The sequence below is a fragment of the Streptomyces sp. NPDC055632 genome, assembly GCF_053618675.1.
The window spans coordinates 55128-112295 of sequence record NZ_JBSHHY010000021.1; the positions used below are offsets into that span (position 1 = coordinate 55128).

Below are 57168 nucleotides of genomic sequence, written 5' to 3' on the forward strand. Positions count from 1 at the left end.
GGGCGAAGGCCAGGCAGTGGTCGGCGGCCGGCCCCTCGGCCGTCAGCGGCGCGTACGCGCCGCCGGGGCCGAAGGCCCCCGGACGCTCGCGCCGCAGCCGCAGCGCCGCCCGGACCAGGGCCGTCCGGTCGTCGTCCGGACCGGCCGCGAACGGCGCCCGGTTGTCCGGGTCGACGAGCGCCCGGTACTCCCGCTCCGTGTTCTGGTACAGCTCCGGCACCCCCGGCATCGTGAGCTGCGCGAGCAGCGCGCCCAGCGCGTGCGCCCGGATGTGCGGCTCCAGGGCGAAGGCCGCCTCCGAGGCCGCCCGGAGCGGGATCCGGCCGGGCCCGGCCGCCGCGAACTCGGCCACCGCCCGCTCGTACCCCTCGTCCGGCTCGGTCCAGCTCGTCCTGAGCCCGGCCTCCCGCACGGACTTCAGGAGCGCGGGCACCAGCCGGTCCGCGTCCGGCGTGCCGAGGCCGAAGGCCGTCTGCCACGCCGTCCACGCCAGGTGCTGGTCGGGCGCGGGCACCCCCGCCACCTCCCCGAGCAGCTCCGCCCACACCTCCGGGCACTGGGCGAGGACCGCGATCGCGGCCCGCACGTCCGCGCTCCGCTTGGTGTCGTGGGTGGACAGGACCGTGCCCGTGGCCGGCCAGTCCCGCGCGATCCGCAGGCAGTACGCGTGGAACTCCTCCACCGGCACCGCCGGGCGCCCCGCGTCGCCGCCCACCTCGTTCGCCGAGAGCAGCGGCGTGTACCGGTAGAAGGCCGTGTCCTCCACGGACTTGGCCCGCAGCGCCGAGGAGGTCTGCGCGAACCGGGCCCGGAACGACCGGTGCTCGGGCCCGTCGCCCCGCAGCCCGAGGGCCAGGTCCCGCACGAGGTCGACCGCCGTCGCCTCCTCCTCCACCGCGAACGCGGCCTTCGCGCCGCGCGCCGCCTCCGGGGTGATCACCTCCTCGCCGCCGGTCCGGTAGGTCCGGTAGACCGGCACCCGGACCAGGAGCTCCCTGATCGCGGTGCGCAGCGCCCAGGGCGCGTGGTCCCGCAGGGCGGGGTCGGCGGCGCAGATCCGCTCCGCGATCCGGGTGAGCGCGGCCGTCTCGGCGGCCAGGTCGTGCCCGGCCACCTCGTACGCGGCGCGCCGCTCGGTCGCCTCCCAGCGGCCGCCCCGGTCGGCGGCCTTGCCGACGAACCCCCGGTACAGCTCGGCGAGCGTGTCGGCGCCCACGGGGTCGGTGAACACCCCGTCGAGCCGCCGCAGCGCGTCGTACCCCGTGGTGCCCGCCACCGGCCAGGCGTCCGGCAGCTCCTCCGCACCGGTGAGGATCTTCTCCACCACCGTCCAGCAGCGTCCGCCGGTCGCCTTCGCCAGGTCCTCCAGATAGCCCTGCGGGTCCGCGAGGCCGTCCGGGTGGTCGATGCGCAGCCCCTCGACCACCCCGTCCGCGACCAGCTCCAGGATCTTCGCGTGGGTGGCCCCGAACACCCCGGGCTCCTCCACCCGCACCCCGATGAGGTCGGAGACGGTGAAGAAGCGCCGGTAGTTCAGCTCGGTGCGGGCGAGGCGCCACCAGGCGAGCCGGTACCACTGGGCGTCGAGCAGCTCGTCCAGCGGCAGCCCCTCCGTGCCGGGGCGCAGCGGGAACTCCTGGCCGTCCAGGCGCAGCACCCCGCCGGAGACCCGGAACCGGTCCCGTACCTCCGGGAGCCGGGCGGGCAGCACCGGGAGCAGCAGTCGGCCGTCCCCGGCCCGCCAGTCCACGTCGAACCAGTGGGCGTACGGCGAGTCGGGGCCGTCGCGGAGGACGGCGCGCAGCGCGTGGTTGTGGACCGGGGAGGCCGCCATGTGGTTGGGCACCAGGTCCACGACCAGGCCGAGCCCGTGCGCCCGCGCGGTCGCTGCCAGGGCCCGCAGCCCCTCCTCGCCGCCCAGCTCGGCCCGTACGGACCGGTGGTCGGTGACGTCGTAGCCGTGGGCCGAGCCGGGCACCGCCTCCAGGACGGGGGAGAGGTGGAGGTGGGAGACCCCGAGACCGGCCAGGTGCGGCACGGCGCGCTCGGCGGCCGCGAACGGGAAGTCCGGCTGGAGCTGGAGCCGGTAGGTGGCGGTCGGCAGGGCGGTGAGGCGCGAGAGCGGGGACGGGGCCGGAAAGGAGGTCATGCGAACGTACGTACCCCGCTGGAGGGCCTCTGTGTCATCGCCTCCGCGTCCGTCCGTGCCCACCGCGCCGGATTCCCTCGAAAGGATGACGCCGAACGGCCCCGCCGGTCTCCCGGCGGGGCCGTGGCCCGGAGGCGGCGATCAGGCCGGCCGGCGCAGCACGGTCAGGCTGAGCGGCGCGAGCCGCACCCGCTCGCCGCCCGCCAGCTCCGGCCCCTCGTGCGGCGGCATGCCCTGCGGGTCGGAGGTGTCCACGACCATGCGCCAGTAGTGGCCGTGGCTGTCCGGCACCGAGAACTCCAGCTCCTTCGACGAGGCGTTGAACATCAGCAGGAAGGAGTCGTCGGCGATCCGCTCGCCCTGCGTGCCCGGCTCCGAGATCGCGTTCCCGTTGAGGAAGACGGTCAGCGCCTGGGCGTGCGCCGCCTGCCAGTCCCGGGAGGTCATCTCCTCGCCCTCGGGCGTGAACCAGGCGATGTCGGTCAGCTCGTCGTGGGTGCCCTCGACCGGCCGCCCGTGGAAGAAGCGGCGCCGCCGGAAGACGGGGTGCTCGCGGCGCAGCCGCACCATCGCCCGGGTGAAGCGGAGCAGGGTCGCCTCCGCCTCGCTGTTCTCCTTGGGCCACTGGACCCAGGACACCTCGTTGTCCTGGCAGTACGCGTTGTTGTTGCCGTCCTGCGTGCGCCCGAACTCGTCGCCGTGACTGAGCATCGGCACGCCCTGCGACAGCATCAGGGTGGCGAGGAAGTTGCGCATCTGGCGGGCGCGCAGCTCCGCGATCCCGACGTCCTCGGTCTCGCCCTCCGCGCCGCAGTTCCACGAGCGGTTGTGGCTCTCGCCGTCCCGGTTCTCCTCGCCGTTCGCCTCGTTGTGCTTCTCGTTGTACGACACGAGGTCGCGCAGGGTGAAGCCGTCGTGGCAGGTCACGAAGTTGACCGAGGCGAGCGGACGCCGGCCGTCGTCCTGGTACAGGTCGGAGGAGCCGGTCAGCCGGGAGGCGAACTCCGCGAGGGTGCGCGGCTCGCCCCGCCACAGGTCCCGCACGCAGTCCCGGTACTTGCCGTTCCACTCGGTCCACAGCGGCGGGAAGTTCCCCACCTGGTAGCCGCCCTCGCCCACGTCCCACGGCTCGGCGATCAGCTTCACCTGGCTCACCACCGGGTCCTGCTGCACCAGGTCGAAGAAGGACGAGAGCCGGTCCACCTCGTGGAACTGGCGGGCCAGGGTGGCCGCCAGGTCGAAGCGGAAGCCGTCCACGTGCATCTCGGTCACCCAGTACCGCAGGCTGTCCATGATCATCTGGAGCACGTGCGGGGACCGCATGAGCAGCGAGTTCCCCGTGCCGGTGGTGTCGAAGTAGTGCGCGGGCGCGTCGTCCACGAGCCGGTAGTACGAGGGGTTGTCCAGGCCCTTGAAGGAGAGCGTCGGGCCCAGGTGGTTGCCCTCGGCGGTGTGGTTGTAGACCACGTCGAGGATGACCTCGATGCCCGCCTGGTGCAGCGCCCGGACCGCCGACTTGAACTCCAGGACCTGCTGGCCCCGGTCGCCCCAGGACGCGTACGCGTTGTGCGGGGCGAAGAAGCCGATCGTGTTGTAGCCCCAGTAGTTCGAGAGCCCCGCGTCCGCGAGCCGGTGGTCGTTCACGAACTGGTGCACGGGCATCAGTTCGAGCGCCGTCACCCCCAGCTCCTTCAGGTGCCCGATCACCGACGGGTGCGCCAGGCCCGCGTACGTGCCCCGCAGCTCCTCGGGGAGGTCCGGGTGCAGCATCGTCAGGCCCTTCACGTGGGCCTCGTAGATCACCGTGTGGTGGTACTCGGTGCGCGGGCGCCGGTCGTCGCCCCAGTCGAAGTACGGGTTGACCACGACCGAGGCCATCGTGTGCGGGCCCGAGTCCAGGTCGTTGCGCGCGTCCGGCTTCCCGAACGGGTAGCCGTACACCGCCTCGCTCCACTGGACCTGCCCCGACATCGCACGCGCGTAGGGGTCGAGCAGCAGCTTCGCCGGGTTGCAGCGCAGCCCCTGCTCCGGGGCGTACGGGCCGTACGCCCGGAACCCGTACCGCTGTCCGGGCATCACGCCCGGCAGATAGGCGTGCCGCACGAACGCGTCGGACTCGCGCAGTTCCACCGCCGTCTCCGAGCCGTCGTCGTGGAGCAGACACAGCTCGATCCTGTGGGCGGTCTCCGAGAAGACCGCGAAGTTGGTTCCCGCACCGTCATAGGTGGCGCCCAAGGGGTACGCCTGTCCCGGCCAGACCTGCATGGATACGACTATTCCTCTTCTGTCCGGGTTTTTCTGGATGGTCTTCGGCCAGATCCTGCCCGAAAGAGGCGCGAGTTCCCAGGACTTCGCCCGGTCCTGCCGGGTGACCGCCGACCGTGCGGGGGACGGGGAGGAAATGTGTACGAAATGACATCCCGCCAGTCGAGGGAACGGGCAACTCGGGAGACTCCGGACGGACCGCCTCCGGAGTCAACATCGGGTTCCGCCGCGTCGCCCCGGGCGGCGCCCGGCGCCCGGCCCCGGCCCACCGCCCGGCCCCCGCCGGCACCCCGGGGCGCAACCGCTATGAATCCGCTCACTCCACCCGATCTCGCCCCGTGGAACGGGCGCTTCCGGCTGGGCAGTTGAGGAAGGAGCCTGACGATCCTGCTGCACCGCCTCCCGCTCCCGGAGTACCCTTCCTTGATCGTTGTCGGAGTGGTCGAAACGAGTGTCCAGGAGCAGAAGGCGGTGCGCGGGTGAGCTCGGGAGGTCTGGAGCTGCCCCCAGGGGACGCGGATCGGGACGGAGGTCCGGCCGGCCCCGCCGAGGCGCCGCCCGGAGCGGCCGCACCCCCGGGGGCCGGTGTGCCGCCGGGCGCGGGCGCGCCCTCGGGGGCCGGTGCGCCGCCCGGCACCGTCGCCGTGACCAGGCCGGTCGAGATAGGGGCCGAGCTCGACTGGGACGCCGAGGCCTGGAGCGAGGTCCGCACCCGGGCCCAGCGCGCCGGCCGCGCCTACATCTGGCTGAATCTCGTCGAACAGCGCCTGCGGGCCGTCGTCGCCGCCGTCCTGCGGCCCGTGTACGAACCGGTCCACGGCGAGGAGTGGGTGGTCGCCGCCGCCGGCCCGGCCGGCCAGGAGTGGGTGCAGCGCGCGGTCGCCGTGCGCGAGGTCTCGCGCCGCAAGGGCTACCTCCTCGACCCGGCCGACGACAACGTCCTGAGCTTCCTCACCCTCCCGCAGCTCCGCGAGCTGATGGTGCAGCACTGGCCCTGCTTCGAGCCCTACTTCGACGACCGGCGCGAGGTCGAGCTCGCCCTCGACGAGCTGGAGGTCACGCGCAACGTGGTCTCCCGCAACCGGGCCCTCTCGCTGACCGTCCTCGCCCAGTCCGAACGCGCCTCCGCCCGCATCCTGGAGATCCTCGGCAGCGGGGCCGGGGTCCCGTCCGCCGACCGGCTGCCCGTGGACGCCGTCGAGGACCTCGTCGGCGACCGGTACGCGGACGTGGTGCAGGTCCACCCCGACCGGGTCCGGCTCCAGCGGCAGCTCCCCGCCGAGGACCTCTTCGGCGGCGCCCGCCGCCTCGACGCCACCGGCATAGGCCTGAACCTGCTCGTGCAGAACTTCTCCGGGCGCCGCATGGTGCGCCTCGCCGAGTCCGGCTGCCGGACCCGGCTCCTCTTCCTCAACCCCGCGAGCAGCGCCGTCAAGCGCCGCGAGCGCGAACTCGGCCTCAAGAAGGGCGAGCTGAGCCGCTCGGTCGAGATGAACATCCTGCACATGCGCCGGGTCCGCTCCAAGCTCCGCGACCCGGGCGCCTTCCAGATCCACGTCTTCGACGAGACCCCCCGCTTCACCGCCTACCTGGTGGACGGCGACGGCCCCGACGGGGTCGGCGTCGTCCAGTCCTACCTGCGCCGCGCCCGGGGCATGGAGGCCCCCGTCCTGGTGCTGCGCGGCGGCGGCCGGAACGTGGTCCGCCACGACCGGCACGCCCGCGACGGGGACCACGGACTGTTCGAGACGTACCGGGAGGAGTTCGAATCCGTCTGGCTCGACTCCCGGCCCGTCTCCTGATCCCCCGGTACGAGGGGGACCCGAGGCGGTTGTCAGTCCCGCGTGCGAGGGTGGTCAGTACCACGGGGGAGATCACGTAAGGAGGACCCGATGGCTTGGCACGGCGAGACGCTGGTCGGCTTCGACCTGGAGACGACCGGCACCGACCCGCTGGAGGCCCGCATCGTGACGGCCTCGGTCGTGGAGGTCGAGGGCGGGGGACGCGTCGCGCGGCGGCGGGACTGGCTCGCCGACCCGGGGGTCGAGATCCCGGAGCAGGCCGCCGCGATCCACGGCATCACCACCGAGCGCGCGACGGCCGAGGGCCGGCCGGTGGGCGAGGTGGCCGACGAGATCGCGCGGGCCCTCGCGGAGTACTGGGAGGACGGCGTCCCGGTCGTGGCGTACAACGCCTCGTTCGACCTCACGCTCCTCGCCGCCGAGCTGCGCCGCCACGGACTGCCCTCGATGGAGGAGCGGCTCGGCGGGACGGAGATCGGCCCGGTCGTCGACCCGTACACCATCGACCGCGCCGTCGACCGCTACCGGCGCGGCAAGCGGAACCTGGAGGCGGTCTGCGCGGAGTACGACGTCGTCCTCGAATCCGCGCACGAGGCCGCCGCCGACGCGCTCGCCGCCGTCCGGGTCGCCGTGGCGATAGCCGAGCGGCACCGGCGGGTCGCCGAGCTGAACCCGGCCGAGCTCCACGCGCGCCAGATCGACTGGTACCGCGCCTGGGCCGAGGACTTCCAGGCCTTCCTGCGCCGCAAGGGGAACGCGGACGCGGTCGTCGAGACCGCGTGGCCCCTGCGCGACGCGGTCGTCCCGGCGCGCTAGGGGCCGTCGGGACGACCGGTTCTCCTCGCGACCGGTTCTCCTCACGGCCGGTGCTCCTTGCGGCTAGTTCTCCTTGAGGAAGGAGAGCAGCAGCTCGTTCACCTTCTCCGGCCGGTCGAGCTGGAGCCAGTGGCCCGCGTCCTCGACCCGCTCGTAGCGCCAGCTCCCGGCGACGTGCTCGCCCGTACGGGACATCGAGCGCTCGGTGAGGAAGCGGTCGCCCGTCGACCAGACGCCCATCACCGGAACGGCCTCCGGAAGCGGCGGCGCCGACCTGTCCGCGCCGAACAGGGCCTCCGGCGGCAGCCCCGCCCGGTAGATGTTCAGCGCGGCCGTCAGCGCGCCCGGCGCCCGCAGCGGCTCGATCACCGACTCCGCGTCCGGGTGCTCGGCCAGCATCTCGCGCAGCTGCGCGAAGTCGTTCCGCGCGAGCCAGTCCTCGGCGACCCCGGCGAGCTGGAACAGCAGCATGTACCAGGAGCGCTGCCGCTGCTCCCAGCCCGCCTCCAGGTTCGCCGTCAGGTGCCCCACCGACAGCAGGGTCAGGCTCCGCACCCGGTCCGTCACCGCGTGGGCGAGGCCCTGGGCCACGCCCGAGCCCCAGTCGTGGCCGACCAGGTGGAACCGGTCCACGTCCAGCCGGGCGAGGAGTTCGAGCAGGTCGCCGGCGTGCTTCGCCGGGTGGTACGCCTCCGGGCCGCCCCCGGGCCGGTCCGACGCGCCGAAGCCCCGCAGGGTGGGGACCACGCACCGGAAGCCCGCCGAGGTCAGGGCCGGGACCTGGTGGCGCCACAGGTGGCGGCTGTCGGGGAAGCCGTGCACAAGCAGCACGGCCGGGCCCTCACCGCTCACCTCGACGTCCAGCGTGACGTCCGACAGCTCCACCCGCATCGCAACTCCCTGGTCCCGTCGTCCGGTTCGACGGGATCATGATGGCAGAGCGGGCGTGCCCCGGTCGGGTGCGGGTCAGAACGGGTACCAGCGCACCTCCGGGTCGCCGTCCCGCAGCGAGGCCACCCGCCGCTCGAACTCGGCCAGCGCCTTCGGGTTCGTCGGCGCGTGCTGGGCCACCCACGCGCAGCTCGCGGTCTCCCGCGCTCCGCGCAGCACCGCGCACCCCTCCCACTCCCGCACGTCCCAGCCGTACGCCTCCGTGAAGGCGTCGTACGCGGCCGGGTCGAGGCCGTACCGGTCCCGGGAGAGGGCCAGGACGACGAGGTCGTGCTCGCGCAGGTCCGAGGAGAAGGTCTCCAGGTCGACCAGGACCGGGCCGTCGGGGCCGACGTGGACGTTCCGGGGCAGGGCGTCCCCGTGGATCGGGCCCGGGGCCAGGTGCGGGGTCAGGGCGGCCGCCGCCGGGGCGAAGGAGTCGCGCCGCTCGCGCAGGAAGGCCGCGTCCGCCGGGTCGATCGCGTCCCCCGCGAGCCGCAGCCACCGCTCGACGCCGCCGAGCAGCTCGCGGCGGGGGAGCGCGAAGCCCTCCGGCTCCGGCAGGGCGTGGACCCGGCGCAGCAGCGGGGCGAGGTCCCGGGGCTCGGGCGGCCGGACCGCCCCGGGCAGCCGGTGCCAGAGGGTGACGGGGTGTCCCGCCACGAGCCGGGGCCCCTCCTCCGCCGCCCGCACGGCCGGGACACCGGCCTCCGCGAGCCAGGCGGCGAGCGCCAGCTCCCGTTCCGCCCGTCCGAGCAGCTCGGCGTCCCGGCCGACCTTCACCACCAGGTCGCCCACGGCGAAGACCGCGTTCTCCCCGAGCGCGAGGAGCTCGGCCTCCCCGGCCGGCAGCCCCGCCCCGTCCAGGACCTCCCGTGCCCGCGCCTCGTCCATCGACCTCTCCCTCACCTGTGCGTTCGCGTCGAAGTCTCGCATCCGCCCGGGCGCGGCGACCGGGCGCCCGCCCGCTATCGGAGCAAATGGACGGTTCGCGGACGGCCCGTCATTACGAAACCTTGTTGAAAAAGTCACAGTAGGGTGAAGGTCCTTCTCCCGCCCCCCTTCATCGGACAGTGTTCGAACCGGCCACCGTGCCGCCCCCCACGAGGCGCGGTGGCCCTTTCGCGCCCGGACCAGGGGAACGACCGCGACCAGGGGAACGACCGCGACGGCGGGTCCGGGCCGTAGGTTGGGGCCATGACGCAGACATACGCGGCGCTGCTGCGGGGCATCAACGTGAGCGGGCACCGGAAGGTCCCCATGGCGGAGCTCCGTTCCCTCCTCGAAGGCCTCGGCCACGGAGGCGTCCGCACCCACCTCCAGAGCGGGAACGCGGTCTTCACCACGGACACGGGGGCCTCGGAGGACGAGCTGACGGCCGCGCTCGAAGCCGCGATCGAGGACCGGTTCGGGTTCCGCGTCGACTGCCTCGTCCGGGACGGCTCCTACCTCGCCGCCGTCGCCGACGCCTGCCCGTTCCCCACCGCCGGGATCGAGGGCAGGCAGCTCCACGCCCTCTACTTCTCGGGCCCTCCCGACGCCGAGCGCTTCGCCGCGATCGACCAGGAGGCCTACCGTCCCGAGGCCTTCGCCCTCGGCGACCGGGTCCTCTACCTCTACGTCCCCGACGGCCTCGGCAGGTCCAGGCTGGGCGAGGTCGTCTCCCGGCCCGCCCTCTCCGAGGGGTTGGTGGTCACCGCCCGCAACTGGAACACGGTCCTCAAGCTGGTGGAGCTGACCCGGGAGGGCTGAGGGGGCGACCCGAGGGCGGCCGGCGCCTCCGACGGCGGCCCGCCCGTGGCTCGTTCGGGCAGGGCCGACGACGACGCCGTACGCCCGGGGCTCATCCCGGCAGGGCCGCCCCGGGGCGCAGGGGGTCGACGAGGACCCCCGGGTTCAGGATCCCGGCCGGGTCCAGGACCGCCTTTCCGGCCCGCAGGGCGGCGGCGAAGAGGTCGGGGCGCTGCCGGTCGTACCAGGGCCGGTGGTCGCGGCCCACCGCGTGGTGGTGGGTGATGGTGGCGCCGCCGGTGACGAGCGCCTCGGAGACCGCCTGCTTGATCTCGTCCCACTGCCGTACGGTGTCGCCCCACCGGCCCGTGGCGTAGATCCCGAAGTACGGTGCGGGGCCGTCGGGATAGACGTGGGTGAAGCGGCAGGTCACCACGCCCTCCGCGCCGACCTGGCGCAGGGCGTCGCGGGCCGCGGCGTCGACGGACGCGCGCAGGGCGTCGAACCGGTCCCAGGTGCAGGCCGTCTCGAAGGTCTCCACGATCATGCCCTGGGCGGCGAGGGCGTCCCGCTGGTAGGGCATGCGCAGGAAGGAGTCCCGCCAGGTGCCGGCCGCCCCGGTGCGCGCGGACCGGTCGGCGGCGTCGGTGTGGCGCGCCGGCTCGGACAGGGTGCCGCCGTGGTCCCGGCACAGTTCCAGGGCGCGTTCCATCCACGCGTGTACGGGATGGTCGGCGGACTCGAAGCCGAGCACCAGGACGGCGGTGGGCGACCCGGCGTTGACGAAGGCCTCGACGGGGTCCAGGAGGCGGCAGTTGGCCGGGTCCAGGCCGGACTGGGAGAGGGCGCGCACCGCCCGTACGCCCGCGTCGTGGTCCGCGAACCCCACCGAGGCGTCCGCGCGCCACCGGGGCCGGTCCTGGAGGCGGACCCAGGCCTGCGTGATGACGCCGAGCGACCCCTCCGAGCCGAGGAACATCCGGTCGGGGGACGGCCCGGCGCCCGAGGCCGGGAGCCGGCGGGACTCCACGACGCCGCGGGGGGTGACGACCCGCAGCGATTCGACGAGGTCGTCGATGTGGGTGAGGCGCGTCGCGAAATGCCCTCCCGCCCGGGTGGCCAGCCAGCCGCCGAGGGTGGAGAACTCGAAGGACTGGGGGAAGAACCGGAGCGTGTGGCCCGACGGGCGCAACTGCTCCTCCAGGTGCGGGCCGAGGACCCCGGCCTGGACGAGCGCGGCCCGGCTGGTGCGGTCGACCTCCAGGACCCGGTCCATCGCGCCCAGGTCCAGGCTGACCGTCCCGGCGTAGTCGTCGCCCACGCGGGGTTCGACGCCGCCCACCACGGACGAGCCGCCGCCGAAGGGGACGACGGCGACGCCCGCGCCGCCGCACCAGTCCAGGACGTCGACGACCTGCTCCTCCGAGGTCGGGCGCACCACGAGGTCGGGCACGTGGGGCAACTGCCCGAGCAGCGCCCGCACCACGTCGCGGAACGCCTGTCCGTGGCTGTGCGCGAGCCGGTCGCGCACGTCCTCGGAGGCGATCGGCGCCAGGGCCGGCGGTGGCTCGATCCTGCTCCGGCCGATGCCGAACGACTCGATCGCGGGGGGCTCGTGCACGGTCGGGTCGGCTCCCGGCAGCATCGCGACGGTGCGGCGGGCGAGTTCCTCCCGTTCCCGGCCCGTCACCGCGTCCTCCTCGTTCCCCCATCCCCACCACGAACGCGTCGTGCCCCTCATGAACGCACCGCCGATCCGGACGCCGGGTAAGTTACCTGCCGGTCACATTCGCACGGGGCGGGCCCGGGGACAAGACCGGCGACGACCGCGGGCGAGAAGATCCACAGAGGTGATCCACCGGGGTGGTCCGCCGCGGAATTCCCCGGCGCCTGGAGTTCGTCGACGCGACCGGTGTCACCCGGAGCGACAGATCCGTGGAGGGGGTCGGCGACGCGTACTGGTCCCAGGCGAAGGTGCCCGGGACCTTCCGGCAGGAACGCGACCCGAGCGAGTACCCGTTCGGCGGACAGGACGTGACCATGTCCCGGAGCTGGAGCGGGACGACCTGGCCGGCTTCATCAGGCAGGCCCGGCCCGCCCACGTGGCCTTCCGCGTCTCCTTCATCCGTCCTCCACCGGTGGGCCGACCCCGAGGAAAGGGCCTCGGCACGGCGGACCAGGGCCGTACGGGCCCTACGGCCTCACCCCGACGAACGTGTGCGTGATGCCCGTCTGCCAGCCCGGCTGCGGCAGCGCCCGCACGTCCGTGAAGCCCGCGCGGCGCAGCCGGCCGGCGAAGGCGGGCGCGGTGTCGAAGGCCAGGACGCTGCGCCACAGGTGCCGGTAGAGCACCTCGTCCCCGTGGCGGCGCCCCCACGGCACGACGACCGCGCCCATCACCGCCGACCACACCGCCCGGTGGGCGGCCCGGCCCCCGAGGGCGTACTCGTGGACGACCAGGCGTCCGCCCGGCCGCAGGACCTCCCGCACCCGGTCGAGGGCCCCGTCGGGATCCGCGACGTTGCGGAACAGGTAGGCGGCGAAGACCGCGTCGTACGGGCCGCGCACCCCGGCCTCCGCCAAACCCTCCACGGGCGCGTGCACGAAGGAGACCCCGGGCGGCCACGGCTTGCCCCGCGCCCGGTCGAGCATCCCGGCGGACGCGTCGACCCCGGTGACGGACGCCCCGGGCGCGGCCCGGAGCAGCGCCCGCGTCGACGCCCCCGTACCGCAGCCGAGGTCGAGCACCGACCACCCGCGGCCCGCGCCGGGCAGGGCGAGGCGGCGGGCGGAGCGGAGCAGGTGCCGGTGGTAGCCGGGGCTCGCCGAGGTCATCCGGTCGTAGGTCCGCGAGGCGCGGTCGAAGGCGTGGGCGAGGTCGGCGTCCCGCAACAAGGTCATGGCCTGCTCCTCCGTCATGGATTCCCGCACCGGCTCGCCGGGGGCTCCCGCACCGGGCTCCGCCCGTAGTGTCGCCCGTCCGGGGGGCGGACACGCGCGGCGCCGGGCGGTCATTGGGCCGGGCGGCCCAAGGAACGGTGCATCCGATGCCCCCGGCGGTACTGAATGACCCGTGAGGACGAAGAGATGCCGCCCGGCGAGCGAGGGGTGAACCGATGCGCGTGCCCGATCCACTTCAGGTAGACGAGGGGGTGCCGGCCGCCGTCGAGGACCACCTCGCCGCCGTCCTCCGGCAGCGGGCGGCCGACGCGGCGGACGCCGACCCGGACTTCGCGTCCGACATCGCCGACCGGGTGGCGGCCTTCGCCCTGGGCGGCGGCAGGCGGCTGCGCGCCGAGTTCCTGTGGTGGGCGATGCGGGGCAGCGGCGGCGGGGCGCGCGAGACACCGGCGGCCCTCGGAGTCGCGGCGGCCCTCGAACTGATCCAGACGTGCGCCCTGATCCACGACGACGTGATGGACGGCTCGCCCCTGCGCCGGGGCCGCCCCGCCGTGCACGTGCAGCTCGACGCGCTGCTCGGCACCGGGGAGCGCGCGCTGCCCTGCGGCACGTTCGGCGGCGCCGCCGCCGTCCTCGCCGGCGACCTGGCCCTCGCCTGGGCCGACGACGCCTTCGTCGAGTCCGTGGCGGGGCTGCAGTCGGCACCCCGGGCCGCCGGGGTCTGGCGGGTGATGCGCACGGAGATGGTCGCGGGCCAGTACCTCGACCTGCGCGGCCAGGTCACGGGCGACGGCTCGGCCGAACGGGCGGCGCGCACGGCCGTCCTGAAGACGGCCCTCTACTCGATGGGACACCCCCTGGCCCTGGGCGCCACGCTCGCCGGAGCGCCCGAGGGAACGGTCCGCGCGCTCCGCGAGGCGGGGCGGTCCGCCGGGCTCGCCTTCCAGCTCCACGACGACGTGCGGGGCGCCTTCGGCGACCCGGCGGCCACCGGTAAGCCGGTCGGCGAGGACATCCGGGAGGGGAAGGCGACCTACCTCCTGGCCGTCGCCGGGGAGCGGTGCGCCGAGCTGGGGGACCGGGCGGGGCTCGGACTCCTGGAGCGGATCACCGGCGGAGCCCGTACGACCGAGGAGGACGTGGACCGCGCGCTCGACCTGCTCGTCGCCTGCGGGGCCCGGGACCGGGTCGCCCGGCGGGTCGAGGAGCTGTGCGCCCGGGGCGCGGAGACGGTGGCGCGCGCCGGGCTCGCGCAGGGGGCCGCGGACCGGATCGGAGAGCTCTTCGGAGCGGCCTGCGGACTGGAACCGGGACGCGCCACCGCCCCGCCGGAACCGCCCGCGCCACCCGCGCCCGCCGTCCCGCCCACCCTTCCGGTCCTGATCGGGGAGGCCCGGTGAGGACGATCACGGGACCGACGGACCACGTCGTCGTGGTGGGCGCGGGCCTCTCCGGGCTCGCCGCCGCCCTCCACCTCCTCGGCGCCGGACGCCGGGTGACCGTCGTCGAGAGCGACCCGCTCCCGGGCGGCCGCGCCGGCCGCCTCGACCTCGGCGGCTACCGGACGGACACCGGGCCGACCGTCCTCACCATGCCCGACCTCCTCGACGAGGCCTTCCGGGCGGTCGGGGACTCCCTGCGCGCCCGGGTCGACCTCGTCCCGCTCCACCCGGCCTACCGGGCCCTGTTCGCCGACGGCACCCGCTTCGACGTGCACACCGACGCCGATGCCATGGAGGCCGAGGTCGCCGCCTTCGCCGGGCCCCGCGAGGCCGAGGGGTACCGGCGGCTGCGCCGCTGGCTGGAGGAGCTGTACGGGCTCCAGAAGCGCCGCTTCATCGACGCCAACTTCGACTCGCCCGCCCAGCTCCTCCACCCCGACCTCGCCCGGCTCGCCGCCCTCGGCGGCTTCGGCCGGCTCGACCGGGCCGTGGGCCGCTTCCTGTCGGACGAGCGGCTGCGGCGCGTCTTCTCCTTCCAGGCCCTGTACGCGGGCGTGGCGCCCTCGCGGGCCCTCGCGGCCTACGCGGTGATCGCCTACATGGACACCGTCGCCGGGGTGTACTTCCCGCGCGGCGGGATGCACGCCGTACCGGCGGCCATGGCGGACGCGGTGGTACGGGCCGGCGGCACCGTCCGGTACGACGAGCCGGTCACCGCGCTCGAACGCCGGGGCGAGCGCGTCACCGCCGTCCTCACCGAACACGGCCGGATCCCCTGCGACGCGGTGGTCCTCACCCCGGACCTGCCCGTCGCCTACGGCCTCCTCGGCCGCGAACCCCGCCGCCCCGTCCGGCTGCGGCACTCCCCGAGCGCGGTCGTGATCCACGCCGGGACGGACCGCACCTGGGACCGGCTGGCCCACCACACGATCTCCTTCGGGCACGCGTGGGAGGGCACCTTCCACGAACTGATCGACCGGGGCCGCCTGATGAGCGACCCCTCGCTCCTCGTCACCCGGCCCACGGCCACCGACCCCGCGCTCGCCCCGCCCGGCCGCCACCTGCACTACGTCCTCGCCCCCTGCCCGAACACCCGCGTCGGACCGGACGCCGCCCACTGGGGCGAACTCGGACCGCGCTACCGCGACGCGCTCGTCCGCGAGCTCGAACGCCGGGGCCTCGACGGCTTCGGCGACGCGATCGAGGAGGAGGCCCTGGTGACCCCGGCGGACTGGACGGCACGGGGGCACGCCGCCGGCACCCCCTTCTCCGCCGCCCACACCTTCGCCCAGACCGGCCCCTTCCGGCCCCGGAACCTGGTGCGGAGCACGGCCAACGCCGTCCTCGCCGGCTGCGGCACCACCCCCGGCGTGGGCGTCCCCACGGTGCTCCTCTCCGGGAAGCTCGCGGCGGCCCGGATCACCGGCGGCCCCGCCCGACCCGGCCGGCGCCCCGCGCCACCGACGGCGGACCGGACGCGGATGCCCGGCGCGAGCGGAGCCGCGCGATGACGGCCCGGGAGCTGGACGCGGCCGGCATCACCGACCCGCGCCTGCGGGCCGCGTACACCGCCTGCCGGCGCCTGAACGCCCGCCACGGCAGGACGTACTTCCTGGCCACCCGCCTCCTGCCCGTCGACCGGCGCTCGGCCGTCCACGCCCTGTACGGCTTCGCGCGGCGCGCCGACGACATCGTCGACGACTTGGGCACCGACGCGACGACGGAGGAGCGCTCCGCCGCCCTGGACGTCCTGGAGAGTCAGTGGCGGCACGCCGTCCAGGGCGGGGAGGTCCGCGAACCGGTGGTCATGGCGGCGGCCGACGCCCGCGCCCGCCACCACATCCCCGAACGCCACTTCACCGACTTCCTGGCGTCGATGCGCAGCGACCTGACGGTCGAGCGGTACGCGACGTACGCCGACCTCCACGCCTACATGCACGGCTCGGCGGCCGTCATCGGACTCCAGATGGTCCCCGTCCTCGGGACCGTCGTCCCCCGCGCGGAGGCCGAGCCGTACGCGGCGGCCCTCGGCCGGGCCTTCCAGCTCACCAACTTCCTCCGGGACGTGGGCGAGGACCTCGACCGGGGCCGCGTCTACCTGCCCCTGGACCTCCTCGCCGCGTACGGCGTCGATCCCGACCTGCTGATGTGGAGCAGGATGACCGGCTGCCGGGACCCCCGGATCACCGCCGCGCTGCGGGCCGCCGCCGCCCTGACCCGGGGCGTCTACCGCGAGGCCGAGCCCGGCATCGCCCGGCTCGCCCCCGTCTCGGCGCCCTGTGTGCGGACCGCCTTCGTGCTGTACCGCGACATCCTGGCGGCCATCGAGCGGGACGGGTACGCGGCGGTGCACCGCCGGGCGGTCGTCGGCCGCCGCCGCCGGGCGGCCGTGGCGGCGCGCGGCCTGGTGGGCGCCCTCGCCGCCCGCACCCTGCCGGAGCGCGCCCGCACCGCCCCCGCCGTCCCGGCCGTGCCGCGCACGGAGGTGCGCAGGACGTGGGCGAGGAGCGGGGCCGAACTCGACCGCGCGACGCGGACGGCGGACACGACGCACACGACGCACACGACGGGGACGATGGGGACGGCAGGGACGACGGGGGGCGGTGAGCGGTGAGCGCGATGCGGAGGCCGGAGATCCCGCTGCGGCTGCGCCGGAACGCCGTCGCCTGGGAGCGGCAGCGGCCGACCTGGCGGGACGCCAAACCGGCCCTGATCGCCGAGGCCCTCGACCGCGCCCGGACCCGCCCCTCGGGCAACTGGTTCGTCGTCGGCGGCAGCCGCGACCTCAAGGACGGCAGGCCGCTCGGACGGACCGTCGCGGGCACCGAGGTGGTCCTGTGGCGCGACGACGGGGGCACGCCCCACGCGGGCCCGGGGGCCTGCCCGCACCTGGGGGCGCCGCTCAAGGACAGCGTCGTGCGGTGCGGGACGCTGATCTGCCACTGGCACGGACTCGCCCTGGACGGCGGCCCCTTCGCGGGCTGGGCACCGTGGCCCGTCCACGACGACGGGACGCTGCTCTGGGTCAGGCTCGACCGGGCGGGCGGCGAGCCCCCGACGGAGCGGCCCCTCGTGCCCGGACGCCCGCCCGCGGACGGGGCGGTCGCCGCCGTCTACACGGGCGTGGGCACCTGCGAACCGGAGGACGTCGTCGCCAACCGGCTCGACCCCTGGCACGGCGCCTGGCTCCACCCGTACTCCTTCGTCGACCTGGAGGTGCTGCGCACCCCGACGGAGGAGGACGACGAGCTGGAGGTGGAGGTGTCGTTCAAGGTCGCCGGGCGGGTCGTGGTGCCCGTCCGGGCCGTCTTCACCGCGCCCGGCCCGAGGACGGTCGTCATGCGGATCACGGCGGGCGAGGGGACGGGATCGGTGGTCGAGACGCACGCGACGCCCCTGACCCCGCCCGGCGCCCGGCGCCCCCGCACGGCCGTCGTGGAGGCCGTCGTCGCCGGCTCGGACCGGCGGGGCTTCGCCGTGGCCCGCCTGGCGACGCCGCTCCTCCGCCCGGCGATGCGGGCGGCGGCGGCCCGCCTGTGGCGCGACGACCTGGCGTACGCCGAACGGCGCTGGTCCCTGCGGGCGCGGGGGCTGTTCCCGGGCTGACGTACGGCGTTGGGGCCCGGGACTTCCCGTACAGCGGCCGGTTCAGTACTCCCCGTACGCCCGGGCCGCCGCCCTCAGGACCGCCGACCGGCCCCGCCGGGGCACCGTCCACAGCGTCTGGCCCCGCAGGCCCCAGCGCCACAGGTGCGCGTTGGCGGCCAGGAAGCCCGTGGTGGCGGCCCGTTCCATCAGCGCCACCGGGAGGTCGGTGCGGACCAGGTCCCCGGCGACGGTGACGGTGGGGTCGGGGGTGTCGACCGAGGGCCGGTCCGCGTGGCTCCCGACGGCGAAGAGCGGGCAGTCCCGCCGCCACTCGTCGCGCCGGTCGACGATCCGCGCGGCCGCCGTCTCCGGGTACACGCGGTGGAGGCGTTCGACCAGCTCCCGCGCGACCGGTTCCGGACCCGCCGCCGCGTCCGCCGCGTAGGCGTGCAGCTCGACCACGGAGCCGCCGGTCTTCCCGGCCCAGCGGGCGGCCTCGCCCTCCCACCGGTCGAGGACGCTGATGTTGTCCAGCGGGCCGTGGCCGCCGGTCCCGAGGAAGCCGGGCCGGTCGGGGGCCACGGGACGGTCCAGCCAGAGCCGGGTGACCAGGAACGGCGGGGCCGTGCGCAGCGCGGCGACCCGGGCGCGCCAGGACTCGTCGCACAGCGAGGGCGAGGCCGCCGCGACGGCCCGGAGCCCGCCGGTGTCGAGCGCGAGGACCACCGCGTCGACGCGCTCCGTCCCGCTCGGGCCGTGCACCAGGTGGCCCCCGCCCGGCGAGGAGTCGATCCGGGCGACGGGGGCGCCGGCGCGGATGTCGACGCCGTGACCCTCCAGGTAGCGGGCGAGGGGGTCCCACAGGGCCTGCGGATAGGGCTCGTCGGGCACGTCGAAGAGCAGCCCCTCGGAGGAGCCCAGGAAGTAGATGTGGAACATCAGGGCGAGTTCGGCCGCCGACAGCTCCCCGGGGTCGGCGAAGAAGCTGCGGGAGAAGACCTCGAACGCGAGGTGCCGGGCCTTCTCCGGGAAGCGGATCCGGTCGAGCAGCTCCCGCGCGCTCACGTCGTCGTACCGCCGGTGGACGCCGGGCAGGCGCACGTCCAGGAGGGGCAGCGCGGCCCGGGGGTTCATCCGGGCCAGGTCCCGCGCGCCGAAGGAGGGGCTGAGCGCGGCGAAGCCCACGGCGCTCCACGGCGGCGTGCGGGGCACGCGCGCGAAGCTGTCGTACAGGCCCGAGCCGTGCAGCAGGGGGTAGTCGGGCAGCGGCCGCAGCCGCTCCAGACCCGGATCGACGCGCCTGAGCAGCCCGCGCAGGTTGTAGTACTGCCGGAAGAAGGCGTGGAAGCCCCGGCTCATCGTCGCGGCGGAGCCGTCCGCGAGCTCCACGGGCCACCCGGCGAGCCGGCCGCCGAGCGACGCCTCGCGCTCGTACAGGGTGACGCGGACCCCGCGCTCCGCGAGGACGGTCGCGGCGGCGATCCCCGCGATCCCGCCCCCGACGACCGCGCAGCGCGGCCCGTCCCGGCCCGCCCGGTCCCGTCCGGGGTGCGCGGGCAGGACGGCCGCCCGGCGGTCGCGGCCGCGGCGCGGCACCGGGGGCCGCTCCGGGGCCGCGTGGTGGTCACGACCGGTCATCGGGGACCGCTCCGGGGCCGAGGGGTGGTCACGACCTGTCATCGGGGGCCTCCTGGTGCGGTCCCGGGCGGGGGCGCCGGGGGAGTAGGGGGACTTCGGCCGCCGTGCGGAGCATGGCGGGGACGGGCGTGCGCAGCCCGATGGAGAACTCCTCGGCCGGGCCGGTGGCACCGTCCAGGAAGCGGAGCAGGCGCTCGCAGGGGACGCGGGCGAAGAGCCCGGTGAAGAAGGCCGGGCCGTCGATCCGTCCCGTGTCGAGGCCGCGCAGCAGGACGGAGTCCATCGCGAGCGCCCGGGAGGAGTACGCGGACGGGGGCACCGGGCGGCGGCCCCGGTGCAGGGCGTCCGCGACGGCGCGTGCCTGCCGCTGGATCGCCGCGAAGGCGTACCCGGTGGAGGGACGGACGGCCCCGCCCGCCGCCCCGACCCGGAAGACGTGCCGGCCGGCCTCGCGGGGGTGGCGGCCGTCGCTCATCGGGATGACCCCCTGCTCGGTGTCGAGCACCCGGAAGGGGCCGAGCCGCAGCACGTCCCGGGTGTACCGGGCCAGGGCCCGGTCGTAGGCTGCGGGCGTCAGCGGGGCCCGGCCGAACTCGGTGTACTCGACGAGCGCCTCGTACGGGCCGGTGGGCAGGACGTAGCCGAAGGAGAGGCCGTGCGCCGGCTGGGGCGTGCGGAAGTCCATCAGCTCGACGACGTCCGGCGCGAACACCGGCCGCTCGGTCCGCACGAACCAGCCCCGGAAGTGCTGGAGCAGGGCGGTGCGGGCGGGCGGCGCGGCGGCGGGCGGCCGGGAGTCGAAGACCCAGCGGGCCGGGAGCCGCGAGACGGTCCCGTCGGCCGCGCGGCAGACCACGACGGCGCCGCCCGGCCCGTCGGCCACCTCCTCCACGACGGCCTCGACCCGGCGCAGCGCGGAGAGCCTCGGCCGCAGGCCCCGCTCGAACTCCCCGGAACGCAGCATCTTGTACCGCAGGCCGCCGAGGGACCGCACGGGACCGTCCCCGTCCGGGCCCCGCACCCGGAGCCCGCCCCAACTCGCGGTCAGGAAAGGGTCGTACGCGCCGGACCCCGCCTCCCAGAAGCACCAGGTGCGCTCCGGGGGCCGCAGCGGGCCCGGCGGGGCCTCGACGAGGGTGACGCGGGGGGCGGGGACGCCGTCCGGGGGCGCGAGCAGCCGCCACGCGAGGGAGAGCCCGGCCGCGCCGCCCCCGACGACGACCACCTCGGTGCCGGTGTCCACGGGCGTCCGTCACCTCCCCTCACGTCACCTCGGAAGCGGTCCCGGTGGGTGTACCCGGGAACGGGGGCGATGCGTGGCCCCGTGCTGCATTCGGCCCATCGGGGGGCGGCGGATGCGGAGGGAGGAGAGGTGTCGCGAAAGTTCGGGGCCGGGTGACGGGCCCCTCATGGGCCGGGTCGGCTCAGCCGGCCGCCGCCGTCACCCGCTCGGCCGCCCGCGCCGCCCCGTCGTACCGGGCGAGCAGCAGTCGGGCCAGCTCGGGCGAGGGGCCCAGGACGTCCGCCAGGACGTCCGCCTCCGCCGCGCCCGCGGCGATCCGGTCCGGGAGGCGTCCCGGCGCGATCACGTACGGGGCGACCGCCACCTGCCGCACGCCCGGCTCGGCGCGCAGCGTCCGTACGGCGTCTTCCGTACGGGGGAAGCCCCCGGCAGTCACAGCGGAGGCGAACGCGGGCCGCACGGAGCACCAACCGGTGCGCCGCAGCTCCCGCGCCGTTTCTGCGATCACCGCGATCGCCTCCGGGTCGGTGGAGCCCGCCGAGGCCAGGACGACCCCGGTCGCGCTCTTGTCGCCGGGCGCGAGCCCGGCCTCGTACAGCCGCCGTTCCACCGCCGCGACGAGCAGCGGCGACGGGCCCAGGACCTCCGCCTGCCGGATCCGCAGCGCGGCGGGGGCCTGCCGCAGGACGGCCGGCACGTCCGCCTTCGCGTGGAAGGCGCGGGTCAGGAGCAGCGGCAGCGCCACCACGTCCCGTACCCCCTCGGCGGCGAGCCGGTCCAGGACCCCCGTCACCGACGGCAGGTTGAAGTCCAGGAACGCCGTCTCCACGCGCAGCCCCGGCCGCAGCGCACCGGCCCGGCGCACCAGCGCCTGGACGGTGGCCGCGTGCCGCGGGTCGCGGCTGCCGTGGGCGATCATGAGGAGGACGGAGGGGTGGTTCACGGTGGTTCAGAGCTCACTTCACGAGCAGGCCGCGGCTGCGGAGCACCCACCGCTCCAGCGGGCTGAAGATCAGCAGGTCGATCGCGATGCCGACGATCAGGATCAGCAGGATCGCCAGGAACACGCCGGGCAGGTCGATGTTGTTGCGGCCGTTCTCCAGGAGCTGGCCCAGGCCGAGGCCCAGGTCGGGGGAGGAGGCGATGATCTCCGCGGCCATCAGCGAGCGCCAGGAGAACGCCCAGCCCTGCTTCAGGCCCGCCAGGTAGCCGGGCAGCGCGGCCGGGAGGACCACGTGCCAGGTGCCCTTGAGACCGGTGGCGCCCATGGTGCGGCCGGCCCGCAGGAACAGCGGCGGGACCTGGTCCACGCCGGAGACCAGTCCGTTGGCGATGGACGGGACGGCGCCGAGCAGGATGACGGTGAACATCATCGCGTCGTTCAGGCCGAACCAGAGCACGGCCGGCGGCACCCACGCCACCGAGGGCAGCGACTGCAGACCGGACAGGATCGGACCGATCGCGGCGCGCACGAACTTCACCCGGGCCACGAGCAGGCCCAGCGGGGTGCCGATGGCGAGGGCGAGCAGGAAGCCCGCCAGGCCCCGGGACACGCTGGTCCAGATGACCTCCAGGAGGGTGCCCTGGAGCCACATGTCGACCAGGCCGTCCCACACCGCGGACGGCGCGGGCAGCTTGGTCTCCTCGGTGATCCCCGCGGAGACGAGGACCTGCCAGACGGCGAGGACCAGGGTGACGGCGAGGGCGGGCGGGAGGACCTTCTTGACGAGGACCTCGCGGACCGGGGTGCGGCGGATCTCGACCGCGTCCAGGGCGTCGAGCCCGGCCTCCAGACCGGCGAGGTCGTCCGCCTTGGCCTTCGGGGCGGTGTCAGTGCTGGCCATGGCGGCGGATCTCCCCACGCAGGTGTTCAGTGATCTCGACGGACAGCTCGGCCACGTTCGCGTCCTCGATGCGGCGCGGCTGCGGGATGTCCACGGTCCACTCCTTGGCCACCCGGCCGGGCCGGGAGGAGAGCAGGACCACGCGCTGGGCGAGGCGGACGGCCTCGCGCACGTTGTGGGTGACGAAGAGGACGGAGAGGTTCGTCTCCTCCCAGATGCGGGTGAGCTCGCCGTGCAGCACGTCGCGCGTGATGGCGTCCAGGGCCGCGAACGGCTCGTCCATCAGCAGGAGCTGGCTGTCCTGGGCGAGCGCCCGGGCGAGGGCCACCCGCTGCCGCATGCCGCCGGACAGCTCGTGCACCCGCTTGCCGTACGCGCCGCCGAGCCGGACGAGTTCGAGCAGCCGCTCGGCCTCCGTCCCGCGCTCGGCCCGGGGCACTCCGCGCAGCCGCAGGGCGAGTTCGATGTTCTTGCCCGCGGTCAGCCACGGGAAGAGGGCGTGCTCCTGGAACATCAGGGCCGGCCGGCCGCCCGGGGTCGCGATGGACCCCTGGGTCGGCCGGTCCAGTCCCGCGACCAGGTTCAGGAGCGTGGACTTGCCACACCCCGAGGCCCCCAGGATGGTGACGAACTCGCCGGGCGCGACGTCGAGGCTGACGTCGTCCAGGACGAGCTGGGTACCGGCCGGGCCGGTGAAGGACTTCGAGACGTGCTCGATCCGGGCGGCGTGCGTCCGCTCCGCCGCCGTGCCCTCGGCCGCCTTGGCGAGCGTCGTGGCCATGGTCGTCACCTCCTGGGGTTCGTGGATTCGCCGTCGGTTACTTGGCGCCGAGACCGGCGTCGGAGACCTCGGGCTTGCCGGCGGCCTTCAGCACCTTGTTGAGGAGCGTCAGGTCGTAGATGCCGGCCAGGTCGGGCTGCTTGATGAGCCCGGCCTTGACGGCCCACTCGGACTGGGTCTTCAGCGTCGTGGCCAGCGGGTCGTCGGTGATCGCGATGCTGGGCCACGCCGGGTCGATGACCTTGGCGTCCAGGGCCTTGCCGCCGAGGCTCTTCAGGGCCGCGTTGGCGGACTCCTTCGCCTTGTCCGGGTTGGCGTTGATCCACTCGTTGGTCTTCACCGTCCCCTTGAGGACGGCCTCGACGACGTCCGGGTGCTCCGCGAGGAACTTCTGCGACACGATGATGTTCGTGATCACGAACTTCTTGTCGGGCCACAGGCTGGTCTCGTCCAGGAGGACGGACCCGCCCTGGGAGACCAGCTTGGACGCGGTCGGCTCGGGCACCCAGGCACCGTCGATCGAGCCGGACTTGAAGGCGTCCGGGGTGACCTTGTTGTCCGTGCGGACGACCGAGACGTCGCCCTTGCCGGACTCGGGGTCGACCTTCCAGCCCTTCTCGGAGATCCAGTTGAGGAGCGCGACGTCCTGCGTGTTCCCCTTCTGCGGGGTGGCGATCTTCTTGCCCTTGAGGTCGTCCAGGGTCTTGATCTTCGCCGGGTTCACGACCAGCTTCACGCCGCCGGAGGCGGAGCCGGAGACGATCCGCAGGTTCTGGCCCTTGGACTTGACGTACGCGTTGATGGAGGGCGAGGGGCCGATGAAGCCGATGTCGAGGGAGCCGCCGTTGAGCGCCTCGATCTCGGACGGGCCGGCGTTGAAGGTCTGGGGCTTCAGCGTGGTGGCGCCCAGCTCCTTCTGGATCAGTCCGTCCTGGACGCCGATCAGCGCGGTGGCGTGCGTCAGGTTCGGGAAGTAGCCGATCCGCACCTCGGAGGCGGAGAGCTTCTTCGCGTCGGCCGCGACCGGAGCCTTCTTGTCGGAGGACTCGTCCTTCTTCGCGTCGGAGCCGTAGCCGCACGAGGCGAGCGTGCCGATCAGCAGGGGCAGGGCGGCGGCGGCGACGATGCCGCTGCGCAGCGTCTTACGGGTGGTGCGGGAATTTCCGATGGCAGACACGCGAGGCTTTCCTCTCGGCACGTGGTCTCATGACACACGTCTTCGGCGGTGGGACAGGGGCGGGTACGGCTCGTGGGGGGTGCGGGCGCGCAAGCGGTGCGCGTACGTCATCGCGCACATCGCGCCACCCCTCCCTGGCCGCTGCCGAGGGTGCCGCTGCCGACGCGGCCCCCCTCCTTCGCGAAGGTCGAGTAGATGTCGGAGAGCATGTCTAGAAGTCCCATCCTTCCTCGTCCTCGGTCGCCGCGACGGCCTTGGCGGTGGCGAAGGACTCGCCCGCCATGCCGGCCGCGAGCGTGGTGCCGTCCGCCGGGTCGATCAGCAGGAACGAACCGGTGCGGCGTGAGTCCGCGTACGCGTCCAGCGCGAGCGGTTCGGCCGTGCGGACCACCACACGGCCGATGTCGTTGGCGACCAGCTGCCCGGGGTCCGGGTGCTGGGAGAGGTCGTCCAGGGTCAGCCGCGAGGGGATGTCCTTGACGATCGCCTTGACCGTGCGGGTGGTGTGCTTGAGCAGGACCCGCTGGCCGACCGCGAGCGGCCGGTCCGCCACGTGGCAGACGGTCGCCTCGACGTCCTGGCTGGTGGCCGGGGCGTCGCCGGTCGGGGCGAGCAGGTCGCCGCGCGAGACGTCGATGTCGTCCGCGAGCCGGATCGTCACCGACTGCGGCGCCCACGCGATGTCGACGGCCTCGCCGAGCGCGTCGATCGCCGTGATCGTGGAGGTCTTCCCGGAGGGCAGTACGGTGACCTCCTCGCCGACCCGGAAGGCCCCGGCGGCGATCTGGCCGGCGTAGCCCCGGTAGTCGGGGTGCTCGGCGGTCTGCGGCCGGATCACGTACTGCACGGGGAAGCGGGCGTGGCAGGCCGTCAGGTCGTGGCTGACCGGGACCGTCTCCAGGTGCTCCAGGACCGTCGGACCGCCGTACCAGTCCATGTTCGCCGACGGCTCCACGACGTTGTCGCCGGCCAGCGCCGAGATCGGGATCGCCGTGATCTCCGGGACGCCCAGCTCGGAGGCGTACGTGGTGAACTCCTCGGCGATGGCGGCGAAGACGGGCTCGGCGTAGTCGACGAGGTCCATCTTGTTCACGGCCAGGACCACGTGCGGGACGCGGAGCAGGGCGGCGACGGCGGCGTGCCGGCGGGTCTGCTCCACGACGCCGTTGCGGGCGTCGACCAGGACCACGGCCAGCTCGGCGGTCGAGGCGCCGGTGACCATGTTCCGGGTGTACTGCACGTGCCCGGGGGTGTCGGCGAGGATGAACCGGCGCCGGGCGGTGGCGAAGTAGCGGTAGGCCACGTCGATGGTGATGCCCTGCTCGCGCTCGGCCCGCAGGCCGTCGGTGAGCAGCGCCAGGTCGGGCGCCTCCTGGCCGCGGGAGCGCGAGGCGTGCTCCACGGCCTCCAGCTGGTCGGCCAGGACCGACTTGGAGTCGTGCAGGAGCCGGCCCACCAGGGTGGACTTGCCGTCGTCGACGGAACCGGCGGTCGCGAAGCGCAGCAGGGTGGTGGCCGCCGCCAGGTCGGCCGGCTGCTCGGTGGACGTGCTCATTAGAAGTACCCTTCGCGCTTGCGGTCTTCCATCGCGGCCTCGGACAGCTTGTCGTCGGCCCGGGTGGCGCCCCGCTCGGTGAGCCGGGAGGCGGCGATCTCCGCGATCACCGCGTCGAGCGTGGTGGCGTCGGAGTCGACGGCGCCGGTGCAGGACATGTCGCCGACGGTCCGGTAGCGGATCAGCCGGGTCTCGACCGTCTCGGTCTCCTTCGGGCCGCCCCACTCGCCGGCGGTCAGCCACATGCCGCTGCGGGCGAACACCTCGCGCTCGTGCGCGAAGTAGATCTCCGGCAGCTCGATCCGCTCCCGCTGGATGTACTGCCAGACGTCCAGCTCGGTCCAGTTGGACAGCGGGAAGACGCGGACGTGCTCGCCGGGGGCGTGGCGGCCGTTGTAGAGCTGCCACAGCTCGGGGCGCTGGCGGCGCGGGTCCCACTGCGAGAACTCGTCGCGCAGGGAGAAGACGCGCTCCTTGGCGCGGGCCTTCTCCTCGTCGCGCCGCCCGCCGCCGAAGACGGCGTCGAACCGGTGCTCCTGGATGGCCTCGGTCAGCGGCACGGTCTGCAGCGGGTTGCGGGTGCCGTCGGGGCGCTCGCGGAGCTTTCCGGCGTCGATGTACTCCTGCACGGAGGCGACGTGCAGCCGCAGCCCGTGCTGCTCGACCGTGCGGTCGCGGTACTCGATGACCTCGGGGAAGTTGTGCCCGGTGTCGACGTGGAGCAGCGTGAACGGCACCGGCGCGGGCGCGAACGCCTTCAGCGCCAGGTGCAGCATGACGATGGAGTCCTTGCCGCCGGAGAAGAGGATCACCGGCCGCTCGAACTCCCCCGCCACCTCGCGGAAGATGTGCACCGCCTCGGACTCCAGGGAGTCCAGGTGCGACAGCGCGAACGAGCCGTCGGTCGTGTCGTGGACGTGGGCGACAGTGGTCACAGCAGACCCTTCTCGGTGAGCAGCGCGTGGAGCTGCGCCGCGGACTCCTGCACGGTCTGGTTCTGGGACTCGATCCGCAGGTCGGGCGCCTCGGGGGCCTCGTACGGGTCGTCGACCCCGGTGAGGCCGCTGATCTCGCCCGCCGCCTGCTTGGCGTACAGGCCCTTCACGTCGCGGACGGAGCAGACCTCGACGGGGGTGGCCACGTGCACCTCGACGAAGGCGGTGCCCTCGGCGTGGTGGCGCTTGCGGACGGCCTCGCGGCTGTCGGCGTACGGGGCGATGACCGGCACCAGGACCTTCACGCCGTGGGAGGCGAGGAGCTCGGCGACGAAGCCGATCCGCTGCACGTTGGTGTGCCGGTCCTCGCGGGTGAAGCCGAGGCCCGCCGAGAGGAACTCGCGGATCTCGTCGCCGTCGAGGACCTCGACGCGGTGGCCCTCGCCGCGCAGCCGTCCGGCCAGCTCGTACGCGATGGTCGTCTTGCCGGCGCTCGGCAGGCCGGTGAGCCAGATGGTGGCACCGGTCACGTGGTTCTCCCGGGAGGTCTCTGAAGGGGGGCGGGGGGTCGTGGTCATCAGCCGTGCAGTCCGCACTCGGTCTTGGCGCGGCCCGCCCAGCGTCCGGCGCGGGCGTCCTCGCCCTCCAGGACCCGGCGGGTGCAGGGGGCGCAGCCGACGGAGGCGTACCCGTCCATGAGGAGCGGGTTGGTGAGGACGCCGTGCTCCGCGACGTACGCGTCGACGTCGTCCTGGGTCCAGCGGGCGATGGGCGAGACCTTCACCTTGCGGCGCTTCTCGTCCCAGCCGACGACCGGGGTGTTCGCCCGCGTCGGGGACTCGTCGCGGCGCAGACCGGTGGCCCACGCGCGGTACGCGGTCAGGCCCTCTTCGAGGGGGGCGACCTTGCGCAGCGCGCAGCACCGGTCGGGATCGCGGTCGTGCAGCTTCGGACCGTACTCGGCGTCCTGCTCGGCCACCGTCCGGCGGGGCGTCAGGGTGATGACGTTGACGTCCATGACGGCGTCCACGGCGTCACGGGTGCCGATGGTCTCCTCGAAGTGGTAGCCCGTGTCGAGGAAGACGACGTCCACGCCGGGGCGGACCCGGGAGGCGAGGTGGGCGACGACCGCGTCCTCCATGGAGGAGGTGACGCAGAAGCGCTCGCCGAAGGTGTCGACGGCCCAGCGGAGGATCTCCGTTGCGGGGGCGTCCTCCAGCTCGCGGCCGGCCCGTTCGGCGAGTGCCTTGAGGTCGGCCGCGGTGACGTCCTGAGCGATCGTCATGTCTCGTCCCTTCCAGAAGGATTGCCCGAAGTCCCCGGGGCGAGCAGCCCCAGGAACTTCAACTGGAAGGCCCGGCTGCACGCGGCGCATTCCCAGGCGCCGTGACCCTGCTCGTTGGGACGCAGGTCCTCGTCGCCGCAGTAGGGGCAGAAGAACGGTGCGGCGCGCTCGCTCACGACAGGGCCTCCTCGGAGGCGCGGGCCGCCCAGGTCGCGAAGCGCTCGCCGGTCTCGCGCTCCGCCTGGAAGCGCTTGAGGACCCGCTCCACGTAGTCGGGGAGCTCGGCCGCGGTGACCTTGAGGCCGCGGACCTTGCGGCCGAAACCGGCCTCCAGGCCGAGCGCGCCGCCCAGGTGCACCTGGTAGCCCTCGACGCGGTTGCCCTCGTCGTCCAGGACGAGCTGGCCCTTGAGGCCGATGTCCGCGACCTGGATGCGGGCGCAGGCGTTCGGGCAGCCGTTGATGTTGATGGTCAGCGGCTCGTCGAAGTCCGGGACGCGGCGCTCCAGTTCGTCGATGAGCGAGGAGCCGCGGCCCTTCGTCTCGACGATCGCCAGCTTGCAGAACTCGATGCCGGTGCAGGCCATCGTGCCGCGCCGGAAGGGCGAGGGGGTGACCCGCAGGTCGAGCGACTCCAGGGCGGCGACCAGCGAGTCGACCTGGTTCTCCTCGATGTCGAGGACGAGCATCTTCTGCTCGGCGGTGGTGCGGACCCGGCCGGAGCCGTGCGCCTCGGCGACCTCGGCGATCTTCGTCAGGGTGGCGCCGTCGACGCGGCCGACGCGGGGTGCGAAGCCGACGTAGAACCGGCCGTCCTTCTGCCGGTGCACGCCGACGTGGTCGCGCCAGCGGCCGGCGGGCTGCTCGGGGGCCGGGCCGTCCGTCAGCTTCCGCTTCAGGTACTCGTCCTCCAGGACCTGCCGGAACTTCTCCGGGCCCCAGTCGGCGACGAGGAACTTCAGACGGGCGCGGTTGCGCAGCCGGCGGTAGCCGTAGTCGCGGAAGATCGAGATGACGCCCTCGTACACGTCGGGCACCTCGTCGAGCGAGACCCAGGTGCCGAGGCGGACGCCGAGCTTGGGGTTGGTGGAGAGGCCGCCGCCGACCCACACGTCGAAGCCGGGGCCGTGCTCCGGGTGGCGCACGCCGACGAAGGCGATGTCGTTGATCTCGTGCGCCACGTCGAGCAGCGGCGAGCCGGAGATCGCGGACTTGAACTTGCGGGGCAGGTTGGAGAAGTCCTTGTTGCCGACGATCCGGCGGTAGATCTCGTCGATGGCGGGCGTGCCGTCGATGATCTCGTCGGCGGCGATGCCGGCGACGGGGGAGCCGAGGATGACGCGCGGGGTGTCGCCGCAGGCCTCGGTGGTGGACAGGCCGACCGCCTCCAGGCGGTTCCAGATCTCGGGGACGTCCTCGATGCGGATCCAGTGGTACTGGACGTTCTGCCGGTCCGTGATGTCGGCGGTGCCCCGGGCGAACTCCTCGGAGATCTCGCCGACGACCCGCAGCTGCTCGGTGGTCAGCCGGCCGCCGTCGATGCGGACCCGGAGCATGAAGTACTCGTCGTCCAGTTCCTCCGGCTCCAGGACGCCCGTCTTGGTGCCGTCGAGGCCCTGCTTGCGCTGGGTGTAGAGACCCCACCAGCGCATGCGTCCGCGCAGGTCGTTGGGGTCGATGGAGTCGAAGCCGCGCTTCGAGTAGACCGTCTCAATGCGTGTCCGCACATTGAGACCGTCGTCGTCCTTCTTGAACTGCTCATTGCCGTTGAGGGGGGTGAAGTGCCCCACGGCCCACTGACCCTCGCCGCGGTGACGTCCGACCTTGCGGCGGGCGGCGGCGGGGGTGGGGTTTTCCGGGGTGGCGGCCATGGCGTTTCGTCCTTCGGGACTGCGAGAGGGCGGCTCTGACCTGCACACTCGCGCTCGGAGCAGAGGGTGGCGCGGCAGTGCGCAGCAGGGTGGGGCAGAGTCGGGTGGAAAGGGTGATCGCGGCGGTGCTGGTTCTCTCAGCGCGCCGGACAGATGGCGCTGGACATGCGGCCGAGGTCGACGTGCCGCCGACTCACCAAGGCAATTCCAGTTCCAGACATGGCGGAAGCGTGTCACGGGACTTTGGAACCAGTCCAGCATCGTCCACAATATGGACATTGTCGTCTCGTTCACCGAGACGGTGTGTTCCGGGTCACGCGAGAGGGGCCCCGGCGAGGGCCCCTTGCCGGCCTGCCTCAGGCGTACGCGCCGGGCCACGGGCCGGGCGTCCCGGTCTCCTCGGCCTGCTCCACCTTGGTGTCGAACAGCCGGAAGCCGCGCCGCTCGTAGTTGGCCATGGCGTGCGGGCCGTCGAGCGAGCAGGTGTGCAGCCAGACGCGCTTCGTGGCCTCCCGGCCGGGCCAGCGGTCGGCCAGGTCCCAGGCGCGGGCCGTGGCGTACGACAGGAGGTGCCCGCCGATCCGGCGGCCCCGGAAGGCCGGGATCAGGCCGAAGTAGACGATCTCCACCACGCCGTCGGCCTGGGCCTCCAGCTCCACGTACCCGGCCGGCGTCCCCTTCTCGTACGCCACCCAGATCTCGGCGCCCGGCTTCTCGACGATCTCCTGCCACTGCTTGTAGGTCAGGGACAGGCGGTCGGACCAGCGGATGTCGCCGCCGACGGCGGTGTAGAGGAAGCGGCTGAACTCCGCCGACGGCACCTCGGCGCGCCGGATCGCCACGTCGTCGCCCTCCGGCGGGGCGGCGGGGCGCAGGTCGGACGGGGAGGTCTGTTCGAGGGACCAGGTGGTGAGAGTGATGCTCATGGGGCCATCGCATCATGCGGGACGCGAGATGCCCAGGGCGGCCCCGGGGAGGGGGAGGCACCCGGGGAGACGGCTGTCCGCATGGTGGACAGGGGGAGGGGCGCCGCGCGGGCGGGGCCCGTAGCGCCGGGGGGCCGGGATCCGGCTCGTACCGCCGGCCGTCCCGCGTCCACCCCGTATCGCCGGCCTCGCCGCGCCGCCCCGTACCGCCGACCGCGCCGTGTCCGCCCCGTACCGCCGGCCTCGCCGCGTCGGCCCCGTACCGCCGGCTACCCCCGCACCCCCTCCCGTACCGCCGGTGCCGTCGAGTGCGGCAGCAGGTCCGCCGGGAGTTCCGGGCGGAGGACCTCCACCGCCACCTCCTCGCGGAAGCGGTACGGGCGGTGGGCCAGGACCCCCGCCAGGGTCCGGCGCACCCGGGACATCTCGGCCCGCACGGTCACCGTCCTCGTCCGGTCCCCGAACACGTCCTCCGCCAGCTCCGCCGCCGTCCGCCCGTCCCGGTGCAGCGCCAGGACGTAGAGCAGCTCGGCGTGCCGGGGGCTGAGCTCCTGCTGCCAGCCGCCCGCGGGACCCGAGACGGACACCGTCCAGCGGCGCGGCCGGCTCAGGTCGAGGACCACCCGCTGCGCCGCCTCCGCGTCCGGCTCCCCGGCCGCCCCGGCCTCCTCCTCGACCCGCAGCAGCCAGCCGCCCGGCAGCGGCTCCACCGCGCAGGTCCCGAGCGAGGGCAGCCAGACCCGTCCGGCGCGGAAGGACTTGGGCAGCGGGATCCGGTCCACCGGCGCCAGACCGGTCACCGCCGCCGTCCAGCCGTACGTGTCCACCGCGACGGCCCGGCCGCCCACCCGGCACAGGATCGGCGCGGCGACCGACCGCAGCCGCTCGACCGCCCGGCGGTGCCGCTCCCGCATCTCGGCCTCGGCGAGCCGCGCCACCGAGTCGACCAGGGCCAGCATCGCCGGGTGGAAGGTGGAGGCCGGGCCGCTCACGTCGAGGATGCCCAGGAGCCGCCGGTCGCGCGGATCGCGCACGGGCGCGGCGGCGCAGGTCCAGTTGTGCAGCGTGTGCAGGTAGTGCTCGGCGGAGTGGACCTGCACCGCCCGGCCCAGGGCGAGCGCCGTGCCGACCGCGTTGGTGCCGGTCGTGTGCTCGGTCCAGGCGGCCCCCTCCTCCAGGCAGATGCCGTTCGCCCGCCGCAGCACCCCGGAGTTCCCCTGGCGCCACAGCACCCGGCCGTGCTCGTCGGTGACCACCATGATCTGGAGGGAGGCGTCGGCGATCCCGGCGAGACCGCTGGTCAGCGTCTGCATGACCTCGGAGAGGAGCGTGGTCCTGCGCCGCTCCTCCAGCTCGTCGCGGTGGAGCAGCACGCTGCTCGTGTCCCGGTCGGGGTCGAGGCCGAGCCGGGCCATCCGCTGCCAGGACGCGTCGATGACCGGGCGGGGCGCGATCGGCGGCGTCCGGCCCGCCAGCGTCTCCTCGCGCACCCGGTGCAGCAGCCGGGCGGCCCGGGCGGCGTCCATGGCGGCCAGCCGCCCCATGTCGAGCTGCGTGTTCTTCATCGGTCTCTCCCAGCCACCCGGGGTGCTGTATCGGTTCCGCACAGGGCAGACGGCCGGAGTTCCGCACGGGGGCGGACGTCCGGAGCGTCGGTGCCCATCGTGCCGCCCGGGACCGTCCGGCGAGACCCGGTTCGGGTAATCCTGCAACCCTTTGCAACTCTCGCCCTCACCCGCCCTCCTGGGCGAGGCTTGTGCGAGCGGCGGGTGGTGCCGTGTCGGCGCAGCACCACCCCCGCTTTTTCGCGTGCGCCGTGCGAGCCCGTCACACCGGTCCGCCGCGCGAACCCGCCACGCCGGCCCGCCGCGCGGGACTCCTGCGACTGCGCCGGTCCGCCTCGTACACCGCCGTACAAGGCCTCGTACACCCGCCGTACGAGACCCCCGCACCCCCGGAGGGCCGCGCGGTCCACCCGCCCCGGCGCCTGCACCTCCACCCGCCCCCGGCGCCTACACCTCCACCCGCGCCCGCTCCACCACCGCCCGCAGGTCCAGGGTGTGCGGCAGCGTCCCGAAGGCCGCGCCGCCGTCGCCGCCCAGCCGCGCCGCGCAGAACGCGTCCGCGACCTCCGGCGGGGCCCACCGCACGAGCAGCGCGCCCTGGAGCACCAGCGCCATCCGCTCCGCGAGCCGCCGCGCCCGCGCCTCGATCCCGCTCAGGTCCGCCAGCTCGGCGAGCAGCTCCCGCACCGCCCGGTCGAACCGGTGGTCCGCGCCCCGCGCCGCCCCGACCTCCCGCAGGAACGCGTCGAGCGAGAGCGGCTCGGTCCGCAGCACCCGCACCACGTCCAGGGCCTGCACGTTCCCCGAGCCCTCCCAGACCGAGTTGAGCGGCGACTCCCGCAGCAGCCGGGGCATCCCCGACTCCTCCACGTACCCGTTGCCGCCCAGGCACTCCAGGGCCTCGGCCACCACCGGCGTACACCGCTTGGTCACCCAGTACTTCGCCACCGGCACCGCGATCCGCAGCAGCGCCCGCTCCCGGTCGGCGTCCGCCCCGCCGCCCTCCGCCGCGTCGTACGCCGCCGCCAGCCGCATCCCCAGGACCGTCGCCGCCTCCGACTCCAGGGCCAGGTCCGCGAGCACGTTCCGCATCAGCGGCTTCTCGGCCAGCGGCCCGCCGAACGCGCTCCGGTACGTGCAGTGGTGCACGGCCTGCGCCACCGCCTGCCGCATCAGCGCCGCCGAGCCGAGCACGCAGTCGAGCCGGGTCGCCGCCACCATGTCCATGATCGAGCGGACCCCGCGCCCCTCCTCGCCGATCCGGCGCGCCCACGTCGTCCCGTCGAACTCCACCTCGGCCGAGGCGTTCGACCGGTTGCCCAGCTTGTCCTTCAGGCGCTGGATCGCGAAGGCGTTGCGCGAGCCGTCCGCGAGCACCCGCGGCACCAGGAAGCAGGTGAGGCCCGCCGGGGCCTGCGCCAGGACCAGGAAGGCGTCCGACATCGGGGCCGAGCAGAACCACTTGTGCCCGGTCAGGACGTACTCGCCCGCCGCCGCCAGCGGACGCGCCTCCGTCGTGTTCGCCCGGACGTCGCTGCCGCCCTGCTTCTCCGTCATCGCCATCCCGAGCAGCACGCCCGGCTTCTCCGCGACGGGCAGCAGCGCCCGCTCGTACACGTGCGAGCGGGCCGCCGGCTCCCACACCTCCGCGAGCTCCGGCTCGATCCGCAGCGCGGGCACCGACGCGTGCGTCATCGACAGCGGGCAGCCGTGCCCCGCCTCCGCCTGCGTCGCCACCAGGAACCCGGCGGCCCGCCGCACGTGACCGCCCGGACGGCCCCACGCGTCCGTGAGCCCGGCCGACACGGAACGCCCCAGGAGCCGGTGCCAGGCCGGATGGAAGTGGACCTCGTCGACCCGGTGGCCGTAGCGGTCGTGGGTCCGCAGCCGCGGCGGGTTCTCGTTCGCCTGCTCGCCCCACTCCCGCACCTGCTCCGAACCCGTCGCCCGGCCGAGCAGCGCGAGCGACTCCCGGGCCTCCCCGAGCAGCCCCGGATCGAGGTGCCGTTCGACCGCCTCGACCAGGGCACGGTCGCCCGTGAAGACGTCGTACCCCACCAGGGGAGGGGGCTGATTGGTCACTGTGTGGGTGGTCCGCGCCATGCGGATACGGTAAGCAGGTGCAGGCAGCAAGAGAAACACCCGAACGGCTCGAGCGGCGGCCCTGGAGCCGGCTCCACCGCGCCCGTGTCCTCTACCGCAACGTCTCGAAGCGGAAGATGGTCTGGCTGCTCCTCAAGGACACCGTCAACTCGTGCATCGAGTACCGGATCCTCGGCCTCGCCGCCGAGGCGGCGTTCTTCACCCTGCTGTCCCTGCCGCCCCTGCTCCTCGGCCTGATCGCCCTCCTGGGCTACGCCGACGACTGGACCAACACCGACACCGTCACCAGCATCCAGGAGAACATCCTCCGCGCCGCCGGCACGGTCCTCTCCGACCGGGGCGTCGAGGAGATCGCCAAACCGGTCCTGGACGACGTCACCCGGGGCAAACGGCCCGACCTGATCTCCCTCGGCTTCGCCATCGCCCTCTGGTCCGGCTCCCGCGCGGTGAACGTCTTCATCGACACCATCACCGTCATGTACGGCCTCGACGGGCACCGGGGCATCGTGAAGACCCGGCTCCTCGCCTTCCTGCTCTACCTCGTGGCCCTGGTCATCGGCGCCGTCGTGCTGCCCCTCGCCGTCGTCGGCCCCGACCGGGTCGTCGAGCTCATCCCCTGGGGCACGGAGGTCGTCTCCGTCCTGTACTGGCCGGCCGTCATCCTCCTCTCCATCGCCTTCCTCACCACGCTCTACCACGTGTCCGTGCCCGTCAGGTCGCCGTGGATCGAGGACATCCCCGGCGCCCTCGTCGCGCTCGCCATGTGGGTCCTCGGCAGCTTCCTGCTGCGCATCTACCTCACCAGCCAGGTCGAGGGCCCCACGATCTACGGCTCCCTCGCCGCGCCCATCGCCGTCCTCCTCTGGATCGGCGTCTCCGCCTTCGCCGTCCTCGTCGGCGCCGCCGTCAACGCCGCCATCGACCGCGTCTGGCCCTCCGTCGCCACCGCCGCCGCCCGCGAGGCCAACGAACGCGCCCGCGCCGTCCAGGCGGCGGAACTCGTCGCCCGCGTCCGCGCCGAGGCCGACGACGTCGACGAGGACGACCCGGACATGCCCTCCGAGTTCCCCGAACGCTGGTCGAAGTTCCTCCCCCCGGACGACGTGAAGTCCCGCCTGCACTCGAACTGGGAGAAGGACTGACCCCGGGAGGAGCGTTGTACGAGGAACGCCCGGCCCTCCTCGCGGGAGCCGTCCTGTGGACCGCCGAGACCGATCCGACGGCCCCCGCCCGGCCGATCCTGCCCGACGGCTGCATGGACCTGATCTGGGCCGACGGCCGCCTCCTGGTCGCCGGACCCGACACACGCGCGCACGTGCCGACGGACACCGCCGCCCGGTACGCCGGACTCCGCTTCGCCCCCGGCGACGCGCCCCGCGTCCTCGGCGTCCCGGCCCGCGAACTGCGCGACCGCCTGGTCCCCCTCGACGCCCTGTGGGACGCGGCCCGGGCGCGCCGGACCGGCGAACGGATCACCGAAGCCCCCGACCCGGCCAAGGCCCTGGAGGAGTTCGTACGGCTCCGGGCCGCCGGCGCCCCCGCGCCCGACCCGCTCCTGCGGGCCGTCGTGGCGCGCCTCGCCGCCGGACGCCCGGTCGCGGAGACGGCCGACGCGGTCGGGCTCGGCGCCCGGCAGCTCCACCGCCGCTCCCTCGACGCCTTCGGCTACGGCCCCAAGACCCTCGCCCGGATCCTCCGCCTCCAGCGCGCCCTGGCCCTGGTCCGGTCCGGCGTGCCGTACGCGGAGACCGCGGCCCGCGCGGGCTGCGCGGACCAGGCCCACCTGTCCCGCGAGGTCCGCGCGCTCACGGGCACGACGCTCGGCGCCTACACGGCCTCGTCGGCGTCGGCGTCGGCGAACAACGACACCGCGCACCCGTCCGGATCGAGCACCACCGCGTAACGCTGCCCCCAGACCGCGTCCCAGGGCTCCAGGTGCCCCCGGTACCCGGCGGCGACCAGCTCCCCGTACAACGCGTCCACGTCCCCCGCCGACCCGCACCGGAAGGCCGGCTCGATCCGGTGCCCGCCCCCGGGCCGCGTCCACCCCGGATCGAAGGACCGGACCACCTCCTCCGTGTCCCACGCGAACCGCAGCCCACCGGGCAGCACCACCTCCACGTGCGGCGCCTTCTCGGCCCCCTCGGGAACCTCCAGCCCGAGCCGCCGGTAGAAGGCGAGCGAGGCGGCCATGTCGGAGACGACGATCCCGATCAGATCGAGCCGGGGAACGGGAGCGGTACGGGGTGTGGTGTCCATACGCCGCACGCTAGGGCGCGCCTGCCGTCCGGGTCTTGTACGAATCGGACACGGGCCGGAAGGGAAAGCAGCGTGCTGCCCCCGACCCCGGACGCGAACGACGCCCGCACGACGGATCCGGCCGACCGCCGTCAGTCGGCACCGCTGAGGTAGACCCGGCTGGTGTGCGCGTCGACCCGTGTCACGGCGATCTTCAGCCAGTCGAGGTTCTCCTTGCACGGCGCGCACACCTGGCCTTCACGGACCTTCGCCGACAGGTCGGGCTCCGGAAGCCCCAGGTGCGAGAACGGCGTCGACGGGTTCGTGTTGCGGGCGAGCGGCCGTTCCCGCAGGGTGAGCGGCTCTTCCGGATCCAACTGTGCGACGAACCCGTCCACCTCGGCCGTGGGAAGGACGAACGCCATGATCAGGCCGTCGTCCTGCAGCCCCTCCAGACGGGCCGCTTTCGCCTCTGTCGCCGTCGGCGGCAACCGCACGTGCAGCGCCCCGGCCACCGACTCCACGGTGGCCCCGGCCGCCCAACGTGACACCTGCCCCGACGAGCGGTCCACCGCCGGGCCGCGGTTCCCAGCCGACTCCGAGCATCCGGCCACCAGCCCCGTGAGCACGGCCACCCCACCGACCAGTGTCATATGCCACCCGCGTCGTGACTTCACGCTCGCTTCGTGTCCGACAACGCCGAGGTCGTCCTGGTTCACGACGAGACCGGCCTGTCCGTTGCTCCCCGGACCGCCCGGCAATTGGTTGAGCCGCGTCGACGCCTGTCGTCGGGCGATCGCATCCGACTTCGCGCTGTTCATTCATCCCACGCCATGACGCCATTGGATCACGCCTCTGCGACAGGTCGGATTCGTTCGTATCGAGGCACAACTCGCGGCCCGGTGCCGGTTCGTCGGCAGTGGGTGCCGTGCGAAGGCTCGGCGTTTAAATCGGTGGTGCCCTGCCCTGGGACGGGGTTATGGTTCTGCCCGTCCGTTCGCGAGCGAACGGTGTCGGTACGTCGGTACGTCGGTACGTAGAGAAGAAGCCGGAGGTGAGGACATTGATGACTGTCACGGTGACGGGCACTGCCCGCATTCAGGAGTTCATCGTTCCCACCCCCGTGGCCTCCGGCTGACACCCACTCGATCCGCGCGCTCGGAGCGCGCCGCCGGGGCCGCCCTTCGAAGGGTTCCCCTTGTCTTCCTCGCTTTCCCTCGGTTCCTCCTCCCTGCTCGACGCCCACGGCTGGGACTCCGGCTGGGCCGCCGCCTTCGAGCCGTACGCCGCGCAGGGGCTCGTCCCCGGGCGGGTCGTCCGGGTCGACCGCGGGCAGTGCGACGTCGTCACCGCCGACGGGACCGTCCGCGCCGACACGGCGTTCGTGACTCCGCACGACCCGCTCCGGGTCGTCTGCACCGGTGACTGGGCCGCCGTCGACCCCGAGGGCGCCGGTGACCCCCGGTACGTGCGGACGTGCCTGCCGCGCCGCACCGCCTTCGCGCGCTCCACGTCCTCCAAGCGGTCCGAGGGGCAGATCCTCGCCGCCAACGTCGACCACGCCGTCATCGCCGTCTCGCTCGCCGTCGAGCTCGACCTCGGCCGGATCGAACGCTTCCTCGCCCTGGCCTGGGAGTCCGGCGCCCAGCCGATCGTCGTCCTCACCAAGGCGGACCTCGTCCCCGACCCCGTCGGCCTCTCCTACCTCGTCGAGGACGTCGAGACCGTCGCCCCCGGCGTGCAGGTGCTGCCCCTCAGCTCGGCCACGGGCGAGGGACTCGACGTGCTCTCCGCGGTGGTCGCGGGCGGCACGACCGTGCTGCTCGGCGTCTCCGGCGCCGGCAAGTCGACCCTCGCCAACGCCCTCGTCGGCGAGGACGTCATGTCCGTCCAGGCCGCCCGTGACGTCGACGGCAAGGGCCGCCACACCACCACCACCCGCAACCTCTTCGTCCTGCCGGGCGGGGGCGTCCTCATCGACACCCCCGGCCTCCGCGGCGTCGGGCTCTGGGACGCCGAGGCCGGCGTCGGCCAGGTCTTCTCGGAGATCGAGGAGCTGGCCGCCGAGTGCCGCTTCCACGACTGCGCCCACGAGGCGGAGCCGGGCTGCGCGGTGGCGGCCGCCATCGAGGACGGCACCCTGCCCGTCCGCCGCCTGGAGAGCTTCCGCAAGCTCATGCGCGAGAACCAGCGGCTCGTCGCCAAGACCGACGCCCGCCTGCGCAACGAGATCCGCAAGGACTGGAAGCGCACGATGACCGCCGGTCGCGCCGCCGTCGAGTTCAAGCGCAACGGACGCCTGCGGTAGCCCGTACGGGCGAGGGCGTACGACCCGGGGAGCGCGGTGTCCGAAAACCGCGAGCCCCGGGCCGTGCGCCACCGCACACTGGAGACCGTGAGGGACGACGACACCCGCTACGAGGCGGTCAGCAGCAGGGACGCGCGGTTCGACGGAGAGTTCTTCTTCGCCGTCCGGACCACCGGCATCTACTGCCGCCCCAGCTGCCCCGCCGTCACCCCCAAGCGGCGGAACGTCGCCTTCTTCCCGACGGCCGCCGCCGCCCAGGGCCACGGCTTCCGGGCCTGCCGCCGCTGCCGCCCGGACGCCGTGCCCGGCTCCGCCGAGTGGAACGTCCGGGCCGACATCGTCGGCCGCGCCGTGCGCATGATCGGCGACGGCGTCGTCGACCGCGAGGGCGTCCCCGGCCTCGCCGGACGCCTCGGCTACAGCACCCGCCAGGTCCAGCGCCAGCTCACCGCCGAACTCGGCGCCGGACCCGTCGCCCTCGCCCGCGCCCAGCGCGCCCACACCGCCCGGCTGCTGCTCCAGACCACCGACCTCCCCGTCACCGAGATCGCCTTCGCGGCCGGCTTCGCCAGCGTCCGCCAGTTCAACGACACGATCCGCGCCGTCTACGCCCGCACCCCCACCGCCCTGCGCGCCGAGGCCGGCACCGGCGCGGGAGCCCGCACCGCCCTCGCCGCCGGAGTGCCGCTGCGGCTCGCCCACCGGGGGCCGTACGCGGCCGGCGAGGTCTTCGACCTGCTCGCCGCCGAGGCCGTGCCCCGCGTCGAGGAGGTCGCCGGCGCCCCCGGCGCCCGCACCTACCGGCGCACCCTCCGCCTCCCGTACGGCACCGGGATCGTCTCCGTCGACGAGCGCTCCGCCGGCCGCTGGCTGGACGCCCGCATCCACCTCACCGAGCTGCGCGACCTGACCACCGCCGTGCACCGGCTCCGCCGCCTCTTCGACCTGGACGCCGACCCCTACGCCGTCGCCGAACGCCTCGGGGCCGCCCCCGGGCTCGCCGCCGAGGTGGCCGCCCGGCCGGGCGTGCGCTCCCCGGGCACGGCCGAACCCGAGGAGTTCGCGCTGCGGACCCTCCTCGGCGCCGGGGAGTCCGCCCGGGTCGTCGAGGAGCACGGCACCCCGCTGGCCACCGCCTGCGGCGGCCTCACCCACCTCTTCCCGGCGCCCCGGGACCTGACCGGCCACCCCGTCGCGGGGCCGCTGGCCCGCGCCCTCGCCGACGGAGCCGTACGGCTCGACCCCGGCGCCGACCGCGACGAGGCCGAGCGCGCGCTGCTCGCCGTCCCCGGAGTGACCCCCGGGGCCGCCGCCCTGATCCGGATGCGGGCCCTCGGCGACCCCGACGTGTTCCCGGGGGCCGGCCCTGACGTGTTCCCCGAGACTGGGTCCGGTGTGCCTCCGGCGGCCGCCCCCGGTAAGACCCCGACGCCCGGCCCCGACGCTGCCCCGACTCCCGGCCCCGGCGCCGCCCTCCGCCCCGATGCCGCCCCGACCCCCCGCCCCGATGCCACCCCGCCGGGCCGCCCCGACACCGAGGAGTGGCGGCCCTGGCGCTCCTACGCCGCCCGCTACCTCAAGGTCCCGGCCGCCCCCTGACCCCGCTCCGGATGACCCTCAGGAGTCCGCGTCCCGGGAGTCGTCGAGTCCCCAGCTGTGGATCCGGTGCGGACGGATCCGGACGACCTCCTCGCTGAAGTGCGGCCCCAGGCCGTGCGGGCCCACGAGCAGCTCCGCCTCGCCGCGGATCTCGACGCCCCGCACCCGCCAGGGACGGACGCTCACCACGTCGTCCACGACCAGGGCCACCTTCGGGTTCTCCCGCAGGTTGCGCCACTTCTTCGTACGGCCCATCGCGAACCCGCCGATCAGGACGGTGCCGTCCTCCTGCGGGAAGAACCCCACCGGGTTGGCCTGCGGCTGCCCGGACGGGTCGACGGTCGCCATCCGGCCGAGCCGCCCCCGGTCCTCCGTGAGGTAGGTCCACTCCGTCTCGCTGAAACCCTCGAAGTTCCTCATGGGTCCAGGATCGCGCCGGTCCCCGCCCGGCGGATCGGCGGCGGGACCGACGCCGCCTCCGTCTCCGGGACCAGGACCCGAGGCCTCAGCCCCAGAGCACCGCCCCCGCCCACGCCCCCACGATCAGCAGACAGGCGAACAGCTCCACGAGCACGCTCGTGCCGGCCGCCCGCATCACCGTCCGGGTCGCCGCCCTGGCCTGCCCGTGCCCGCCCAGGCGGAGCCGCTCCGCGAGGTAGATCCCGCCCACGAAGCCGGGCACCGCGCCGACCACCGGGACCAGGACGAACCCCAGGAGCGCGCCCGCCCCGGCGTACGCCACCATCCGGCGGGTGATGCCGACGCCCCGGAACCGGCGCGCCGGCAGCTGCCAGACGACCACCTGGGTGAGGAGCAGCAGGCCGGTCGAGGAGGCGAGCAGGATCCAGGCGAGGTCCGTCCGCTCGTGCAGCGACCACCAGAGCATCGCCGCCCACACCAGCCACGTTCCCGGCACGCCGGGCGCCAGGACCCCGAACAGACCGAGCAGCATCACCGTCGCGACCATCAGGAGCTGCCACACACCCACGCTGCCCAGCGTGCACGACACCGTGGATTCCCGCAGGTCGCGGCGGGCGGACGGGGGACGGGGACAGGGGACGGGGGCTGCGGGGCCGGGTCGGGGGCCGGGGGCCCGAACCGGAGCCTGTCTCCCGACCCGGACCCCGACCCCGGCCCGAACCGGACCCCGACCCCGGCCCGAACCGGAGCCTGTCTCCCGACCCGGATCCCGACCTCGGCCCGAACCGGAGCCGAGCCCCCGGCCCCCGATCCGGCCCCGGCCCCGGCCGCCCCCGACTCACCCCCGCGCCACCCACCCCTTCTCGTACGCGTGCCAGCCCAGCTGCAGCCGGGTCGAGACGCCCGACAGCTCCATCAGCCCCTTCACCCGCCGCTGCACCGTCCGCAGCCCCAGGTCGAGCTGCTTCGCCACGCTCGCGTCCGTCATCCCGGCGAGCAGCAGGGAGAGGATCTCCAGGTCCACCGCGTCCGGGCCCGGCGCCTCGTCCTCGGTGATCTGCGCGCCCGCCCCGAGCCGCAGCGGCAGCGCCTCCCGCCACACCGACTCGAAGAGCCCCATCAGCGATTCGAGCAGCCCGCTCGCGTGCACCACGATCGCCGCCGGCTCCACGCCCCGCCCGGTCAGCGGCACCATCGCCAGGGACCGGTCGGCGACGACCAGCTTCGTGGGGACCCGGTCCGCGACCCGGATGCGCTCCTCGCGTCCGAGCGCCGCCGAGAGCTCCATCAGCCCCGTCGGCAGGGACAGCACCTCGCGCTCGATCACCACCCGGTAGCGCACCCCCCGCCCGGCCGCCTGCTCCTCCGCGTCGTTCTCCAGGCCGGAGACCGCGATCGGCTTGCCCGTCACCAGGGCGCAGACCTCCTCCGTCGCGCCCAGCTGGAGCTGGAGGAAGCGGTGGGTCACCGCACTCGCCCCGGTCACCACCTCCACCAGGTCGTGCACGGCCGCCTCCGCCGCCTCCGCCCGGTACTCCTCGGCGAGCAGCGCCGCCGCCAGCTCGGCCTGCTCCAGCTCGTGGCGCTGCTGGGTGAGCAGCGCGCCGAGCGCCACCCCGGGCGGGGCCGCGACCCACCGCCCGGTGCAGGCGGAGGACTGGGCGGCGAGCCCCTGCGACTCAAGGCGCCGCAGGGCCCGTTCGGTCTCCTGCTCGGGCAGGGCGAGCCGGTGGGCGAGGTCCGTGACCTCGGCCGCGCCCAGCGAGACCAGAGCGCGGTACGCCGATTCCTGGCGCTCGTCGAGTCCTATCGCTCCCAGCATGGATGCCCCACCCCTCGCCACACCCGCGCCGGGCGACCCGTCTTCCGGGGACGCCCGCCGGAGGCTTTCGTTCCGTTGGTGACCTGGCGGAAAACGGCCACGGCGTATTCCCGCCCGGCTCATCATCCCTGTACCGCCCTCACCTCTGCCAATGTGGCGCCACCGCAGCACCAACAGCCTCCGGGAACGGGCGATTCGCTCCGCCGTGCCCGGAAAACGATGGGGAGAGTGATGCGCCCGATTTCGCGTACGGCCCTGGGGGCGGCGACCGCCGCCGTCCTGGCCGCCACCGCGGTCGCGCCGTCCGTGGCGAACGCGCCGCAGGACGGAACGGCCGGCAAGCGGCCCCTGGTCGGCAGCGAGGCCTCGGCCCGCGCCGGGGCCCGGACCACCACGGTGACCCTGGTCACCGGCGACCGCGTCCTGGTCACCCGCGACGCCGCGGGCGTCCCGGCGGCCACGGCCCTGCCCGGCGAGGACGGCACCGTCCCCCTCGTCCAGACCCGCCGCTCCGGCCAGGACCTGTACGTCTACCCCGAGGCCGCCACCGCCGCGCTCGCCGCCGGACGCGTCGACGAGGAGCTCTTCAACGTCACCGGCCTGATCCGCCAGGGCTACGACGACACCGCCACCACCACCCTGCCCCTCATCGCGGTCTACGGCTCCGACGTCGCCCGCTCCGCACCCCTCGCCCCGCGCGGCGCCCGGCGCGGCCAGGTCCTCAAGGCCGTCGACGGCGTCGCCCTCCAGGCCGAGAAGAAGACCGCCGCCACCTTCTGGGCCGAGGTGAGCGCCCCGAAGGCCCGCGCCGCCTCCGGCATCGAGAAGCTCTGGCTCGACCGCAAGGTCGAGGCCACCCTGGAACGCTCCACGAAGCAGGTCCACGCCCCCGAGGCCTGGGCCGCCGGCTACGACGGCAAGGGCACCAGGGTCGCCGTCCTCGACACCGGCGCCGACGCCGACCACCCCGACCTCAAGGGCCGCGTCGTCGCCTCGGAGAACTTCACCGACTCCGACACCACCGGCGACCGCCAGGGCCACGGCACCCACACCCTCTCCACCGTCGGCGGCTCCGGCGCCGCGAGCGGCGGGAAGAAGAAGGGCGTCGCGCCCGGCGCGGAACTCCTCAACGGCAAGGTCCTCGACGACTCCGGCTCCGGCGCGATCTCCTGGATCATCGCCGGCATGGAGTGGGCCGTCGCCCAGGGCGCCGACGTCGTCTCCATGAGCCTCGGCAGCCCCGTCCCCACCGACTGCACCGACCCGATGAGCGTCGCCGCCGAGGAACTCGCCGAGAACGAGGGCACCCTCTTCGTCGTCGCCGCCGGAAACACCGGCCCCTCCCTCAACACGGTCTCCTCGCCCGGCTGCGCGCCCGGCGTCCTCACCGTCGGCGCCACCGACCGCGACGACTCCACCGCGTACTTCTCCAGCCGCGGCCCGACGCTCGTCAACCACACGCTCAAGCCGGAGATCGCCGCGCCCGGCGTCGCCATATCCGCCGCCGCCGCGGGCGGCCGGGGCGTGTACGCCTACCAGTCCATGTCCGGCACGTCGATGGCCACCCCGCACGTCGCGGGCGCCGCCGCCATCGTCAAGCAGCGCCACCCCGACTGGACCGCCAAGCAGATCAAGGCCGCGCTGGTCGCCTCCGCCGAGAGCGACCTGCCCGGCGACGTCCGCGAGGTCGGCGCCGGCCGCCTCGACGTCAAGGCCGCCGTCGACCAGAAGGTCCTCGGCGCCCCCGCCGTCCAGGGCGGCACCTTCCACTGGCCGCAGGACAGGAGCGACCGCACCACCGTCTCCGTCCCGTACACCAACACCTCGAAGGCCCCGGTCACCCTGGACCTGGCCGTCGAGAGGGTCACCGGCAACGACGGCTCCCGCGTGCGGCCGACCGTCGCCCGCCTGGGCAAGCGGACCGTCACCGTCCCGGCCGGCGCCACCGTGCAGGTCCCGCTGGAGCTCGACCCCGCCGCCCGTCTGGACCGTGCCCAGTACGGCGACGTCACCGGCCGCGTGATCGCCACCGGCAGGGGCGGCGTCCACGTCTCCACGCCGTTCTCCCTGTACGTCGAGCCCGAGACCGTCACCCTCCGCGTCAAGCTGGTCGACCGCCTCGGCGAGCCCGCCTCCGGCGCCTCCTCCCTCGACGTCATCGGCACCGACGACGCCACCGGGGAGCGCCGCTTCAACGAGGGCGCCACCGACCAGGTCTTCCGCCTGCGCCCCGGCAGCTACTTCCTCTCCTCCTACGTCACCACGCCCGACGCGGGCGAGGGCGCGACGCTGAACGACTCGCTCAGCTACCTCGGCCGCCCGCAGTTCGAGCTGAGGAAGGACACCACCGTCGTCCTCGACGCCCGCAAGGCCCACAAGCTGTCCGTGCGGACCGACAAGGACGCCGAACTCCGCGGCGCCACCCTCGCGTTCGCCCGCTCCTGGGACGACACCTGGACGCACGCCGGCACCGCCGCCGGACCGCGCACCATCCGCGCGTACTACGCCTCGGTCGAAGGCCGCGCCGACGACGGCGACTTCGAGTTCGGCAGCTACTGGCGGGCTTCCGCCCCGCAGATCACCTCGCTGCGCACCGGCGACGGACTGACCCTGCACCCGCTCACCGGCTCGATCGCCTCCGACAACCTCGACGGCACCGGCTCCGCCCGTCTCGTCGACGCCGGAACCGGCACCCCCGAGGAGCTGAAGGCCGCCGACGTCAAGGGCCGCGTCGCCCTCGTCCGGCTCCCCGACGGCGTCAACCAGGCGAGCACCCTCGCCCGCGACGCCAAGGCCGCCGGAGCCGTCGCCGTCGTCGCCCACCACACGACGCCCGGCCGCTGGTACCCGGCCGGAGGCTTCATGGGCCTCGGCCTCCCCGTCCTCTCCGTCCCGTCCGCGGAGGCCGCCGCGCTCCTGGGGAAGCTGGCCGCCGGCCCGGTCACCCTCGCCTGGAAGGCCACCGCGAAGAGCCCGTACGTCTACAACCTCGCGTTCCCCGAGACCGGCGCGATCCGTTCCGCCAAGGAGTACCGGGTCCGCGACGGCGCCCTCGGCCGCACGGACTCCACGTACGGCTCCACCGGCGTCGCCACCGACTTCTTCGACAGCCCCGCCGCCCACCGCCCCAACGGCACCCGCGTCTTCTTCGGCTCCCTCGAAACGGTCCCCGTGCCCGGCACCCGCACCGAGTACTACTCCGCCGGCGACACCGCCTGGGAGCAGCTGATCGGCAGCAACTTCCCCTTCGGGGAGCTCATGGCCGGCGCCCGCCACGCCTACAAGGCCGGGGAGAGGCGCACCGAGCGCTGGTACGACGGCGTCATCGCCCCCACCGCCCCGCGCGACGCCACCGGGAAGCCGGTCCTCGTCGCCGAGCGCCAGGGCAACCTCATCGGCTTCGCCGCCGCGATGTGGGGCGACTCCACCCACCACGCCGAGTCCGGCTCCTTCGGCGACATCGGCAACCTGCGCCTCCGCCGCGACGGCGAGCCCGTCGGCGAGACCGGCTGGCCGTACGGCGTCTTCGAGGTGCCGGCCGAAGCCGGGAGGTACACGCTCGAACAGAACACCACGAAGATCGGCAGCAAGGTGTGGAACCGCTCCACCTCCGTCAACTCGGTGTGGGAATTCACCTCCAAGCTCGACGAGAACGTCTATTCTCAGGGCATCCCGATTCTCTTCCCCCGGTACGACCTTCCGGAGGACGGCCTCAAGACCCTCGCCGCGACCGACGGCCAGCACATCGGCCTCACCGCGACGGGACACGCGGGCCACACCCCCGCGGCGCTCACCTCGGCCAGGCTCTCGTACTCCTACGACGGCGGTACGACCTGGACCGAAGCGCGGGTCTCCCGGCAGGGCGGCCGCTGGACCGCGACCGTGAACCACGCGGGCGCGACCGGCGAGCAGGTCACCCTGAAGACCGAACTGACGGACGCCGGGGGCAACTCCGTCACCCAGACCGTGGTCCGCGCTTACGACGTGCGCTGACCACGCCGGTCCGCCGGGCGTCCTTCCCGTGGGGGGTGGGGCCGCCCGGCGGACCACCCATTCGCCGCAACGCTTTTTCCGATGTGCCGTTTTCGGGCCCTCCGCGCGGTGGACAATAAGGGCATGACTCAGCAGGGGGACAGCTGGTGGGACAAGCTCTACGACGAGTCGGCGCCGGACACGGCCCCGACGGTCTCGGGTGACACGCTCGACGACCACTTCGCCACGGCGGCCCGCGCCACGACGGGCCCACCGGGCGGGCCGCCGGCCGACGCGGCGGTTCCGGCCGACGCGAAGAGCCCGACCCGCCCGGCGGGCCCGGACCCCCGGGCCGCGGCACCGGCCCCGGCCCCGACCCCGGCACCGAGGAGCACCGCTCCCGGCACGGCCCCGGAACCGCCGCCCGCACCGACCGCGCCACCCGCACCACCCGTGCCGGTCGCGGCCCCCGTGCCGCCCGCTCCCGTTCCGCCCGTTCCGGGGCGGGCCCCCTGGGAGGCCGCCGAGACCGGGCCGCGGACCTTCCCCGCCCCGCCGGTCGAAGAGCCCACCGTCCAGGTGCCGGTGCCTCCGGACCCGCCGGGGCAGGAGCCGGACCCGGAGCCGGAGAAGGAACAGGAGCCGGAGCAGGCGTCGGCCCGCACCGACCAGGCCCCGACCGACCACGCCCCGACCGACCACGCCCCGACCGTCCAGGTCCCCGTCCCCCGCCCCCGTACCGGATTCGTCGGCAGCAGGCCGCCCACCTACGAGCCCGAGCCCACCGCCCTGCCCGTCGCCCGCCCCGGCGAACTCGCCGGCGTGGTCGCGGACACCGTCCTCGACGGCGCCCGCTACGGCACCTGCACGCTGCGCGCCGCCTCCGTGCGCGGCGACTCGGCCCGCTTCCGGGGCGAGCCCCGCCGCGACGCCCTCCTCACCGCCCGCTTCGGCCACGACGAGGCCGCGCTCGTCCTCGTCGCCGTCGCCGCCGGATCCCGGACCACCGAGGACGCCCACCTCGCCGCCGCCGACGCCTGCCGCTGGATCGCGGAGGCCGTCTGCCGCAGCCACGGCCGGCTCTCCGAGGACATCAGGTCCGGCCGCCGCCGCGACCTCAAGTCCGGACTGCACCGGCTCACCGACCGCACGTACGGCAAGCTGCGCGCCCGCGCCGCCGAGCGGGGCCTCGCCCCCGACGAGTACACCGCCTCCCTCCGCTGCCTCCTGCTCCCCGCCGACCCCGACTGCCGCACCCGGGTCTTCTTCGGCGTCGGCGGCGGCGGGCTCTTCCGGCTCCGCGACGGCGTCTGGCAGGACATCGAACCGCTGCTGCCCGAGCGGGCCGCCGTCACCGGCGCCCCCGTCGTCGGCTTCGGCTCCCCGCCGCCCGCCCCGTCCGTCCCGGAGGCGACCGAGGAGGAGGACCGGCTCACCATGGACCTCGGCATCACGACCGCGCCCGGGCCGCTCGTGGAGGAGCCCGTGCCGCCGCCCGCCGAGCCGTTCCGCTTCCGCGCCTCCGTCGCCCGTCCCGGTGACACCCTGCTGCTCGCCTCGCCCGGCCTCGCCGACCCGGTGCGCGGCGAGCCCGGCCTCGCCCGCGAGCTCGCCGACCGCTGGGCCGACGCGGAGCCGCCCGGCCTCGCCGCCTTCCTCGCCGACACCCAGCTGAGGGTGACCGGTTACGCCGATGACCGTACGGGGGTGGCCGTCTGGGAGGCGTGATCCGCCGGGCCGTGTGTTGATGGGACCATGGCCAAGCAGAACGTAGCGGAGCAGTTCGTCGACATCCTCGTGCGCGCGGGCGTGAAACGCCTCTACGGAGTGGTCGGCGACAGCCTGAACCCGGTCGTCGACGCGATCCGCCGCACCAAGGGGATCGACTGGATCCACGTCCGGCACGAGGAGACCGCCGCCTTCGCCGCGGGCGCCGAGGCCCAGATCACCGGCGGCCTCGCCGCCTGCGCGGGCTCCTGCGGGCCGGGCAACCTGCACCTCATCAACGGCCTGTACGACGCCCACCGCTCCATGGCCCCGGTCCTGGCCCTCGCCTCGCAGATCCCGTCCAGCGAGATCGGCCTCTCCTACTTCCAGGAGACCCACCCGGACCGGCTGTTCCGCGAGTGCAGCCACTACAGCGAGCTGATCTCCAGCCCGAAGCAGATGCCCCGGCTGCTCCACACGGCGATCCAGCACGCCGTCGGCCGCGGCGGCGTCAGCGTCGTCTCGCTGCCCGGCGACGTCGCCGCCGAGCCGGCCCCGGAGAAGGCCGTGGAGTCCGCGCTCGTCACCACCCGGCCCACCGTCCGCCCGGGCGACGCCGAGGTCGACGCCCTGGTCCGGATGATCGACGACGCCGACCGGGTGACGCTCTTCTGCGGCAGCGGCACCGCCGGGGCGCACGCCGAGGTGATGCGGTTCGCCGAGCGGATCAAGGCGCCGGTCGGCCACGCCCTGCGGGGCAAGGAGTGGATCCAGTACGACAACCCGTACGACGTCGGCATGAGCGGACTGCTCGGGTACGGCGCCGCCTACGAGGCCACCCACGAGTGCGACCTGCTGATCCTGCTCGGCACCGACTTCCCGTACAACGCCTTCCTGCCCGACGACGTCAAGATCGTCCAGGTGGACGTCAGGGCCGAGCATCTCGGGCGCCGCTCCCGGCTCGACCTCGCCGTCTGGGGCGACGTCCGGGAGACCCTGCGCTGCGTGATCCCCCGGGTCCGGGCCAAGAAGGACCGCCGCTTCCTCGACAAGATGCTCAAGAAGCACGCCGACGCCCTCGAAGGGGTCGTCAAGGCCTACACCCGCAAGGTCGAGAAGCACACCCCGATCCACCCCGAGTACGTCGCCTCCGTCCTCGACGAACTGGCCGACGACGACGCCGTCTTCACCGTCGACACCGGCATGTGCAACGTCTGGGCGGCCCGCTACCTCACGCCCAACGGGCGGCGCAGGATCATCGGCTCGTTCAGCCACGGCTCGATGGCGAACGCGCTCCCGCAGGCGATCGGCGCCCAGTTCACCGATCTGAACCGCCAGGTCGTCTCGCTCTCGGGCGACGGCGGGTTCTCCATGCTGATGGGCGACTTCCTCACCCTGGTCCAGTACGACCTGCCCGTGAAGGTCGTGGTCTTCAACAACTCCTCGCTCGGCATGGTCGAGCTGGAGATGATGGTCGCCGGCCTGCCCTCCTACGGGACGACGAACAAGAACCCGGACTTCGCCGCCATCGCCCGCGCCGCCGGGGCCCACGGCGTCCGCGTCGAGAAGCCCAAGCAGCTCGCGAGCGCCCTGAAGGACGCCTTCAAGCACGAGGGGCCGGCCCTGGTGGACGTCGTCACCGACCCCAACGCGCTCTCCATCCCGCCCAAGATCAAGGCGGACATGGTGACCGGCTTCGCGCTCTCCGCCAGCAAGATGGTCCTGGACGGGGGCGTGGGCAGGATGCTCCAGATGGCCCGCTCGAACCTGCGGAACGTGCCCAGGCCCTGACCCTCCGCCACGACCCATGTATGCCGACGGTCCTGTGGGGCATGCATCCCCGTGAGCCTGTTCGACGCGACCACGGGTGGGGGGACATGACCGGGGAGGCACGACAGCCGACTCAGCTGCTCAGAAAGGTGGGGTGCGCGGATCTCACCGCGGTGCCGGAAGTGCGGCACGCCCTGCGGGAACTGCTGCGGAAGTGGGGCGACCCGGGCGCCTCGGACGTGGCCGAGCTCCTCACCAGCGAGCTGGTGACCAACGCCCTGGTCCACACCGACCACGGGGCCGTCGTGACCGCGACGGTCGTCCCCGAGCAGTTACGGGTCGAGGTGCGCGACTTCGTCCCCGGCCTGACCGCGCCGGAGGCACCGCCCGCCGGCGACCGCACGAACGGCCGGGGGCTCGTCCTCGTCCAGGCGCTGGCCGACTCCTGGGGGGTCGAGGACCAGGGGGTGGGCAAGGTGGTGTGGTTCGAACTGAACGGCGGGGCCGCCTGAGGGGGCGACCCCGCCGTTCTCCCTGCTTCCGTACCGCTCAGCCGAACTGCTGCTCCAGGTCCTTGAGCTTGCGCTCCAGGGAGTCGAGACGGGGCAGCGCCTGGGTGTCGTCCTCGGCGGTGAGGTCCACCGCCCGGGAGTCTCCCGTACGGGGCTCATCGCCCCTCACGGCTTGCAGGGACGGCCGGGGTCGAAGCGGCAGCTGTCCGGGGTCCGCTATGGCGGGCTCCACGACGGGGGCCTGGACGGCACCCGTCGTGGAGCCCGACCCGGAGACCTGGGCGGGCGCCGTGCCCGGGGCGGCCGTGGCGTTCAGCGCCGCCATCTCGACCTGGCGGCCACCGCCGCGGCCGATCCCGAAGGACCGGTGCTGACGGTTGATCGCCTTGAGCCGGGCCCGGTCCAGCTTGACCTGGTCCCGCCTGCGGATCCGGTTCTGCTCCTTCTCCTTGCGGTCCTCCCGCACCTCGTCGACCGCCTCGTCCAGGGTCCGCACGCCCTCCAGGAGCATCAGGGACCAGGCCGCGAAGGTCTCCCGGGGCGCCCTCAGCCAGCGGACGATCCGGATCTGCGGCAGCGGGCGGGGCACGAGGCCCTGCTCGCGCAGCGCGGCCCGGCGCGTCTGCTTCAGCGCCCGGTCGAAGAGGACCGCCGCCGAGAGGGACATCCCCGCGAAGAACTGCGGGGCTCCGTCGTGGCCGAGGCCCCTGGGCGCGTGCACCCAGTTGAACCAGGCCGCCGCGCCCGCGAACAGCCAGACGAGCAGGCGCGAGCCGAGGGCCGCGTCGCCGTGGCTGGCCTCGCGGACGGCGAGGACCGAGCAGAACATGGCCGCGCCGTCGAGCCCGAAGGGCACGAGGTACTCCCAGCCGCCGGAGAGGCTGAGGTTCTGGCGGCCGAAGCCCACGAGGCCGTGGAAGGAGAGCGCGGCCGCGACGGCCGCACAGCAGAACAGCAGGCCGTACGAGGCGAATCCGTAGATCGCCTCCTTGCGCCTCCGGCGCTCCTCGCTGCGTTCCCAGGAGTCCTCGGCCGGGGCCTGGTCACCGGCGCGCTTCCCGCGCGCGAGCACCGCCACCGCCGTCAGGACTCCGGCGACCATCACGCCGCCCGGGAGCAGCCAGTCCAGCGATATGTCGGTCAGTCTCATGCGGTGTCCCTTGCATCGCGGTAGGGCGTTCGGTCGCCCATACTGACCGACCCCGAGCGGCGCTCACGCCGTTTCGGGGCAAGAGCACGCCAACGGGGTGCCGGTCCATGCGAATGGGGACGATCTGGTCGAACATCCTTGCAAGGAAGGGGAGTTGCGTTCGATTGACGCCACCCTTCCGGGTGGCGTAATCGTCAGGCGGCCGCGGTCAGCCGGCGGACCCGGTCGGCGTCACAGGTGCGCGGGCAGGTGACGCAGGTGTCCTCGGGGCGCAGCGTGTAGAAGAAGCAGCAGGTGGCCCGGTCCCGGGTGGTGAGCGGGGCGCCGTCCGGCCCGTCGGCGCCGGGCAGCTCCCGGAAGCCCGCGGAGCCCGCGTACGGCTTGGCGGTGCCCGGCATGAGGAGCTCCAGCTCCCGCATCGCCCGCCGCTCCTCGCCGAGCAGGGTGCCGACGTACCAGAGGCCCTCGACGATCTCGTCCGTCGCCATCCCCCACAGGGCCCGGCGGCCGCGCCGCATCCGGGGGCCGAAGCCGTCGAGGAGCGCCTCGAAGTGCTCGGCGAGCGAGGAGCGCACCTCGGCCCGCAGCGCCTCCTCGTCGGGGACGACCCGGGCGCCGGGCAGGGCCGCGGCCGGGTCGTCCGGCAGGCAGGCGAACTCCTCGATCCGGACCGCCAGGCGGCCGAGGGTGCGCTGGAAGGCGACGTTCCGTACGGGGAGCCGGGGCACCCGGCGCTCCAGGAACCACGGGACGGTGACGAGCAGGCAGGCGGACCAGGCGTAGCGGTGCAGTCCGAAACTGGCGACGACGTCGGGGCGGCCCCGGGTGCCGTAGTCGCGCAGCACCTGCTCGTCGTCCCAGGCCAGGAAGGCGTCGAGCTCGGCGCCGCCGGCCGCGAGCGCCTCCGCGCCGACCCAGCCCTCGCCTCGCGGCAGGAGCTCGCCGGGGGCGTGTTCCTCTATGCGCAGGTACGAGAAGACCTCGGCGAGGCGGGCGTAGGAGGCCGCGACGGGCGAGGCGGACGGGGCGGGCAACAGGGCGGGGACGGTCATGCGGACCACCGAATCGCGATCGTTGGCAGGTAAGCCTTACCTTACCCGATTCGATCGGGTGTCTCACCACCAGCACACCGTTCCGACCTGCGAGGCGTCTCTCACACCCCCGGCGCCGGTCCGTTCGCCTATGGTGCACAGAGGACCCGCGCGACGCGAGCCGGGCCCGGTACGAGGCCCCAGGAGGACCCGGGTGGAGCAGGGAGCGGCGCGCGAGCGGACGACGGAGACCCCGTCCCCGGCCTCGCCCCCCGCCGACACCGCGCACGGGGAGCCGACGGACCCGGCCGGGACCCCGGACGCGCGCTCCGCCCGCGTACCGGGCCAGGCCCGGAGCGGGGAGGCGGGCGGGGGAGCGGAACCGGGGCCGTACCAGGACGCGGCCCCGGCCCCCGGCGGCCCCCCGTACGCGCGCGGCGAGCACACCCACGCCGGGCCGGCCGGGCTCGTGCCCCGGCCCGTGCGGCGGCACTCCGTGCGCGGGCAGGTCCTCGAAGCGCTCCGCACCGCCCTGGTCGGCGGCGAGCTCGTCCCCGGCGAGGTGTACTCCGCGCCCGCCCTCGCCGAGCGCTTCGGCGTCTCCGCCACCCCCGTCCGCGAGGCCATGCAGCGCCTGGCCGTCGAGGGCGCCGTCGAGGTCGTGCCGAACCGCGGCTTCCGCGTCACCGAGCGCACCCCCCGCGAGCTGGCCGAGCTGGCCGAGATCCGCGCGCTCATCGAGGTCCCCGTCATGCTGCGGCTCGCCCGCACCGTCCCGGCCGCCCGCTGGGCCGAGCTGCGCCCGCTGGCCGAGGCCACCGCGACGGCCGCGGCCCGGGGCGACCGCGCCCACTACGCCGAGGCCGACCGAGCCTTCCACCGGGCCGTCCTCTCCCTCGCCGGGAACCAGCAGCTCCTCGCCGTCGCCGACGACCTCCACCGCCGCTCCCAGTGGCCCCTGATCAGCGCCCCCGCCGTCAGCCACGGCGTCCTCGTCGCCGACGCCGCCGAGCACACCGCCCTGCTCGACGCCCTGATCGCCCAGGACCTGACGGTCGTCCGGGCCCTGGTGCGGGAGCACTTCACGGGATCGGAGTGCTGAGCGCCCGGGACGACTAAGGTCGTGGGCGTCAGCCGCTCGCACCGTGCCGTCCGTGAGGTGTCACCATGCCGTCCGCGACCCCGTCCCCGGCCTGGGACGGACGCCGACCCGCCACCGGTGCGGAACCCGGGGCCGCGGCCCTGCTCGGCTGGCTCACCGACCCCGACGCGCCCCGGCTCTGCCTCGTCACCGGCGCCCCCGGCAGCGGCAAGACGGCCCTGCTCGGCTGGCTCGCCGCGCACGGTCCGCGCTCCGGCCGCCCGCGCCGCCGCCCCGCCCGGGTGCTCGTCCCGCTGGCGGGACAGTGCGCCCTCGGCGTCACCTGGACCGTCGCCGACCGCCTCGGCGTGGTCGCCGGGACCCCCGGCGACCTCGTCGACGCCCTCGCCACCAGCGAGGCGCGGCCCACCGGCCGGGCCGTCCTCCTCCTCACGGACCTGCACGCCGCCGCCGAACCCGAGGCGCTCGCCCGGCTGGTCGCGGAACTCGCCGGGGTGGGCCGGGTCCGCCTCGTGGTCGAGGCCCGCGACGACACCCCCGCCCTCGCCGCCCTGCGCGCCGGCCGCCGGGTCGCCGTCGTCGAACTGGACGGCGACCCCGGTCCCCTCGACGCGGCCGGGGAGCCCGCCGCCCGGCCGCTGCCGGACCTCTCCGACCCGGCCGCCGTCTGCGCCGCCGACCCGCTGCTCGTCACCACGGCGTACGTCACCGGCTCCGCGCCGGCCGGGGTGCCCGGCACCCTCGACGGGCCCGAACCGTCCGGCCGCCCCGGCGAGACCACCGCCGACGACCACGGCGGCCTGCGCACCGCCTGGATGCGGGCCGGACAGTCGCTCTGCCGCGCCCAGCCCCGGGCGGAACGGGCCCTGGTGCTGCTCGCCGCGCTCGGCGACGGGGCCGACCCCCGGCTGCGGCCCGCCCTCGCCGACCTCGCGGCGGCCGCGCCCTGGCGGCTCCGCTGGGCCCGCCACCGGGGCGATCTGACCCCGCCCTGGCCGGGCCCGGTCGCCGTCCTCGGCGCGGCGGGCGGCCCGCTGGAGGGCACCCTGCTCGTGGGCGACCGCACCGGCACCGTACGCCTGCTGCGCGAGGCCGACGCGAGCTCCGCCGGGCGCCTGGCGCACACCGTCCCCGGCCGGATCGCCGCCCTCGCGCCCGCGCCGGACGGCACGGTGCTGATCCTGGACGACCGGGGCCGGCTGCACGCCGTACGCGGGACGGCGCCCCGGCCCCCCTACCTGGAACGCCTCACTGAGGCGGTCTCCAAGACCCTCGCCCGCCACCCCGGCACGGCCCTCGCGGCGATCGGCGGCTCGGTGGTGGTGGGGGACCGGCTCGGTTCCGTGCACGCCTTCGGCCTCACCGGCCTGCACCAGGCGGCCTCCCACAGCGGCCGGGTCACGGCGGTCGCGGCGGTGGAGTCCGAGACCCCCTTCGTCTGCTCCGGCGGCGCCGACGGGACCGTACGGCTCTGGACGCCGGGCCGCGACCCGCGCCCCGAGCCCCTCGCCGAGCGCCGCTCGCCGGTGGTCTCGCTGCACGCCGCGGAGACTCCGCACGGCCCCCTGGTCGCCGCGGCCTGGGCCGACGGGCTCGTCGAACTCCACCGGCCGGAGGGCGGCCCGAAGCTCTCCTTCCGCCCGGGCCCCCCGGTCCGCGCCGTCGCCGTCACCGGCTCCGGGGCCCTCCTCGTCGGCACCGACGAGAGCCTGCTGTGCCTCGCGGCGAAGAGGTGACCCGGCGTCAAGAAGTGGTGCTTCAAAGGCCTTTCACGTGGCCGGGTGCGGGGTGAGCTGGGCCGACAGCCAGGTCGGCACCCCGCCGAGCAGCCGGAAGAGGCGCCGCGCCTCCGCCCGCAGCCGTCCGGCCTCCGGTTCGGTCTCCGTGGTGGCCAGGGCGGTGAGGGCCGGAGCCGTACCGACCAGGTAGCCCAACTCCTCGCGGATCCGCAGCGATTCGGCGAACCCGTGCCTCGCCTCCGCCAACTCTCCCTCCCGCAGGGCCAGTCCGGCCAGATGGCGCCATGTGGAGGAGAGCAGCAGCGAATCCCCCTGGGCGACCGCCCCCGCGTGCGCCCTGCGGTACGCGGCGCGGGCCGCCTGCGGGGAGTCGCCGAGGTTCTGGGCGACCAGGCCGCGCCGGAAGTCGAGCAGCGGCCGGCCCTCGGCGGAGGGGGCGGTCAGGGCCGCCGCCCGGCCCAGGGCCATCCGGGCCTCGTCGGCCCGGTCGCGGACCCCGAGGAGGGTGGACGCGTAGGCGAGGTAGCCGCGTTCGCAGGCGGCGGCCCCGCGCTCCTCGTCGGTGCGGGCGACCGCCTCGGCCGTCCGCAGGGCCTCCTCGGCGTCGGCCCAGCCCTTCTCGGTGTAGAGGCAGCGCTCGATGAGCAGCGCGGCCCGTTCGAGCGCCGCGGCCGGTTCGGCGGCGCGCGGCGCGAGCAGCGCGGCCGCGTCCGTCCAGCAGCCCCGGGAGCGGAGACGCCATACGGCGGTCTCCACGGGAGTCTCCTTGCCGTGGGCGAGGAACGGATCTTCGCCATCCCTTGATTCGGAACCAGACATGGCGGTATCCGCCACATTGCCCTCCCCGAGCGCGCCATCGAGCTGTTGAGTAGACCCGCATCTCAGCACGAAGCGGCATACCCGGCCAAGGGGTCGGGTGAAAGATTTCACAAAGGGACGATCGGTGTGGTGACCACCCTTCGGAGCACCTCCGACGGTCCGTCAGATCGCCGCCGGGCCCGGGATCCGGCCCCGGAGCGACCTGTCGGCCGCCCCGGCCGACAGGGTCCCACCAGCCCGTACGCCACTCCTTCGGACTCCTCCGAAGGAGTGAATTTCCGGATGTTTTTCCGGGCCTCCGACGGGCTTCCGCCGAAGGTGTTCAGCTCATCCGCAGCGCCAGGAAGAAGTCGAGCTTGTCCTCCAGGCGGGACAGGTCGCGGCCGGTGAGCTGTTCGATCCGGCCCACCCGGTACCGCAGCGTGTTCACGTG

48 protein-coding genes (2 of these 48 running past the window's edge) are annotated in these 57168 nt (G+C 74.5%); 17 read left to right on the forward strand and 31 right to left on the reverse strand.

All coding sequences use genetic code 11. The features are described 5' to 3' along the window. Positions 1-2149, reverse strand: the 5' portion of a protein-coding gene (gene treY, locus ACWGSR_RS24740) for a malto-oligosyltrehalose synthase (protein ID WP_453569056.1). 224 nt of this gene lie to the left of the window's left edge; 2149 of the gene's 2373 nt are visible here — the first part of the coding sequence; the start codon lies at positions 2147-2149; the stop codon falls past the left edge of the window. 141 nt (positions 2150-2290) lie between these two features. Next, entirely contained in the window at positions 2291-4414 is a 2124-nt protein-coding gene (gene glgX / locus ACWGSR_RS24745) for a glycogen debranching protein GlgX (protein WP_376231947.1), read from the reverse strand. A gap of 587 nt (positions 4415-5001) precedes the next feature. Between glgX and ACWGSR_RS24750 the strand changes: the two genes are divergently transcribed. After that, positions 5002-6216 carry an SAV2148 family HEPN domain-containing protein gene (locus ACWGSR_RS24750; RefSeq protein ID WP_453569147.1) on the forward strand — a complete coding sequence of 405 codons (1215 nt, stop codon included), beginning with the start codon at positions 5002-5004 and terminating at the stop codon, positions 6214-6216. A gap of 90 nt (positions 6217-6306) precedes the next feature. Beyond that, positions 6307-7032 carry a 3'-5' exonuclease gene (locus tag ACWGSR_RS24755; RefSeq protein ID WP_376231945.1) on the forward strand — a complete coding sequence of 242 codons (726 nt, stop codon included), beginning with the start codon at positions 6307-6309 and terminating at the stop codon, positions 7030-7032. A 63-nt stretch (positions 7033-7095) separates the two neighbouring features. Here ACWGSR_RS24755 and ACWGSR_RS24760 read toward each other — a convergent pair whose 3' ends face one another. Both ACWGSR_RS24760 and ACWGSR_RS24765 read right to left on the reverse strand, forming a co-directional pair. Continuing rightward, on the reverse strand, positions 7096-7923 hold the full coding sequence (locus ACWGSR_RS24760) for an alpha/beta fold hydrolase (RefSeq protein ID WP_453569059.1): 828 nt from the start codon (positions 7921-7923) through the stop codon (positions 7096-7098). 75 nt (positions 7924-7998) lie between these two features. Then, a complete protein-coding gene (locus tag ACWGSR_RS24765) occupies positions 7999-8856 on the reverse strand; it encodes a phosphotransferase enzyme family protein (RefSeq protein WP_453569061.1) in 858 nt (285 codons plus the stop codon). A 303-nt stretch (positions 8857-9159) separates the two neighbouring features. On the opposite strand from ACWGSR_RS24765, the gene ACWGSR_RS24770 reads away from it, so the two are divergent. Then, the gene (locus ACWGSR_RS24770) at positions 9160-9714 is read left to right on the forward strand and encodes a DUF1697 domain-containing protein (RefSeq protein WP_376231941.1); all 555 of its coding nucleotides are present in this window, start codon (positions 9160-9162) and stop codon (positions 9712-9714) included. Positions 9715-9805: 91 nt separating this feature from the next. On the opposite strand, the gene ACWGSR_RS24775 is transcribed toward ACWGSR_RS24770, so the two are convergent. Together ACWGSR_RS24775 and ACWGSR_RS24780 are read right to left on the reverse strand one after the other, a co-directional pair. After that, entirely contained in the window at positions 9806-11434 is a 1629-nt protein-coding gene (locus tag ACWGSR_RS24775) for an FAD-binding oxidoreductase (protein WP_453569063.1), read from the reverse strand. 452 nt (positions 11435-11886) lie between these two features. Continuing rightward, a complete protein-coding gene (locus ACWGSR_RS24780) occupies positions 11887-12594 on the reverse strand; it encodes a methyltransferase domain-containing protein (RefSeq protein ID WP_376231938.1) in 708 nt (235 codons plus the stop codon). Positions 12595-12815: 221 nt separating this feature from the next. Between ACWGSR_RS24780 and ACWGSR_RS24785 the strand changes: the two genes are divergently transcribed. From ACWGSR_RS24785 to ACWGSR_RS24800, 4 genes are read left to right on the forward strand one after another with little or no spacing between them, the layout of a single operon-like run. After that, the gene (locus tag ACWGSR_RS24785) at positions 12816-13994 is read left to right on the forward strand and encodes a polyprenyl synthetase family protein (protein WP_453569065.1); all 1179 of its coding nucleotides are present in this window, start codon (positions 12816-12818) and stop codon (positions 13992-13994) included. Continuing rightward, positions 13991-15547: a phytoene desaturase family protein gene (gene crtI, locus ACWGSR_RS24790; protein ID WP_453569067.1), complete on the forward strand. Its 1557-nt coding sequence runs from the start codon at positions 13991-13993 to the stop codon at positions 15545-15547. Before ACWGSR_RS24785 ends, crtI begins: the two co-directional genes overlap by 4 nt. Then, positions 15544-16650 (forward strand): phytoene/squalene synthase family protein, encoded by a 1107-nt coding sequence (locus ACWGSR_RS24795; protein ID WP_453569069.1) that lies wholly within the window; start codon positions 15544-15546, stop codon positions 16648-16650. Before crtI ends, ACWGSR_RS24795 begins: the two co-directional genes overlap by 4 nt. A gap of 5 nt (positions 16651-16655) precedes the next feature. Then, positions 16656-17642, forward strand: a complete 987-nt coding sequence (locus ACWGSR_RS24800; RefSeq protein WP_453569149.1) for a DUF5914 domain-containing protein — start codon at positions 16656-16658, stop codon at positions 17640-17642. A 42-nt stretch (positions 17643-17684) separates the two neighbouring features. Here the strand turns inward: ACWGSR_RS24800 and ACWGSR_RS24805 are convergent, their stop codons facing one another. From ACWGSR_RS24805 to ACWGSR_RS24880, 16 genes are all read right to left on the reverse strand, one after another. Then, positions 17685-19262: an FAD-dependent oxidoreductase gene (locus ACWGSR_RS24805; protein ID WP_453569151.1), complete on the reverse strand. Its 1578-nt coding sequence runs from the start codon at positions 19260-19262 to the stop codon at positions 17685-17687. A gap of 28 nt (positions 19263-19290) precedes the next feature. Further along, complete coding sequence (locus ACWGSR_RS24810; protein ID WP_453569071.1) at positions 19291-20505, reverse strand: lycopene cyclase family protein; 1215 nt, start codon at positions 20503-20505, stop codon at positions 19291-19293. 181 nt (positions 20506-20686) lie between these two features. Next, the gene (locus ACWGSR_RS24815; protein ID WP_453569153.1) at positions 20687-21424 is read right to left on the reverse strand and encodes a sirohydrochlorin chelatase; all 738 of its coding nucleotides are present in this window, start codon (positions 21422-21424) and stop codon (positions 20687-20689) included. Between the two features lie 37 nt (positions 21425-21461). Next, a complete protein-coding gene (locus ACWGSR_RS24820) occupies positions 21462-22349 on the reverse strand; it encodes an ABC transporter permease (RefSeq protein ID WP_366378433.1) in 888 nt (295 codons plus the stop codon). Further along, the gene (locus ACWGSR_RS24825) at positions 22336-23130 is read right to left on the reverse strand and encodes an ABC transporter ATP-binding protein (RefSeq protein WP_376231929.1); all 795 of its coding nucleotides are present in this window, start codon (positions 23128-23130) and stop codon (positions 22336-22338) included. The genes ACWGSR_RS24820 and ACWGSR_RS24825 overlap by 14 nt, the downstream gene beginning before the upstream one ends. Positions 23131-23167: 37 nt before the next feature. After that, a complete protein-coding gene (locus ACWGSR_RS24830) occupies positions 23168-24298 on the reverse strand; it encodes an aliphatic sulfonate ABC transporter substrate-binding protein (RefSeq protein WP_453569155.1) in 1131 nt (376 codons plus the stop codon). Positions 24299-24518: 220 nt separating this feature from the next. Then, a complete protein-coding gene (locus tag ACWGSR_RS24835; RefSeq protein WP_453569073.1) occupies positions 24519-25862 on the reverse strand; it encodes a sulfate adenylyltransferase subunit 1 in 1344 nt (447 codons plus the stop codon). After that, positions 25862-26797: a sulfate adenylyltransferase subunit CysD gene (gene cysD / locus ACWGSR_RS24840; RefSeq protein ID WP_453569075.1), complete on the reverse strand. Its 936-nt coding sequence runs from the start codon at positions 26795-26797 to the stop codon at positions 25862-25864. Before cysD ends, ACWGSR_RS24835 begins: the two co-directional genes overlap by 1 nt. Next, positions 26794-27375 carry an adenylyl-sulfate kinase gene (cysC, locus tag ACWGSR_RS24845; RefSeq protein WP_376231922.1) on the reverse strand — a complete coding sequence of 194 codons (582 nt, stop codon included), beginning with the start codon at positions 27373-27375 and terminating at the stop codon, positions 26794-26796. Before cysC ends, cysD begins: the two co-directional genes overlap by 4 nt. Continuing rightward, positions 27375-28082 carry a phosphoadenylyl-sulfate reductase gene (locus ACWGSR_RS24850; protein WP_376231921.1) on the reverse strand — a complete coding sequence of 236 codons (708 nt, stop codon included), beginning with the start codon at positions 28080-28082 and terminating at the stop codon, positions 27375-27377. Before ACWGSR_RS24850 ends, cysC begins: the two co-directional genes overlap by 1 nt. After that, positions 28079-28258 (reverse strand): hypothetical protein, encoded by a 180-nt coding sequence (locus ACWGSR_RS24855; RefSeq protein WP_453569078.1) that lies wholly within the window; start codon positions 28256-28258, stop codon positions 28079-28081. The genes ACWGSR_RS24850 and ACWGSR_RS24855 overlap by 4 nt, the downstream gene beginning before the upstream one ends. Continuing rightward, positions 28255-29952: a nitrite/sulfite reductase gene (locus tag ACWGSR_RS24860; RefSeq protein WP_376231917.1), complete on the reverse strand. Its 1698-nt coding sequence runs from the start codon at positions 29950-29952 to the stop codon at positions 28255-28257. Before ACWGSR_RS24860 ends, ACWGSR_RS24855 begins: the two co-directional genes overlap by 4 nt. A 137-nt stretch (positions 29953-30089) precedes the next feature. Continuing rightward, positions 30090-30173 (reverse strand): putative leader peptide, encoded by an 84-nt coding sequence (locus ACWGSR_RS24865; protein ID WP_310591794.1) that lies wholly within the window; start codon positions 30171-30173, stop codon positions 30090-30092. Positions 30174-30308: 135 nt separating this feature from the next. Continuing rightward, a complete protein-coding gene (locus ACWGSR_RS24870; protein ID WP_376231915.1) occupies positions 30309-30878 on the reverse strand; it encodes a GNAT family N-acetyltransferase in 570 nt (189 codons plus the stop codon). A 269-nt stretch (positions 30879-31147) separates the two neighbouring features. Then, positions 31148-32443 (reverse strand): helix-turn-helix domain-containing protein, encoded by a 1296-nt coding sequence (locus ACWGSR_RS24875; RefSeq protein ID WP_376231913.1) that lies wholly within the window; start codon positions 32441-32443, stop codon positions 31148-31150. A gap of 447 nt (positions 32444-32890) precedes the next feature. Then, positions 32891-34546, reverse strand: a complete 1656-nt coding sequence (locus ACWGSR_RS24880; RefSeq protein ID WP_453569081.1) for an acyl-CoA dehydrogenase family protein — start codon at positions 34544-34546, stop codon at positions 32891-32893. Between the two features lie 17 nt (positions 34547-34563). On the opposite strand from ACWGSR_RS24880, the gene ACWGSR_RS24885 reads away from it, so the two are divergent. Both ACWGSR_RS24885 and ACWGSR_RS24890 read left to right on the forward strand, forming a co-directional pair. Beyond that, positions 34564-35688: a YihY/virulence factor BrkB family protein gene (locus ACWGSR_RS24885; RefSeq protein WP_453569083.1), complete on the forward strand. Its 1125-nt coding sequence runs from the start codon at positions 34564-34566 to the stop codon at positions 35686-35688. Between the two features lie 14 nt (positions 35689-35702). Further along, the gene (locus ACWGSR_RS24890) at positions 35703-36449 is read left to right on the forward strand and encodes a helix-turn-helix domain-containing protein (RefSeq protein ID WP_453569085.1); all 747 of its coding nucleotides are present in this window, start codon (positions 35703-35705) and stop codon (positions 36447-36449) included. Here the strand turns inward: ACWGSR_RS24890 and ACWGSR_RS24895 are convergent. Beyond that, entirely contained in the window at positions 36374-36805 is a 432-nt protein-coding gene (locus tag ACWGSR_RS24895; RefSeq protein WP_453569086.1) for a VOC family protein, read from the reverse strand. The genes ACWGSR_RS24890 and ACWGSR_RS24895 overlap by 76 nt on opposite strands. Before the next feature lie 131 nt (positions 36806-36936). After that, positions 36937-37605, reverse strand: a complete 669-nt coding sequence (locus ACWGSR_RS24900; RefSeq protein WP_453569088.1) for a hypothetical protein — start codon at positions 37603-37605, stop codon at positions 36937-36939. Between the two features lie 377 nt (positions 37606-37982). Here ACWGSR_RS24900 and rsgA point away from each other — a divergent pair, with 377 nt between their 5' ends. Continuing rightward, positions 37983-39092, forward strand: coding sequence for a ribosome small subunit-dependent GTPase A (gene rsgA / locus ACWGSR_RS24905; RefSeq protein WP_376231904.1), 1110 nt, complete (start codon positions 37983-37985; stop codon positions 39090-39092). A gap of 87 nt (positions 39093-39179) precedes the next feature. Then, positions 39180-40691, forward strand: coding sequence for a DNA-3-methyladenine glycosylase 2 family protein (locus ACWGSR_RS24910; RefSeq protein ID WP_453569090.1), 1512 nt, complete (start codon positions 39180-39182; stop codon positions 40689-40691). Between the two features lie 18 nt (positions 40692-40709). On the opposite strand, the gene ACWGSR_RS24915 is transcribed toward ACWGSR_RS24910, so the two are convergent. The 3 genes from ACWGSR_RS24915 to ACWGSR_RS24925 form a co-directional block, all read right to left on the reverse strand. Beyond that, positions 40710-41111 (reverse strand): PPOX class F420-dependent oxidoreductase, encoded by a 402-nt coding sequence (locus tag ACWGSR_RS24915; protein ID WP_453569092.1) that lies wholly within the window; start codon positions 41109-41111, stop codon positions 40710-40712. An 85-nt stretch (positions 41112-41196) separates the two neighbouring features. Then, positions 41197-41679: a DUF456 domain-containing protein gene (locus tag ACWGSR_RS24920; RefSeq protein WP_376231901.1), complete on the reverse strand. Its 483-nt coding sequence runs from the start codon at positions 41677-41679 to the stop codon at positions 41197-41199. A gap of 270 nt (positions 41680-41949) precedes the next feature. Further along, positions 41950-42933 carry a helix-turn-helix domain-containing protein gene (locus ACWGSR_RS24925; RefSeq protein WP_376231899.1) on the reverse strand — a complete coding sequence of 328 codons (984 nt, stop codon included), beginning with the start codon at positions 42931-42933 and terminating at the stop codon, positions 41950-41952. 231 nt (positions 42934-43164) lie between these two features. On the opposite strand from ACWGSR_RS24925, the gene ACWGSR_RS24930 reads away from it, so the two are divergent. The 4 genes from ACWGSR_RS24930 to ACWGSR_RS24945 all read left to right on the forward strand — a co-directional run bounded on the left by ACWGSR_RS24930 (position 43165) and on the right by ACWGSR_RS24945 (position 50894). After that, positions 43165-46926 (forward strand): S8 family peptidase, encoded by a 3762-nt coding sequence (locus ACWGSR_RS24930; RefSeq protein WP_453569095.1) that lies wholly within the window; start codon positions 43165-43167, stop codon positions 46924-46926. Between the two features lie 81 nt (positions 46927-47007). Further along, entirely contained in the window at positions 47008-48633 is a 1626-nt protein-coding gene (locus ACWGSR_RS24935) for a protein phosphatase 2C domain-containing protein (protein WP_453569097.1), read from the forward strand. 27 nt (positions 48634-48660) lie between these two features. Further along, on the forward strand, positions 48661-50403 hold the full coding sequence (locus ACWGSR_RS24940; RefSeq protein WP_453569099.1) for a pyruvate dehydrogenase: 1743 nt from the start codon (positions 48661-48663) through the stop codon (positions 50401-50403). Positions 50404-50489: 86 nt separating this feature from the next. Continuing rightward, positions 50490-50894 (forward strand): ATP-binding protein, encoded by a 405-nt coding sequence (locus ACWGSR_RS24945; RefSeq protein WP_376231892.1) that lies wholly within the window; start codon positions 50490-50492, stop codon positions 50892-50894. A gap of 37 nt (positions 50895-50931) precedes the next feature. Here ACWGSR_RS24945 and ACWGSR_RS24950 read toward each other — a convergent pair whose 3' ends face one another. Both ACWGSR_RS24950 and ACWGSR_RS24955 read right to left on the reverse strand, forming a co-directional pair. Further along, positions 50932-52044 (reverse strand): DUF2637 domain-containing protein, encoded by a 1113-nt coding sequence (locus ACWGSR_RS24950; protein ID WP_376231890.1) that lies wholly within the window; start codon positions 52042-52044, stop codon positions 50932-50934. 194 nt (positions 52045-52238) lie between these two features. Next, on the reverse strand, positions 52239-53096 hold the full coding sequence (locus ACWGSR_RS24955; protein WP_453569101.1) for a (2Fe-2S)-binding protein: 858 nt from the start codon (positions 53094-53096) through the stop codon (positions 52239-52241). 193 nt (positions 53097-53289) lie between these two features. Between ACWGSR_RS24955 and ACWGSR_RS24960 the strand changes: the two genes are divergently transcribed. Together ACWGSR_RS24960 and ACWGSR_RS24965 are read left to right on the forward strand one after the other, a co-directional pair. Further along, positions 53290-54177, forward strand: coding sequence for a GntR family transcriptional regulator (locus ACWGSR_RS24960; protein ID WP_453569103.1), 888 nt, complete (start codon positions 53290-53292; stop codon positions 54175-54177). A 65-nt stretch (positions 54178-54242) separates the two neighbouring features. Next, positions 54243-55913, forward strand: coding sequence for a WD40 repeat domain-containing protein (locus ACWGSR_RS24965; protein WP_453569105.1), 1671 nt, complete (start codon positions 54243-54245; stop codon positions 55911-55913). A gap of 33 nt (positions 55914-55946) precedes the next feature. Here the strand turns inward: ACWGSR_RS24965 and ACWGSR_RS24970 are convergent, their stop codons facing one another. Both ACWGSR_RS24970 and ACWGSR_RS24975 read right to left on the reverse strand, forming a co-directional pair. Then, the gene (locus ACWGSR_RS24970) at positions 55947-56735 is read right to left on the reverse strand and encodes a hypothetical protein (protein WP_453569107.1); all 789 of its coding nucleotides are present in this window, start codon (positions 56733-56735) and stop codon (positions 55947-55949) included. Positions 56736-57057: 322 nt separating this feature from the next. Then, positions 57058-57168 carry the 3' end of a PucR family transcriptional regulator gene (locus tag ACWGSR_RS24975; protein WP_376232027.1) on the reverse strand. It continues 1587 nt past the right edge of the window, so 111 of the gene's 1698 nt are visible here — the last part of the coding sequence; its start codon lies beyond the right edge, outside the window — the gene reads right to left on this strand; the stop codon is at positions 57058-57060.

Bases quoted from the DNA above. Each gene is read 5' to 3' on its own strand.
- ACWGSR_RS24835 (WP_453569073.1), bottom strand. From the start codon at position 25,862: ATGAGCACGTCCACCGAGCAGCCGGCCGACCTGGCGGCGGCCACCACC.
- ACWGSR_RS24945 (WP_376231892.1), top strand. From the start codon at position 50,490: ATGACCGGGGAGGCACGACAGCCGACTCAGCTGCTCAGAAAGGTGGGG.
- ACWGSR_RS24895 (WP_453569086.1), bottom strand. From the start codon at position 36,805: ATGGACACCACACCCCGTACCGCTCCCGTTCCCCGGCTCGATCTGATC.
- ACWGSR_RS24930 (WP_453569095.1), top strand. From the start codon at position 43,165: ATGCGCCCGATTTCGCGTACGGCCCTGGGGGCGGCGACCGCCGCCGTC.
- cysC (WP_376231922.1), bottom strand. From the start codon at position 27,375: ATGACCACGACCCCCCGCCCCCCTTCAGAGACCTCCCGGGAGAACCAC.
- ACWGSR_RS24940 (WP_453569099.1), top strand. From the start codon at position 48,661: ATGGCCAAGCAGAACGTAGCGGAGCAGTTCGTCGACATCCTCGTGCGC.
- ACWGSR_RS24755 (WP_376231945.1), top strand. From the start codon at position 6,307: ATGGCTTGGCACGGCGAGACGCTGGTCGGCTTCGACCTGGAGACGACC.
- ACWGSR_RS24795 (WP_453569069.1), top strand. From the start codon at position 15,544: ATGACGGCCCGGGAGCTGGACGCGGCCGGCATCACCGACCCGCGCCTG.
- ACWGSR_RS24870 (WP_376231915.1), bottom strand. From the start codon at position 30,878: ATGAGCATCACTCTCACCACCTGGTCCCTCGAACAGACCTCCCCGTCC.
- ACWGSR_RS24760 (WP_453569059.1), bottom strand. From the start codon at position 7,923: ATGCGGGTGGAGCTGTCGGACGTCACGCTGGACGTCGAGGTGAGCGGT.
- ACWGSR_RS24850 (WP_376231921.1), bottom strand. From the start codon at position 28,082: ATGACGATCGCTCAGGACGTCACCGCGGCCGACCTCAAGGCACTCGCC.
- ACWGSR_RS24935 (WP_453569097.1), top strand. From the start codon at position 47,008: ATGTGCCGTTTTCGGGCCCTCCGCGCGGTGGACAATAAGGGCATGACT.
- ACWGSR_RS24875 (WP_376231913.1), bottom strand. From the start codon at position 32,443: ATGAAGAACACGCAGCTCGACATGGGGCGGCTGGCCGCCATGGACGCC.
- ACWGSR_RS24915 (WP_453569092.1), bottom strand. From the start codon at position 41,111: ATGAGGAACTTCGAGGGTTTCAGCGAGACGGAGTGGACCTACCTCACG.
- ACWGSR_RS24865 (WP_310591794.1), bottom strand. From the start codon at position 30,173: ATGTCTGGAACTGGAATTGCCTTGGTGAGTCGGCGGCACGTCGACCTC.
- ACWGSR_RS24780 (WP_376231938.1), bottom strand. From the start codon at position 12,594: ATGACCTTGTTGCGGGACGCCGACCTCGCCCACGCCTTCGACCGCGCC.
- ACWGSR_RS24955 (WP_453569101.1), bottom strand. From the start codon at position 53,096: ATGACCGTCCCCGCCCTGTTGCCCGCCCCGTCCGCCTCGCCCGTCGCG.
- ACWGSR_RS24970 (WP_453569107.1), bottom strand. From the start codon at position 56,735: ATGTCTGGTTCCGAATCAAGGGATGGCGAAGATCCGTTCCTCGCCCAC.
- ACWGSR_RS24820 (WP_366378433.1), bottom strand. From the start codon at position 22,349: ATGGCCAGCACTGACACCGCCCCGAAGGCCAAGGCGGACGACCTCGCC.
- ACWGSR_RS24770 (WP_376231941.1), top strand. From the start codon at position 9,160: ATGACGCAGACATACGCGGCGCTGCTGCGGGGCATCAACGTGAGCGGG.
- ACWGSR_RS24925 (WP_376231899.1), bottom strand. From the start codon at position 42,933: ATGCTGGGAGCGATAGGACTCGACGAGCGCCAGGAATCGGCGTACCGC.
- ACWGSR_RS24815 (WP_453569153.1), bottom strand. From the start codon at position 21,424: ATGATCGCCCACGGCAGCCGCGACCCGCGGCACGCGGCCACCGTCCAG.
- ACWGSR_RS24775 (WP_453569063.1), bottom strand. From the start codon at position 11,434: ATGAGGGGCACGACGCGTTCGTGGTGGGGATGGGGGAACGAGGAGGAC.
- ACWGSR_RS24950 (WP_376231890.1), bottom strand. From the start codon at position 52,044: ATGAGACTGACCGACATATCGCTGGACTGGCTGCTCCCGGGCGGCGTG.
- ACWGSR_RS24965 (WP_453569105.1), top strand. From the start codon at position 54,243: ATGCCGTCCGCGACCCCGTCCCCGGCCTGGGACGGACGCCGACCCGCC.
- ACWGSR_RS24825 (WP_376231929.1), bottom strand. From the start codon at position 23,130: ATGGCCACGACGCTCGCCAAGGCGGCCGAGGGCACGGCGGCGGAGCGG.
- ACWGSR_RS24765 (WP_453569061.1), bottom strand. From the start codon at position 8,856: ATGGACGAGGCGCGGGCACGGGAGGTCCTGGACGGGGCGGGGCTGCCG.
- ACWGSR_RS24860 (WP_376231917.1), bottom strand. From the start codon at position 29,952: ATGGCCGCCACCCCGGAAAACCCCACCCCCGCCGCCGCCCGCCGCAAG.
- ACWGSR_RS24900 (WP_453569088.1), bottom strand. From the start codon at position 37,605: ATGAACAGCGCGAAGTCGGATGCGATCGCCCGACGACAGGCGTCGACG.
- glgX (WP_376231947.1), bottom strand. From the start codon at position 4,414: ATGCAGGTCTGGCCGGGACAGGCGTACCCCTTGGGCGCCACCTATGAC.
- ACWGSR_RS24805 (WP_453569151.1), bottom strand. From the start codon at position 19,262: ATGACCGGTCGTGACCACCACGCGGCCCCGGAGCGGCCCCCGGTGCCG.
- ACWGSR_RS24880 (WP_453569081.1), bottom strand. From the start codon at position 34,546: ATGGCGCGGACCACCCACACAGTGACCAATCAGCCCCCTCCCCTGGTG.
- ACWGSR_RS24800 (WP_453569149.1), top strand. From the start codon at position 16,656: ATGCGGAGGCCGGAGATCCCGCTGCGGCTGCGCCGGAACGCCGTCGCC.